The sequence below is a fragment of the Neorhizobium sp. T7_12 genome, from assembly GCF_002968535.1.
GTDB classification, from domain to species: domain Bacteria; phylum Pseudomonadota; class Alphaproteobacteria; order Rhizobiales; family Rhizobiaceae; genus Neorhizobium; species Neorhizobium tomejilense.
Map to the genome: position 1 here is coordinate 169,042 of NZ_PVBK01000002.1, position 55,873 is coordinate 224,914.

54 protein-coding genes and 1 tRNA gene (1 of these 55 cut by a window edge) are annotated in these 55,873 nt (G+C 61.9%); 31 read left to right on the top strand and 24 right to left on the bottom strand.

Annotated features, from left to right (window positions below):
- Both C5J26_RS06750 and C5J26_RS06755 read left to right on the top strand, forming a co-directional pair.
- Positions 1-141 carry the 3' portion of a DUF433 domain-containing protein gene (locus C5J26_RS06750; protein ID WP_105401085.1) on the top strand. It extends 84 nt beyond the left edge of the window, so 141 of the gene's 225 nt are visible here — the last part of the coding sequence; its start codon lies off the left edge, out of view; it ends in the stop codon at positions 139-141.
- On the top strand, positions 141-470 hold the full coding sequence (locus C5J26_RS06755) for a DUF5615 family PIN-like protein (protein ID WP_105401086.1): 330 nt from the start codon (positions 141-143) through the stop codon (positions 468-470). Before C5J26_RS06750 ends, C5J26_RS06755 begins: the two co-directional genes overlap by 1 nt.
- Before the next feature lie 15 nt (positions 471-485).
- Here the strand turns inward: C5J26_RS06755 and C5J26_RS06760 are convergent, their stop codons facing one another.
- The gene (locus tag C5J26_RS06760) at positions 486-848 is read right to left on the bottom strand and encodes a lysozyme inhibitor LprI family protein (RefSeq protein ID WP_105401087.1); all 363 of its coding nucleotides are present in this window, start codon (positions 846-848) and stop codon (positions 486-488) included.
- A 37-nt stretch (positions 849-885) separates the two neighbouring features.
- On the bottom strand, positions 886-1,266 hold the full coding sequence (locus C5J26_RS06765; protein WP_371681896.1) for a YkvA family protein: 381 nt from the start codon (positions 1,264-1,266) through the stop codon (positions 886-888).
- A 138-nt stretch (positions 1,267-1,404) separates the two neighbouring features.
- Between C5J26_RS06765 and C5J26_RS06770 the strand changes: the two genes are divergently transcribed.
- Positions 1,405-2,805 (top strand): DegQ family serine endoprotease, encoded by a 1,401-nt coding sequence (locus tag C5J26_RS06770; RefSeq protein WP_105401088.1) that lies wholly within the window; start codon positions 1,405-1,407, stop codon positions 2,803-2,805.
- On the top strand, positions 2,802-4,118 hold the full coding sequence (locus C5J26_RS06775; protein WP_105401089.1) for a replication-associated recombination protein A: 1,317 nt from the start codon (positions 2,802-2,804) through the stop codon (positions 4,116-4,118). Before C5J26_RS06770 ends, C5J26_RS06775 begins: the two co-directional genes overlap by 4 nt.
- Before the next feature lie 17 nt (positions 4,119-4,135).
- Here the strand turns inward: C5J26_RS06775 and C5J26_RS06780 are convergent, their stop codons facing one another.
- The gene (locus C5J26_RS06780) at positions 4,136-4,450 is read right to left on the bottom strand and encodes a DUF1883 domain-containing protein (RefSeq protein WP_105401090.1); all 315 of its coding nucleotides are present in this window, start codon (positions 4,448-4,450) and stop codon (positions 4,136-4,138) included.
- A 332-nt stretch (positions 4,451-4,782) separates the two neighbouring features.
- Here C5J26_RS06780 and C5J26_RS06785 point away from each other — a divergent pair, with 332 nt between their 5' ends.
- Positions 4,783-5,724, top strand: coding sequence for an alpha/beta fold hydrolase (locus tag C5J26_RS06785; RefSeq protein WP_105401091.1), 942 nt, complete (start codon positions 4,783-4,785; stop codon positions 5,722-5,724).
- A gap of 96 nt (positions 5,725-5,820) precedes the next feature.
- On the opposite strand, the gene C5J26_RS06790 is transcribed toward C5J26_RS06785, so the two are convergent.
- A complete protein-coding gene (locus tag C5J26_RS06790; RefSeq protein WP_105401092.1) occupies positions 5,821-6,822 on the bottom strand; it encodes a ketopantoate reductase family protein in 1,002 nt (333 codons plus the stop codon).
- An 80-nt stretch (positions 6,823-6,902) separates the two neighbouring features.
- On the bottom strand, positions 6,903-7,121 hold the full coding sequence (locus tag C5J26_RS06795; protein ID WP_105401093.1) for a hypothetical protein: 219 nt from the start codon (positions 7,119-7,121) through the stop codon (positions 6,903-6,905).
- 218 nt (positions 7,122-7,339) lie between these two features.
- Here C5J26_RS06795 and ftsZ point away from each other — a divergent pair, with 218 nt between their 5' ends.
- A complete protein-coding gene (gene ftsZ, locus C5J26_RS06800; protein ID WP_105401094.1) occupies positions 7,340-8,365 on the top strand; it encodes a cell division protein FtsZ in 1,026 nt (341 codons plus the stop codon).
- 11 nt (positions 8,366-8,376) lie between these two features.
- On the opposite strand, the gene C5J26_RS06805 is transcribed toward ftsZ, so the two are convergent.
- Positions 8,377-9,072, bottom strand: a complete 696-nt coding sequence (locus C5J26_RS06805) for a TetR/AcrR family transcriptional regulator (protein ID WP_105401095.1) — start codon at positions 9,070-9,072, stop codon at positions 8,377-8,379.
- A 162-nt stretch (positions 9,073-9,234) separates the two neighbouring features.
- On the opposite strand from C5J26_RS06805, the gene C5J26_RS06810 reads away from it, so the two are divergent.
- The 3 genes from C5J26_RS06810 to C5J26_RS06820 all read left to right on the top strand — a co-directional run bounded on the left by C5J26_RS06810 (position 9,235) and on the right by C5J26_RS06820 (position 11,335).
- Positions 9,235-10,185, top strand: a complete 951-nt coding sequence (locus C5J26_RS06810) for a homocysteine S-methyltransferase family protein (RefSeq protein WP_105401096.1) — start codon at positions 9,235-9,237, stop codon at positions 10,183-10,185.
- A gap of 16 nt (positions 10,186-10,201) precedes the next feature.
- A complete protein-coding gene (locus C5J26_RS06815; RefSeq protein ID WP_105401097.1) occupies positions 10,202-10,405 on the top strand; it encodes a hypothetical protein in 204 nt (67 codons plus the stop codon).
- A gap of 144 nt (positions 10,406-10,549) precedes the next feature.
- Complete coding sequence (locus C5J26_RS06820) at positions 10,550-11,335, top strand: class I SAM-dependent methyltransferase (RefSeq protein WP_105401098.1); 786 nt, start codon at positions 10,550-10,552, stop codon at positions 11,333-11,335.
- Positions 11,336-11,390: 55 nt separating this feature from the next.
- Here the strand turns inward: C5J26_RS06820 and C5J26_RS06825 are convergent, their stop codons facing one another.
- Positions 11,391-12,308, bottom strand: a complete 918-nt coding sequence (locus C5J26_RS06825; RefSeq protein WP_105401099.1) for a hypothetical protein — start codon at positions 12,306-12,308, stop codon at positions 11,391-11,393.
- Between C5J26_RS06825 and C5J26_RS32560 the strand changes: the two genes are divergently transcribed.
- From C5J26_RS32560 to C5J26_RS06835, 3 genes are all read left to right on the top strand, one after another.
- Complete coding sequence (locus C5J26_RS32560; protein ID WP_105419414.1) at positions 12,296-12,646, top strand: hypothetical protein; 351 nt, start codon at positions 12,296-12,298, stop codon at positions 12,644-12,646. The two genes, C5J26_RS06825 and C5J26_RS32560, sit on opposite strands and share 13 nt — an antisense overlap.
- Positions 12,643-13,344 carry a thioredoxin family protein gene (locus C5J26_RS06830; RefSeq protein WP_105401100.1) on the top strand — a complete coding sequence of 234 codons (702 nt, stop codon included), beginning with the start codon at positions 12,643-12,645 and terminating at the stop codon, positions 13,342-13,344. Before C5J26_RS32560 ends, C5J26_RS06830 begins: the two co-directional genes overlap by 4 nt.
- Before the next feature lie 251 nt (positions 13,345-13,595).
- The gene (locus C5J26_RS06835; RefSeq protein WP_105401101.1) at positions 13,596-14,225 is read left to right on the top strand and encodes an outer membrane protein; all 630 of its coding nucleotides are present in this window, start codon (positions 13,596-13,598) and stop codon (positions 14,223-14,225) included.
- Between the two features lie 117 nt (positions 14,226-14,342).
- On the opposite strand, the gene C5J26_RS32565 is transcribed toward C5J26_RS06835, so the two are convergent.
- Entirely contained in the window at positions 14,343-14,969 is a 627-nt protein-coding gene (locus C5J26_RS32565) for a hypothetical protein (protein WP_172724318.1), read from the bottom strand.
- Between the two features lie 274 nt (positions 14,970-15,243).
- Here C5J26_RS32565 and C5J26_RS33510 point away from each other — a divergent pair, with 274 nt between their 5' ends.
- The 10 genes from C5J26_RS33510 (at position 15,244) to C5J26_RS06890 (ending at position 23,915) form a co-directional block, all read left to right on the top strand.
- Entirely contained in the window at positions 15,244-15,366 is a 123-nt protein-coding gene (locus C5J26_RS33510; protein WP_256386071.1) for a hypothetical protein, read from the top strand.
- A 15-nt stretch (positions 15,367-15,381) separates the two neighbouring features.
- Entirely contained in the window at positions 15,382-15,960 is a 579-nt protein-coding gene (locus C5J26_RS06850) for a flavodoxin (protein ID WP_245441113.1), read from the top strand.
- Positions 15,961-16,287: 327 nt separating this feature from the next.
- On the top strand, positions 16,288-17,322 hold the full coding sequence (locus C5J26_RS06855; RefSeq protein WP_105401104.1) for a substrate-binding domain-containing protein: 1,035 nt from the start codon (positions 16,288-16,290) through the stop codon (positions 17,320-17,322).
- A 188-nt stretch (positions 17,323-17,510) separates the two neighbouring features.
- Complete coding sequence (pstC, locus tag C5J26_RS06860) at positions 17,511-18,995, top strand: phosphate ABC transporter permease subunit PstC (protein ID WP_105401424.1); 1,485 nt, start codon at positions 17,511-17,513, stop codon at positions 18,993-18,995.
- The gene (pstA, locus tag C5J26_RS06865; RefSeq protein WP_105401105.1) at positions 18,992-20,311 is read left to right on the top strand and encodes a phosphate ABC transporter permease PstA; all 1,320 of its coding nucleotides are present in this window, start codon (positions 18,992-18,994) and stop codon (positions 20,309-20,311) included. Before pstC ends, pstA begins: the two co-directional genes overlap by 4 nt.
- A gap of 13 nt (positions 20,312-20,324) precedes the next feature.
- The gene (gene pstB / locus C5J26_RS06870; protein WP_046668027.1) at positions 20,325-21,140 is read left to right on the top strand and encodes a phosphate ABC transporter ATP-binding protein PstB; all 816 of its coding nucleotides are present in this window, start codon (positions 20,325-20,327) and stop codon (positions 21,138-21,140) included.
- 45 nt (positions 21,141-21,185) lie between these two features.
- Positions 21,186-21,899 carry a phosphate signaling complex protein PhoU gene (phoU, locus tag C5J26_RS06875; protein ID WP_105401106.1) on the top strand — a complete coding sequence of 238 codons (714 nt, stop codon included), beginning with the start codon at positions 21,186-21,188 and terminating at the stop codon, positions 21,897-21,899.
- A 21-nt stretch (positions 21,900-21,920) separates the two neighbouring features.
- The gene (gene phoB / locus C5J26_RS06880; protein WP_037084667.1) at positions 21,921-22,604 is read left to right on the top strand and encodes a phosphate regulon transcriptional regulator PhoB; all 684 of its coding nucleotides are present in this window, start codon (positions 21,921-21,923) and stop codon (positions 22,602-22,604) included.
- Between the two features lie 14 nt (positions 22,605-22,618).
- A complete protein-coding gene (locus tag C5J26_RS06885) occupies positions 22,619-23,305 on the top strand; it encodes a winged helix-turn-helix domain-containing protein (protein WP_105401107.1) in 687 nt (228 codons plus the stop codon).
- A 253-nt stretch (positions 23,306-23,558) separates the two neighbouring features.
- Entirely contained in the window at positions 23,559-23,915 is a 357-nt protein-coding gene (locus C5J26_RS06890; RefSeq protein WP_105401108.1) for an endonuclease domain-containing protein, read from the top strand.
- A gap of 366 nt (positions 23,916-24,281) precedes the next feature.
- Here C5J26_RS06890 and C5J26_RS06895 read toward each other — a convergent pair whose 3' ends face one another.
- The 7 genes from C5J26_RS06895 to C5J26_RS06925 form a co-directional block, all read right to left on the bottom strand.
- Positions 24,282-24,989 (bottom strand): hypothetical protein, encoded by a 708-nt coding sequence (locus C5J26_RS06895; RefSeq protein WP_105401109.1) that lies wholly within the window; start codon positions 24,987-24,989, stop codon positions 24,282-24,284.
- Between the two features lie 17 nt (positions 24,990-25,006).
- Positions 25,007-28,816, bottom strand: coding sequence for a vitamin B12-dependent ribonucleotide reductase (locus tag C5J26_RS06900; protein WP_105401110.1), 3,810 nt, complete (start codon positions 28,814-28,816; stop codon positions 25,007-25,009).
- A 901-nt stretch (positions 28,817-29,717) separates the two neighbouring features.
- The gene (locus C5J26_RS06905) at positions 29,718-30,299 is read right to left on the bottom strand and encodes a hypothetical protein (RefSeq protein ID WP_105401111.1); all 582 of its coding nucleotides are present in this window, start codon (positions 30,297-30,299) and stop codon (positions 29,718-29,720) included.
- A gap of 60 nt (positions 30,300-30,359) precedes the next feature.
- Positions 30,360-32,207, bottom strand: coding sequence for a methyl-accepting chemotaxis protein (locus C5J26_RS06910; protein ID WP_105401112.1), 1,848 nt, complete (start codon positions 32,205-32,207; stop codon positions 30,360-30,362).
- A gap of 414 nt (positions 32,208-32,621) precedes the next feature.
- Entirely contained in the window at positions 32,622-33,119 is a 498-nt protein-coding gene (gene gpt / locus C5J26_RS06915) for a xanthine phosphoribosyltransferase (protein ID WP_105401425.1), read from the bottom strand.
- A 78-nt stretch (positions 33,120-33,197) separates the two neighbouring features.
- Positions 33,198-34,037, bottom strand: coding sequence for a universal stress protein (locus C5J26_RS06920; protein ID WP_105401113.1), 840 nt, complete (start codon positions 34,035-34,037; stop codon positions 33,198-33,200).
- 124 nt (positions 34,038-34,161) lie between these two features.
- Positions 34,162-34,947, bottom strand: a complete 786-nt coding sequence (locus C5J26_RS06925; protein ID WP_105401114.1) for a competence/damage-inducible protein A — start codon at positions 34,945-34,947, stop codon at positions 34,162-34,164.
- A 248-nt stretch (positions 34,948-35,195) separates the two neighbouring features.
- On the opposite strand from C5J26_RS06925, the gene wrbA reads away from it, so the two are divergent.
- The 3 genes from wrbA (at position 35,196) to C5J26_RS06940 (ending at position 36,758) form a co-directional block, all read left to right on the top strand.
- On the top strand, positions 35,196-35,795 hold the full coding sequence (gene wrbA, locus C5J26_RS06930) for an NAD(P)H:quinone oxidoreductase type IV (RefSeq protein ID WP_105401115.1): 600 nt from the start codon (positions 35,196-35,198) through the stop codon (positions 35,793-35,795).
- Between the two features lie 158 nt (positions 35,796-35,953).
- Positions 35,954-36,039, top strand: a tRNA-Leu gene (locus tag C5J26_RS06935).
- A 71-nt stretch (positions 36,040-36,110) separates the two neighbouring features.
- Positions 36,111-36,758 (top strand): metallophosphoesterase family protein, encoded by a 648-nt coding sequence (locus C5J26_RS06940; RefSeq protein ID WP_105401116.1) that lies wholly within the window; start codon positions 36,111-36,113, stop codon positions 36,756-36,758.
- Here C5J26_RS06940 and C5J26_RS06945 read toward each other — a convergent pair.
- Positions 36,755-38,209 carry a TrkH family potassium uptake protein gene (locus C5J26_RS06945; RefSeq protein WP_105401117.1) on the bottom strand — a complete coding sequence of 485 codons (1,455 nt, stop codon included), beginning with the start codon at positions 38,207-38,209 and terminating at the stop codon, positions 36,755-36,757. The genes C5J26_RS06940 and C5J26_RS06945 overlap by 4 nt on opposite strands.
- A gap of 167 nt (positions 38,210-38,376) precedes the next feature.
- Here C5J26_RS06945 and ilvA point away from each other — a divergent pair, with 167 nt between their 5' ends.
- Positions 38,377-39,591, top strand: coding sequence for a threonine ammonia-lyase (gene ilvA, locus C5J26_RS06950; protein WP_371681902.1), 1,215 nt, complete (start codon positions 38,377-38,379; stop codon positions 39,589-39,591).
- On the opposite strand, the gene C5J26_RS06955 is transcribed toward ilvA, so the two are convergent.
- Both C5J26_RS06955 and C5J26_RS06960 read right to left on the bottom strand, forming a co-directional pair.
- Positions 39,584-40,576 carry a carboxylesterase gene (locus tag C5J26_RS06955; protein WP_105401119.1) on the bottom strand — a complete coding sequence of 331 codons (993 nt, stop codon included), beginning with the start codon at positions 40,574-40,576 and terminating at the stop codon, positions 39,584-39,586. The two genes, ilvA and C5J26_RS06955, sit on opposite strands and share 8 nt — an antisense overlap.
- Before the next feature lie 79 nt (positions 40,577-40,655).
- A complete protein-coding gene (locus C5J26_RS06960; protein WP_105401120.1) occupies positions 40,656-41,669 on the bottom strand; it encodes a glycerophosphodiester phosphodiesterase family protein in 1,014 nt (337 codons plus the stop codon).
- Between the two features lie 104 nt (positions 41,670-41,773).
- Between C5J26_RS06960 and C5J26_RS06965 the strand changes: the two genes are divergently transcribed.
- The 3 genes from C5J26_RS06965 to C5J26_RS06975 all read left to right on the top strand — a co-directional run bounded on the left by C5J26_RS06965 (position 41,774) and on the right by C5J26_RS06975 (position 46,787).
- The gene (locus C5J26_RS06965; protein ID WP_105401121.1) at positions 41,774-42,097 is read left to right on the top strand and encodes an HlyU family transcriptional regulator; all 324 of its coding nucleotides are present in this window, start codon (positions 41,774-41,776) and stop codon (positions 42,095-42,097) included.
- A 132-nt stretch (positions 42,098-42,229) separates the two neighbouring features.
- A complete protein-coding gene (amt, locus tag C5J26_RS06970) occupies positions 42,230-45,418 on the top strand; it encodes an ammonium transporter (protein ID WP_105401122.1) in 3,189 nt (1,062 codons plus the stop codon).
- Between the two features lie 85 nt (positions 45,419-45,503).
- Positions 45,504-46,787: a diguanylate cyclase gene (locus C5J26_RS06975; RefSeq protein WP_105401123.1), complete on the top strand. Its 1,284-nt coding sequence runs from the start codon at positions 45,504-45,506 to the stop codon at positions 46,785-46,787.
- On the opposite strand, the gene C5J26_RS06980 is transcribed toward C5J26_RS06975, so the two are convergent.
- Complete coding sequence (locus C5J26_RS06980) at positions 46,784-47,401, bottom strand: FMN-dependent NADH-azoreductase (protein ID WP_105401124.1); 618 nt, start codon at positions 47,399-47,401, stop codon at positions 46,784-46,786. The genes C5J26_RS06975 and C5J26_RS06980 overlap by 4 nt on opposite strands.
- Before the next feature lie 162 nt (positions 47,402-47,563).
- On the opposite strand from C5J26_RS06980, the gene C5J26_RS06985 reads away from it, so the two are divergent.
- Positions 47,564-48,532, top strand: a complete 969-nt coding sequence (locus tag C5J26_RS06985; protein ID WP_105401426.1) for a LysR family transcriptional regulator — start codon at positions 47,564-47,566, stop codon at positions 48,530-48,532.
- Positions 48,533-48,568: 36 nt separating this feature from the next.
- On the opposite strand, the gene C5J26_RS06990 is transcribed toward C5J26_RS06985, so the two are convergent.
- On the bottom strand, positions 48,569-49,597 hold the full coding sequence (locus C5J26_RS06990; protein ID WP_105401125.1) for a CorA family divalent cation transporter: 1,029 nt from the start codon (positions 49,595-49,597) through the stop codon (positions 48,569-48,571).
- Between the two features lie 300 nt (positions 49,598-49,897).
- On the opposite strand from C5J26_RS06990, the gene C5J26_RS06995 reads away from it, so the two are divergent.
- Entirely contained in the window at positions 49,898-50,458 is a 561-nt protein-coding gene (locus C5J26_RS06995) for a DUF2087 domain-containing protein (protein ID WP_105401126.1), read from the top strand.
- A gap of 86 nt (positions 50,459-50,544) precedes the next feature.
- Here the strand turns inward: C5J26_RS06995 and C5J26_RS07000 are convergent, their stop codons facing one another.
- The 4 genes from C5J26_RS07000 to C5J26_RS07015 all read right to left on the bottom strand — a co-directional run bounded on the left by C5J26_RS07000 (position 50,545) and on the right by C5J26_RS07015 (position 55,592).
- A complete protein-coding gene (locus tag C5J26_RS07000) occupies positions 50,545-51,381 on the bottom strand; it encodes a PhzF family phenazine biosynthesis protein (RefSeq protein ID WP_105401127.1) in 837 nt (278 codons plus the stop codon).
- A 79-nt stretch (positions 51,382-51,460) separates the two neighbouring features.
- Entirely contained in the window at positions 51,461-53,449 is a 1,989-nt protein-coding gene (locus C5J26_RS07005) for a bifunctional 2',3'-cyclic-nucleotide 2'-phosphodiesterase/3'-nucleotidase (RefSeq protein ID WP_105401128.1), read from the bottom strand.
- Positions 53,450-53,607: 158 nt separating this feature from the next.
- Positions 53,608-53,976, bottom strand: a complete 369-nt coding sequence (locus C5J26_RS07010; RefSeq protein WP_105401129.1) for a response regulator — start codon at positions 53,974-53,976, stop codon at positions 53,608-53,610.
- A complete protein-coding gene (locus C5J26_RS07015) occupies positions 53,973-55,592 on the bottom strand; it encodes a sensor histidine kinase (protein ID WP_105401130.1) in 1,620 nt (539 codons plus the stop codon). The genes C5J26_RS07010 and C5J26_RS07015 overlap by 4 nt, the downstream gene beginning before the upstream one ends.
- Between the last annotated feature and the right edge of the window lie 281 nt (positions 55,593-55,873).

Below are 55,873 nucleotides of genomic sequence, written 5' to 3' on the forward strand. Positions count from 1 at the left end.
GATGTCCTGGAACTGCTGGCTTCAGGCGCAACGCATGAAGAAATTCTGGAAGACTACCCGTTGCTGGAAGCGCCGGACATTGTTGCCGCGCTTGAATACGCCGCACGTCAAAGCGATCACATCGTATTGCGCGTTGCCTGATGCGCTTTCTGGTGGATGCACAATTGCCGCCAGCCCTTGCACGATGGCTCGTCGAACGTGGCCATGACGCCGAACATGTCATGGATTGCGGCCTTCAGTCAGCCCCGGACCGGGAGATATGGGATTTTGCGGCTGTCTCGGGTGCGGTCGTTGTCACCAAGGATGAGGATTTCGCCCAGCGCAAAGCTCTTTCACAGTCCGGGCCGTCCATCGTCTGGGTCCGCCTGCCGAATTCGCGTCGCCGCGATCTGCTGGCCTGGTTCGAAAGAGCGCTGCCGGACATCATCGATGCTCTGGAGCGCGGCGAGACGCTTATAGAGGTCATCTGAGCGAGTTGTTGCTCCTCAAAGCGGCCGGTTCAAATTCTTGTAGGCCTCATCCAACTGCTTTAGCCTCTCGCCATAAGCCGCCCGGAGGCATTCGACATCCTCGCCGCAGGCCTGCCGCCTCTTCAGCCAGGCGCTCTGTTCGTCCTGCAGTTTGCCGCGGTTTCCCATCGCCATCAGGCTGGTGAGGATGTCGAAGGTGGTGACCATCTTCACGTCGGCATCGTTGAGCGTGCGTGTGTCGCAGATCACCTTCTCGTCGGCCGCAAGGTTTGCCCGCTCGCAGTCGAAACTCGCAGCAGTTGCAGTTCGGGGCGAGCCTGAGAGCGTCAGGCCGACAAGAAGGCTCGTCAAGGCGATGGCGATGGTAAAATATCTCATGGCTGCACTCCTGATCTCCAGTCGCAACGCCTGGAGATCAGCTCAGTTCCCAGAGGCTCCAGAGAGCGAAGACGAGGCAGGAGAACCAGATGAAAAGGATGAAGGCGAGGCCGGTGCGGCTGGTGGGGCGTTCGGCCCAACGCTCGGCCTTGGCGCGGAACTCGCTCATCAGTGGCGCGGGGACCAGCCTGATGGCAAGCACGATGCCGAGCGGCACGATCAGCAGATCGTCGAGATAACCAAGAACGGGAATGAAATCGGGAATAAGGTCGATCGGCGACAGCGCGTAGGCCGCGACCGCGCCGGCGACCAGCTTGGCGTGCCACGGCACGCGGCGGTCGCGCGCGGCGAGCCACAACGCCAGAACGTCGCGTTTCAGCCGTTTCGCCCAACCTTTCATGCCTGCCAGCCAGTTCAATGTTTTTCTCCCGATCTCGACCCTATATAGGGAGGAAAGCTTGACGGTTTCCGCCACAATCTCCGTTGTTCCGCCACCTTTCCTTTCTAGCGTGGCGCGCTACAAATCGATCCGGATTTTTCTCAAATGAGGACTTACATGCTGACCATGCCGAAACGCGTGTCGACCGGCCTTCTCGCTCTTGTTCTTCTGATGCCTGTTGCGGCACTCGCCCAGGAAAAGGTGGTGCCGCAGAGCCGTCAGGAAATGCAGCTCTCCTTCTCGCCACTGGTCAAGCAGACGGCCGGCGCCGTCGTCAACGTCTATGCCGAACGGGTCGTGCAGCGTCTCAATCCGTTTGCGGGGGACCCCTTCTTCGAGCAGTTCTTCGGCCAGCGCATGCCGAACCGTTCGGAAAAGCAGTCGTCGCTCGGCTCCGGCGTCATCCTTGCGGCAGATGGGCTCGTCGTTACCAACAACCACGTGATCGAAGGTGCCGACGATATCAAGATCGCGCTCGCCGACGGCCGCGAATTCCCCTGTGACGTGGTGCTGAAGGACGCGAGCATCGACCTGGCCGTGCTGCGCATCAAGTCGAAGGAGCCTTTTCCGGTTCTCGCCATCGGTGATTCCGATCGCACCGAAGTAGGCGATCTGGTGCTTGCGATCGGCAACCCGTTCGGCGTCGGCCAGACGGTGACGAGCGGCATCGTCTCCGCACTTGCCCGTAACCAGGTCACTACCGGCGATTTCGGCTTCTTCATCCAGACCGATGCTTCGATCAATCCGGGCAATTCCGGCGGCGCGCTGATGAACATGAACGGCGAACTGATCGGCATCAACACCGCGATCTTTTCGCGCGGCGGCGGCTCTAATGGCATCGGGTTCGCGATCCCCGCCAATCTCGTGAAAGTCTTCCTCGCCACGGCTGCCGCAGGCAAGACGAGCTTCGAACGCCCCTTCGTCGGCGCGAGCTTCGATGCCGTCAATTCGGATGTGGCCGAAGCGCTCGGCCTCAAGACCGCCCGCGGCGCGCTGGTGACGCGCGTTGTCGAAGGCGGACCGGCGGACAAGGCCGGCCTGAAGCCCGGCGAGGTGGTGACCGCCGTCAACGGCATTTCGGTCGAGCATCCCGATGCTCTCGGTTACCGGCTGACCACCGCCGGTCTCGGCAGGCAGGCGGTGCTGACCATTCAGACCGCCGACGGCCAGCGGCAGGTGAACCTGGCGCTCAACACCGCCCCGGAAACAACGCCCCGCGACGAGCGGCTGATCGAGGGGCGCAATCCGTTTGCCGGCCTTCGCGTGGCCAACCTGTCGCCGAAGCTTGCGACCGAACTGCGCATCCCGGCTGAAAAGACCGGCGTGGTCGTGACCGACGTGACGCGCAACTCTCCCGCCGCCCGCCTCGGTTTCGAGCCGAAGGACATCCTCATCTCCCTGAACGGCACTGCCGTCACCAGCACCAAGGGCATGGAAACCATGCTCGGCGACGATCCGGGCTTCTGGCGGGTGGAGATCGAGCGTGGCGGCCAGCGCATCAGGCAGTTCTTCCGATGAGCGGTGATCTCTTCGCGCCGAAGGTTCCGGAAGAGGTCGCCAACCGGCGGCCGCTTGCCGATCGCCTGCGGCCGAAGTCGCTTGCCGAAGTCACCGGGCAGCCGCACCTGACGGGCGAGGACGGTGCGCTGCGGCGGATGATCGATAGCGGCTCGCTCGGCTCGATGATTTTCTGGGGGCCGCCCGGCACCGGCAAGACCACGGTGGCGCGGCTGCTTTCCGGCGAGGCTGGTCTCGCCTTCGAGCAGATATCGGCGATCTTTTCCGGCGTCGCCGACTTGAAGAAGGTCTTCGAGACCGCACGCCTGCGCCGCATGGACGGGCGCCAGACGCTGCTCTTCGTCGACGAGATACACCGCTTCAACCGCGCCCAGCAGGACAGTTTCCTGCCGGTCATGGAGGATGGCACCGTCATCCTGGTCGGTGCCACCACCGAGAACCCGAGCTTCGAACTCAACGCCGCTCTTCTGTCACGTGCCCGGGTGCTGACTTTCCGCAGCCACGACGAGGAAAGCCTGAGCGAGCTTCTGGCCCGCGCCGAACAGGCCGAGGGCAGGCCGCTGCCGCTTGATGAGGATGCACGCGCCAGCCTCATCCGCATGGCCGATGGCGACGGCCGCGCGGTGCTGACGCTCGCCGAAGAGGTCTGGCGCGCCGCGCGGGAAGGGGAGGTCTTCGATACGACGGGCCTGACCCAGATCGTCCAGCGCCGCGCCCCCGTCTACGACAAGGCGCAGGACGGCCATTACAATCTGATCTCGGCGCTCCATAAGTCGGTGCGCGGCTCGGATCCGGATGCTGCGCTCTATTATCTGGCGCGCATGTTCGATGCCGGCGAGGATCCGCTTTATCTCGGCCGCCGGCTGGTGCGCATGGCGGTCGAGGATATCGGCCTTGCCGATCCGCAAGCGCTGGTCGTCTGCAATGCCGCCAAGGATGCCTACGACTATCTCGGTTCGCCTGAAGGCGAGCTGGCATTCGCGCAGGCCTGCGTCTATCTGGCGACTGCGCCGAAATCCAACGCGGTCTATACCGCCTTCAAGGCCGCGACACGGGCCGCCAAGGAAAACGGTTCGCTCCTGCCGCCCAAGCACATCCTCAATGCCCCAACCAAGCTGATGAAGGGCGAGGGGTATGGCGACGGTTATCGCTACGACCACGATGAGCCGGACGCGTTTTCAGGTCAGGATTACTTTCCGGAAAAGATGGGCCGGCAGACGTTCTACGACCCGCCGGAGCGCGGCTTCGAGCGTGACATCCGCAAGCGGCTCGATTGGTGGGCCAAGCTTCGCAAGGAACGAAACCCGAAGTGACACTCATCTGAAACCGATCAGGAGGCCTGTTTCTGGGCCACGACATTGGCCGGCGCGCCGATCAGCCTGACGGAAGATTCCGCCAGCCCGTGATGGCCTTCCATGTCGACGATGACGTGCCAGTGGCCAGCCTCCGGGATCACCAGGCGGATGGGGGACCGTTTGGCGATGCCGCCGATATATTTGAAATCGAGAAGCTCGGTAAAGCGCTGGAAGTTGGCGGCGTTCATCAGGCGCACGTTGTTGACCGCATTCAACGTCACCTCGATCGTCGTCCCCGCGCGTTGCGGTTTCAGATCGTAGTGGGTAAAGCGGAAATTCGGTACGGCCATTCCTGCCTCATTGATGCCAGCATAGAAGTTCATCAATCTTAACAAAATGTCGTTAACGAATGGTGGAACCTAGCGGCTACCTGTGTGTTTAGTTTCTGAAGACCATCTTCAGCCGGCACAGTCCCCATGCCGCGCCGAAGATAATCAGGCGGCTTTCATCCCCTGCAGCCGCCGTACAAGAATAATATTTTGACCTCCAATCTGCCTGTCCCGCCGTCTCCTCGCGGCGGGATTTTCTTTGCGCGAACAATTTTTAGCGTGGATTGTCGGCCCGGGCTCTTCCTCTCCGTCCTTGGGGCATCACCACCAATCAGGTCCCCGAGGAGGACGTCATGTCGATCAGGATAATCGCCACCGCAATCGCGGCCCTTGCCGCATCGCTCGTTCCTGCATTCGCCGAAGCGCAGGAGCCGAAATCCGCCGCACCGCAGGTGACCGCCGCGGAGCCATCGAAGAAGGGCCGTGTCGAGGCTGGTGGCATCAGTTATTATTACGAGATCCGCGGGGAAGGCGAACCGCTCCTGCTGCTCCATGGCGGCCTCGGCTCAGTCGATATGTTCGCCCCGATCATGCCGGCGCTGATGCAGCATCGCCAGGTCATCGCCGTCGACCTCCAGGGCCATGGCCGCACCCCGCTTGGCAAGCGCCCGATCAGCCTGGAAGCCATGGGCGCCGACATGGGCAGGGTCGTCTCAGAACTCGGCTACCGCCAGGTCGATGTGCTGGGCTATTCCATGGGCGGCGGCATCGCGCTGCAGATGGCCGCTCAGGCGCCGGAAAAGGTGCGGCGGCTCGTCATCGCCTCTGCGCCGTTTGCCAAACGCGGCTTCTTTCCGGAAATGATCCCGCAGCAGGAGTCCGTCACCGGTGCCATGGCCGAGATGATGAAGGACACGCCGATGTTCATCTCCTACAAGGCCGTGGCTCCGGATGTCTCCGAATTCCCGCGGCTCCTCGATGCCATGGGCGACCTGATGCGCCGGGACTACGATTTCTCCGATGCGGTCGCCAAGTTGACCATGCCGGTCATGCTGGTCTTCGGCGACAGCGACATGGTGCGCCCGGAGCATATCGTCGAGTTTTACCAGAAGCTCGGCGGCGGCCTGAAGGATGCCGGCTGGATGCGTGAGAACATGCCGAAGAACCGGCTGGCGATCCTGCCCGATCTCACCCATTACGAGGCATTCGCATCGCCGGCCCTGGCGCCGACCGTGCTGCCCTTCCTGGACGGCAAGAGCAATGCGCCGAACTGGGCGGAGCAGGTGAAGAAGTGAAAACCGCAATAAAAGCTATGCCGGCCGAAAGGCCGGCATAGCTTCGATTTCAACCACTTGCCGGCATCTGCGGATTCCCGTTCAGAAACACTTGAATCAGTTTCTGAGGTTTTCGCGGTCGAGCTGCAGCGTCAGCGCCAGCACTGTTTCGCAGGTCGGGGTCGGCACGCCGGCGAGCTTGCCAAGCGCCACCACCATGCCGGTCAGCGGAACGATCTCCAGCGCCTTTCCGGCAAGCAGGTCCTGCAGCATCGAGGTCCTGACCGGGCCGAAACCGCCCGACCGGCCAAGCTGTTCTTCGAGGCTTCGGCTGAAGGCCGCGCCAAGCGCCTCGCCGACGGCCCTGGTTTCCGCCATCACCTTGCCGACCTGCGCGACCAGCGCTGCATTTTCCATGATGCTGTTCATCCGGCCGCGGGTAAGCGCGCTGATCGGGTTATAGGCGGCGTTGCCCATCAGTTTGGTCCAGATCTCGTCGCGGATCCGCGGGGTCGGGATGATGTTGAGCCCGGCACGGCCGAGAAGTTCGGAGATCGACACCAGGTCCGGCGAAAGCTCGCCGGATGGTTCGCCGAGGAAAAAGCGGCCGTCGCCATTGAGGCGGATGGTGCCGGGTTCGGTCACCTCCGCCCCCTGATAGGCGACGCAGCCGATGACCCGTTCCGGACCGACCAGCCGCCAGAGCTTGCCCTCCGGATCGAGTTCCGGGAGCTGTCTTTCCGCATGCCCGCTTCCGGAATCCCGATGGAAATACCACCAGGGAATGCCGTTGAGGATCATGATGACCCGGGTGCGTTCCTTGAGAAGGCTCGCAAGGCCCTCGGCCGCATCGCCAAGCTGGTGTCCCTTGAGACCGGTAATGATCAGGTCCTGTTTCGGCAGTTCCGACGGGTCGCTGGTGGCGGTGACACGCGCATGGAGCGGCGCGGCATCGCCGCCCTGCTCGACGGTCAGGCCCTTGTCGCGAATGGCGGCGAGATGTGCGCCGCGCGCCACGATCGAGACATTGGCCTCCTCGCCGAGCCCGTTCGCGATCTTCGTCGCGAACGTGCCCCCGAGAGCGCCCGCACCATAAATGCAGATATTCCTGATGGTCATGATCCTCACCGACGCTGAAATGCAGTGCGGGTAGATCTAGGGCATCTCCGGCGGTCAGGCGAACGAGTTTTTGTGATGGGTCAATGGGCCCAGTTGGCGGAAACGAGTTCTGTCCGGCGAAGCTCGTCGATCGCGGTGACTGCATCTTCCACGGACCAGCCGGCCTTGACGGCGGCGGCGATCATCTTGATCTCCGCCTCCTCTTCGAGGGCAAGAAAGAGCGGTTCGAGGGCCTCCTGAACGGTGAGGATATGTTCATCGGGCGGGGCTATGGACGCACGTGCGGCGGACGTAGGCATGGTACGTGGTGCTCCTCTCTCTTTTGTGATCGACTGTTCACAATTGCTATGACCGCAAAAGGTTCCACGCAACCTGTGGAAAATTTCATTCGGCCGCTTTCTGCAGCACCGAGCTTGTTCTTTCGCCAAGCCTCTGCCTTGTTGCCGAGCTAAAATGCAAGTGATTCGGGTGCCACGAGGCCGCCCGGCCGGCGGGTGCCGATGCCAAGGAGATTGCGATGACGGACGCCAAAAAATACCAGATCACCGAAATGCGGCCGAAGATCACCGTGATCGGCGTCGGTGGCGGCGGCGGCAACGCCATCAACAACATGATCGCCGAGGAATTGGAAGGCGTCGATTTCATCGCCGCCAATACCGACGCGCAGGTTCTGGCAACCTCCAAGGCGTCGCGGCGCATCCAGCTCGGTGCCCATGTGACCGAAGGCCTCGGTGCGGGCTCGCTGCCGGAGATCGGCCGCGCTGCAGCGGAAGAATCGATCGACGAGATCATGGACCATCTCTCCGGCTCGCACATGTGCTTCGTAACGGCCGGCATGGGCGGCGGCACAGGCACCGGTGCCGCACCGGTCATCGCCCATGCTGCCCGCAATGCCGGCATCCTTACCGTCGGCGTCGTCACCAAGCCGTTCACCTTCGAAGGCAACCGCCGCATGAAGACGGCCGATGCCGGTATCGAGGAACTGCGCCGGGCCGCCGATACCGTCATCGTCATTCCGAACCAGAACCTGTTCCGCATTGCCGATGCCAAGACCACGTTTGCCGACGCGTTCATGACCGCCGACAAGGTGCTATTTGCCGGCGTCGGCTGCATTACCGACCTGATCGTCAAGGAAGGCCTGATCAACCTCGATTTCGCCGACGTGAAGTCGGTGATGAAGGGCATGGGCCGGGCAATGATGGGCACCGGCGAAGCCTCCGGCGACGGTCGCGCGCTGCTTGCCGCGGAAGCTGCGATCGCCAATCCGCTGCTCGACGACATCTCGATGAAGGGCGCCAAGGGCGTGCTGATCTCGATCTCCGGCGGTTCCGACATGACGCTGTTCGAGGTGGACGAAGCCGCAAGCCGCATCCGCGACGAAGTCATGGATGACGCCGATATCGTCGTCGGCGCGATCTTCGACCGCAGTCTCGATGGAAAGTTCCGCGTCTCGGTCGTCGCGACCGGCCTCGATGGCGGCGAAGCCGGTGTCGCTCCCGGCACTCCGGCGGACATGCAGACTTTCCAGCGCACGCTGCAGTAACGTCGGCTCGCCTATCTGGAAAACAGCAGTTTTATATAGGAGCGGTAGGCAAGGATCTGCCGCTCCAGTTGCCAGGGGTCCTTCAGCGCCTTGGACATGATGATCGCCCCGTCCATGACGCAGGACAGCATGTTCGCCACATCTGCCAGAGCCACTGGTTCGCGGGGCGGATAAACCGCTGCGATCTCCTCGATATGCTCGAGAAAGCGCGCGTTCCAGGAACGTATCGAATCCGAGTTCAGCTTCAAGACTTCATGATCGAAAAGCCGCTCCTGGTAGCAGACCGAGGCGATCAGGCAGCCTGGATGGCCGCCTGGCAGGTCGCGCACCAGCTCGCTCAGGAACTTCAGCCCCAGTAGGAAAGCCTGCAGCGGATCGTCGCTCAGTTCCCGGCCCCGGCCGAAGATGTCGTCGAAGATCTGGTCGTTTTCGGCGACGTAGCGGCGCAGCATCTCGCGCGCCAGCTCGTTCTTGTCCTTGAAATGGTAGAAGAACCCGCTCTTGGTGATACCGGCTTCGGCGATGAGTTCGTCGATGGATGTGGCGGCGAACCCCTTGGCGAGCACGGACGCTTCCGCGATCTCCAGGATGCGGTCGCGGGTGGCTGCTCCTTTGCGCGTTTCCCGCGTCTCCGAAGACTTGACCGCCGGTACAGTTTCTCGCGGCCTCACCGTGGCAACGTCGAGATTCTCTGCCCTTCGAGACATGCTAACCTCCCGTAAATTCGGACAAATTTCAAAAGCATGCTCGGCTGTACCATGAGCTTACTAGAAGCTCCGCACGTAAATCTGCGAAAAATCGGTCATTCACTGAGCGGCCCGGAGCAATATCCAGGATCGGCTCGCCATGTTTACCACAGGAGACAGACGATGGCCAAGTATCGCCACAGCCTGCCGCAGATCAAGAGCGGCGATTTTCTTTCCGACGGAGGTCTGGAGACGACGCTGGTCTTCCATCGCGGCATCGACCTTCCGGCCTTCGCAGCTTTTCCGCTGCTCGACAACGCCGCCGGCCGCGAGGAACTGACCGCGTATTACGAGACCTATCTGGCGATCGCCCGCGATCACCGCCTCGGCTTCATCCTCGACACGCCGACCTGGCGTGCAAATGCCGACTGGGGGCCGCAGCTCGGTTACGATCGCGAGGCGCTGAGGGCGCTCAATATCCGCTCGGTCGAATACGTCGAAAAGCTGCGTCGGCTCTGGGAGCGGCCGAGCCGGCCGATCGTCCTCAACGGCGTCATCGGACCGCGTGGCGACGGCTACAAGGACGGCAACATGGAGCCTCAGGCAGCCGAGGATTATCACGCCTTCCAGGCCGAAGCCTTCGCCGAGAGCGAGGCCGACATGATCTCGGCGATCACCATGAACAATATCGGCGAGGCGGTTGGCATCGTCCGGGCCTCGAGGCGCGTCGGCATGCCCTGCATCGTGTCCTTCACGGTCGAGACGGACGGTAGGCTGGTCAACGGCAAGACATTGCGGGCGGCGATCGAGGAAACCGATGCGGCGACCGGTGGTTACGCGGCCTATTACATGGTCAACTGCGCCCACCCCACCCATTTCGAGCAGGCGCTTTCCCGCGGCGAAAGCTGGGTGAAACGGATCTCCGGCATTCGCGCCAACGCGTCCGCCAAGAGCCACCAGGAGCTCGACGATTCGACGGAGCTGGACATCGGGGATCCGCTCGACCTCGGTGCCCGCTACCGCGCGCTCCGGCAGAACTATCCGGCGATGCGGGTGCTCGGCGGTTGCTGCGGCACCGACCACCGGCATCTGCAGGCGATCTGCGACGCCTGCCTGCCGGCGGCCGCGGCTTGAGGCGGGAGGGAGGAGCATGCCTGCCACGACATTGCTCGGCGCCATTGCCCTGATCTCCGGCCGTTGGCTCGACCCCTGCGCCACGGTGAAAGATGCCGATGGCGAGCGCGCCCGGGCGAGGCTCAGGACCCTGCCCATGATCGACGAGCACCTGCTGCGCGATATCGGCTTTCGCGAGGAGGTATCCCGTTTCCACCGCAACCGCTTTCCGGGGTTTTGACCCCAGGGACCGGTTCTTGCAAATGCCTTCCGGCGGTTTCGGCTGCCGGGAGGCTTTTCCTTTTCCGCCTCTTCCCCGTCTTTCCACCGTCATCGCGTGGCGGTATAGCTCGCGGCCCATTCGACGATTGAGAGGAGGACGAGCATGGATGCGACTGATGTCGGCGCCCATTGGGAGAGCAATGCCGAGACTTGGACGATCTATTCGCGGGCGGGTTACGACAAATACCGGGATGCGCTGAATACGCCGGCCTTCCTCGATATGCTGCCGCCGATCGCCGGATTGAAAGGCCTCGATCTCGGCTGCGGCGAGGGCACCAATACCCGCGAGGTCGCGCGGCGCGGGGCCGAGATGACCGGGCTGGACATTGCCCCGACCTTCATCCGTTACGCCCGCGAGACGGAGGCTGCCGATCCGCTCGGCATCGCCTATGTGCTCGGCGACGGGCAGGGGATCGACTTCCCGGAAGAGAGCTTCGATTTCGTCACCGCCTTCATGTCGATGATGGACATGGCCGATCAGCGAGGGGTGCTGAAGGGCATCTACCGTGTGCTGAAGCCCGGCGGCTTCCTGCAGTTCTCGATCCTGCATCCCTGTTTCGTGCCGCCGACGCGCAAGAATATCCGCGACGAGACGGGTGAGGCGGTCGCCGTCCAGGTGGCCGACTATTTCGACGAAACCGACGGGCGGATCGAGCGCTGGCTGTTTTCGGATATCCCGGCCGAGGAGCGGGCGAAGCTGACACCATTTGCGGTGCCGCGTTTCCACCGGACGCTGACCACTTGGGTGTCGATGATCGTCGGCGCCGGACTGGTGATCGAGGCCTTTGGCGAGCCGATGGCATCCGAAGAGGTGGCGCGGGCCGAGCCGGTGGTCGCCGACACCCGCGTCGCGCCGATCTTCCTGCACATCCGCGCCGTCAAGCGGTAGACGCGAAAAGGGGCGGCCAAGCTCTCACATGGCCGCTCCATCAGGGTCTCGGTGGTCAGTAGCGTGTCGCGACCAGCAGGTCTTCCTCCTCGTCCCGCTGGCGACCGCCGAGTGCGGCTGCCGCCGACGAAATGAATGCGCCGACGAGCAGCGACAGCGAGCCGACCAACGCGGTCGTGGCGGCCGCCTTGCGGGCCTCGTCCGCTGCCTTCTGGGCCGCGACCTTTGCATCGTCGATCCGCTTCAGGACCGCATCGACGCGAGCGCGGGCATCCTGCGGCGAAAGGCCGGTGCGGGCGGCGACGATCGTTGCCAGATAGGCCTTGTCGTCTTCCGGCACGCCGCCCTGGACGGCGCCGTTGAGAAGAATGCGCGACACCTCCGCGGTTGCTGCCCCGTCGTCATTCTGGGCGCGGGCCTGGGCCTGCTGCGGACGCAGCAGCGCATCTGTGAAGTACGACGTCGCCATGTCTGTGCCGCCGGACCCGCTATCCGACGAGGACGCGACCGCTGCGGTACCGGCGGCACCTGCAGTCGCCGCCGCAGATCCGACAGCCTGCGCTCCTGTGCTCGCCAGCGAGCCGAGCGACGACGCCAGGAAACCTGCGACGAAGACGGTGGCGACGGCCCAGGAGACGAAGCCGTGGGCAGTGTCGCGGAAGAACACCTCGTCGGTATGCACGGCCGCCCATTTGGTGCGCAGCCGGCCGGTCAGATATCCGCCGAGCGCCGCCGACAGCCATTGCACCACCACCAGCCAGATCGCCGCGCTGATGCCGACGGTGGCGGCGGAACTGCTTTCCCCCGACCAGGGAGAGATCATGGTGAGGCCGAGGCCGGATCCGAAAAGGATGAGGATGAGGCTGATGCCGGTGGCGGCCACCGCGCCGCCGAAGATCGGCCCCCATGCGATCGCAGATTTCGACGACTCCACCGGAGTTGCGATCGCGGAGCCTGCGGATGAAATGGGCATTTTCCGCCTCCTCAACGCATGAAGAGAACAAGAAGGATGACGATCGGCAGTGGGATGCCGAGAAGCCAGAGCAGTATGCCGCGTCCCATGGTGAACCTCCTGAAAGAACACAGTTTGTTGTCGAATTGCGTTCCCTCAACACGCCGGCCGACGGTTGGTTCCTGACGCCGATTTATTTAACGATTTTAGCTGAGGCGGGGTGGTTGCCGACGCACCCGTTCAACGTGTGGCGACGTATGGTCCAGCCCGAATGGTCACTAAAGCGTGAGCCTGTAACCGAGGCGCGGACCGCCGCGAATGAAGGTGCGATGGCAATGCTGCAAGGAGCATCCGCGTGAAAAACCTGAATTCGTTTCGTATCGCGATCGCCGCCGCGTCGCTTGGCCTGATCGGTGCAGCACCCGCCCTGGCCGGCGCGAGAAATCCGGTCGTGGTCGAACTGTTTACGAGCCAGGGCTGTTCGTCGTGCCCGCCCGCCAATGCCAATTTGATCAAGCTGAGCAGCGATCCCGACATCCTGGCGCTCAGCTTCGCCGTGACCTATTGGGACTACCTCGGCTGGAAGGACCTGTTCGGGAAGGAGGAGTTCACCCAGCGCCAGGTGACCTACGAACCGGCACTCGGCCAGTCGGGTCCGTTCACGCCTCAGATGGTCATCAATGGGCGCACTTCAACGGTCGGCCAGGATCTCGGTGAAGTCCGCAGCCTGATTGCAGCAGAAAGGCCACTTGCCGGACCTGCGGTGCGCCTGAAGGGCGATACGGCAACGATCGACGGCGGTGGCAAACCGGCGTCGCCTGCCGATATCTGGCTGGTCCGCTATGATGCGGGCCTTGTCGAAGTTCCGGTGGCACGCGGCGAAAATGCCGGCGAGACATTGCCCCATGCACATGTGGTGCGCGAACTGACGCATCTCGGCCTGTGGAATGGCAAGCCACAAAGCCGGACGATCCCGCCGGCAAAGCCCAACGAGAAACGTGCTCTGCTAGTTCAGGAGCGCAATGGCGGCCAAATTCTCGCGGCTGCGACGGACTGATGAAGAGCGAATGGGCGATTTCATAAGGCGCTCCCGATACTGTTACACTTGTTGATCGGCTCGTTCGCGGCAGTCGCCGGCGAGTTAAGGAAGTGTTTATGAATTCGTGAAAAATGAATGGATACTTGCCGGCGGTCCGGGCCTGAGGGGCTTGGTTGGGATGACCGTGACTGCCGCGCGGTGCGTAACCTTTTGAGTAACCGCCTGCATGTGTTCGCGACGCAGGTGCTGTACGGAGTAAAGCCAAGACCATGAACAAGAAGCCCTTCGCCCTGGCGATCTTCGCCGCATCTTTCGCCACGCCCCTCTGGGCTGCCGACCTCGCGCCCTATTCCGAACCGCCGGCCTATAACGAACCTGCCGGCGCGCCGAAAGCGGGCTGGGGTGGCGCCTATGTCGGTGCCGATCTTGGCATGGCATCCCGCAAGCTGAACCCGTTCGATGGCGACAAGGGCCTCGTTCTGGGTGCTCACGGCGGCTACAATATAGACCTCGATTCCGGCGTCGTCGGCGCGGAAATCGAAGCCTCGCATCTGGGCAACGTGGAAAGCCGCGTACCGGGCGGCAAGATCACCGAAAAGGGCCGCGTGGCCGCCAAGGCCAAGGCCGGCGTTGGCTTGAACCAGACGCTCGTCTACGGCACCGCGGGCGTCGCGCTCACCAGCTTCGGCGGCAAGAACGGCACGTCTGGTCCGGACGGCTGGAAGCCGGGCTGGGTCTTGGGCGCCGGCGTCGAGCAGAAGCTGACCGACAATCTGTCGGCCCGGGTCGAATACAATTACACCATGACCAACGATGTCCGCAGCACCTCCGGCGGCGTCTCCTCCAGGGCCGACGTGCGCGACCAGACGCTCAAGGCTGGCGTGAACTACAAGTTCTAGTCCCGCAAAAAACTCTCCGGATCCATCGGATCTGGAGAGGGCATTGTCGCGGTTCGACAATCTTTAAAGCGCCGTATGCCGGAAGGCCTACGGCGCTGTTGGTTTGAAGGGCGGTTCTCAGAGAGCCGCGTCCGTGTCGAGCTGGTCGCGGACCTGGTCGATCTTGCCGACGGCCGGCCCCACTCCAAGCTCGTCCTGCGCCCATCCGAAGGCCTCGTCGCTCACCGGCGCGCCCGCGAAATCCTCCAGCGCATCGCGAAGCGCTGCCTCGCCGAGCTCGGGATCGGTGGCGGCAGGATCGATGCCGTTCGTCTGTTCGTATTGCGCATAGGCCTTCACATAGGCCGAGAGCGAGGTCATCCGCGGATCGTTGGTGTTGAGGTAGGCGTTGTAATTGCGCTTCAGGGAGCTGAGGCCTGCCACTTTTGCGGCCTGGGGTTTGGCTTTCTCCGTTGGCGTTGCCTTCGAGACCTTGCGGTCGGCATCCTTCTTCGTCCGCTCCTTGCCGGAGCCGAGACTGGCCGAGGTCGACCGGCTCTTACTGGAATTGCCATGATTCGAGACCTCGTCACGACCACCGCCCTTGCCGCCGCCGTTTCCACCGCCGCCACCATTGCCGCCGCCGTTACCGCCGCCATTGCCGTCCTTGGCCAAGGCGAGGTCCGGAAATCCGGTTATGCCTCCGCCGACGGACACTGCAGCGAGCGCCAGGACGACGATGCCGTTCTTGAGGACCTTGTTCATGTTCACCGATCTCCTGATTTGTATTGCTAAAGCCACAGAAGCTTTGCGCTTCGCGGCTTTTCAGATGCCGTGCATTCTGGAGCAGCGGCGTATATAAATCCATGGGATTAGGACCAATGAGCCTGCCTTCGGGACCAAGGTCCGGTGGGGGGCGGGGACATTGGTCTCATTGGGAGCCCGTTGTCCACATGAACGCCTGACCGCGCGGCGTCGCTTTGACCGAAACCTAGGCGCGGTAACGAAGCGCGTTCAGCAAGAGCACGAATGCAGGGGAATGCTGCTAATCGATGCCAAGTGTGAGGCGGCCACGGACTGGCAGGGTGACGGCCTCCGGGAGGTCTCGACACTGAAGATCGATCCGTTCAATCGCGCGGCGCTCTACAAGTACGAGTCCTGACGGAGGAGGCGGGGCGTGAGCCATGAAATCCCCAAACGCACGCTCTTGAAGGCGATATCGCTGACAGCCGCAGGTGTCGTCATGCCCCGGTTGCCGGCACTCGCAGCCACTCAGCCCCGCGTGCTGGTGGCCTATTTCTCCCGAACCGGGAATACACGGGTGATCGCGAAACAGATCCGGCGCGCCCGCGATGCCACGCTCTTTGAAATCATGGCGGCCACGCCCTATCCGGAGGATTACCAGGCAACGGTCGCTCAGGCTGCGGCAGAGACCAGATCCGCCTATCTGCCGCCCCTCATGCATTTTGTTGCCGATATTCAATCCTACGACACGATCTTCCTGGGCTTCCCCATCTGGGGAATGACCGCGCCGCCGGTGATCCGCTCATTCCTGCTGGCGCACGACCTGGCGGGCAAGCAGGTCGTTCCGTTCATGACCCATGGCGGTTATGGCCAGGGCGACAGCATCGGCGTGGTCGAGGCCCATGCCCCCAAGGCAATCGTCCGCCCCGGCTTTTCCCTGGAAGCCGATCAGGAGAAGCGCACGCTGGACACGGTTTCGACCTGGCTCGACACCATGCCGCGGAGCGACTGAGGCGACCGCTGGCCAGATAGAAGCTCCCTGTATTCCGTGGCAACGATCCGTCGGGCTCTTGCGCGACGTCGAACACGGATGTCACATCAGACTATCCTGATGCGTTCGACGAACTGCGGCAGTGGGAGTGTCCACCCTCGCCAATATCGCTGTCATAACCCATATTCCGCCCTTTCTGCCGGAGCAGGCATGGCGGCTGCAAACCTGTGCAAATGCTGGGGCGCGTCCTTTTCACAAATGAAATAAATCTGTCACAAAACTGTAATGAGCAACAGATAGAGGGTAGCCGACGCCCAAGCGTCAATCCGAATTCCAAGGGAGAAATCCATGAAGAAGTATCTAGGAAGCTGCGCTGTAGCCGCAATTTTGCTGGCCACCGCAGGCGTCGCAACGGCTCGCGATCAGGTTCAGGTTGCCGGTTCCTCCACCGTTCTTCCCTATGCGAAGATCGTTGCGGAAGCTTTCGGCGAAGCCTTCCCGAAATTCAAGACCCCGATCGTCGAGTCGGGCGGCTCGGGCGCCGGCCTCAAGGAATTCTGCAAGGGCGTCGGCGAAGCCACGATCGATATTGCTAATTCTTCGCGTCCGATCAACAAGAGCGAACTGGAAGCCTGCAAGGCCGCCGGCGTGACTGACGTCCAGGAAATTCGCATCGGCTACGATGGTATCGTCTTCGCGGCCGCCAGCAGCAACGGCGACATGAAGATCGAGCCGAAGGACTTCTACAAGGCTCTTGCCGCTGAAGTGGTTGTTGACGGAAAGCTCGTCGCCAACCCTTACAAGAACTGGTCGGAGATCAACCCGACTCTGCCGAAGGGCCCGATCGCTGCCTATATTCCGGGCACGAAGCACGGTACGCGCGAAGTCTTCGAAGAGAAGGTATTGTCGGAAGGCTGCAAGGAAGTTGGTGCTGCGGAAGCCATCAAGAAGCTCGTTCCGGACGCCAAGCAGGCGACCGCCAAGTGCATTGCTGTTCGCAAGGACGGCGTTGCTGTCGACATCGACGGCGACTATACCGAGACGCTCGCTCGTATCGCCGCCAACAAGACTGGCGTCGGCGTATTCGGCCTCGCCTTCTACGAAAACAATGCCGATAAGCTGAAAGTCGCCACCGTCAACGGCATCAAGCCGACTGCGGCTGTGATTGCTGACGGTACCTACCCCGTCTCCCGCCCGCTGTTCTTCTACGTCAAGAAGGCTCACCTGGGTGTTGTTCCGGGCCTCAAGGAATACGTCGAGTTCTTCACCTCTGATGACATGATCGGTCCTGACTCGCCGCTCATCGAGTACGGCCTCGTTGCCGCTCCGGAAGCGCAGCGCGTGCAGCTCCGCAAGGACTTTGCCGCTGGCAAGACCATGTAATTGAAAGACCGGCGCCGCTTTTGAAGCGGCGCCGTTTTCTTTCCGACCGAAGCCTTTTGCCTCGGTGGGGAGTCGTCGATTTTGCGGCGATGGTGTTGCGCGAGGCGCGACGGCGATGCGATCGGTTCCGATGAACGGAGCTGGGCGGTGATGGGTTGCCGCCGAAGGCGGTACGCCGGGGGATTATGATGAACACATCACTAATATTGTTGATTTTGGCGATAATCGGCATAGCCGGTTACGTTGCCGGTGCCCGGTATGCAATGGCACTGGTCGGAGGAATTTCCTCCAAACTTCATTCGCGGCCTGGATATTACGGTTCTTTTGTCGCCGTCTGGGCGATCCTGCCGGCCGTCGTCATTCTTTTTGTCTGGCTGGTCGCCAGCCCCATGTTTATCAGTTCCTCGGTGCGCGGCGCGTTTCCCGAAGAGGTGAAAACCCAATCGCAGGCCGAGCAGGGCCTGAGCTACGGCATGATCACCTCGATCGCCCGCGGCATGAACGCACTGACCGGCGACGAGATCGCCCGCATCGAGAATAATCCGGTGGAGCTTCGTGCTGCGCTTGGCGCCAAGGGCGTTCCGCTTGCGGGTGATCCGCAGCCCTTCATGGTCAAGGCCGCTGCCGAACTGAACAGGATGACCTTCGTCAGCCGTATCCTCATGACGATCCTCGTTCTGGGGGCTTCCATCGGCGGCGCTCTCTTTGCTTACCGCCAGATCGCGCCGCGCTTCCGTGCCCGCAATCGGGTGGAAAAAGTGATCCTCGGCAGCCTCGTCGTCGCTTCTTCGATCGCTATTCTGACCACGGTCGGCATCGTCGCATCGATGCTGACGGAAGCGGCCCACTTCTTCACCGCCATTCCTGCCTGGGAATTCTTCTTCGGCACGGTATGGGATCCGCGTTTTGCGGCTGCGGGTTCGGGTGGCTCCGAAGGTCAGTTCGGCCTCATTCCGCTGCTGCTCGGCACGCTCTATATCGGTTTCGTCGCGATGCTCTTCGCGGTTCCGATCGGCCTCTTTTCGGCAATCTACATGTCGGAATACGCGTCGCCGAAGGTCCGCTCGGTTGCCAAGCCGCTGCTCGAGGTGCTCGCCGGCATTCCGACCATCGTCTACGGCTTCTTCGCATTGACGACGGTCGGTCCGTTCCTTCGCGACATTTCCTCGCAGCTGAACGGTCTCGTCACCGGCGACTATGCCAACTTCATCCAGGCACAGAGCGTTCTGACGGCCGGTTTCGTCATGGGCATCATGCTGATCCCCTACGTCTCCTCGCTGTCGGACGATATCATCACGGCAGTGCCGCGGGCCCTGCGTGACGGTTCGCTCGGTCTCGGCGCCACCCGTTCGGAAACCATCAAGAAGGTCGTCCTGCCGGCCGCTCTGCCGGGCATCGTCGGCGCGCTCCTGATGACCGCATCGCGCGCCGTCGGCGAAACCATGATCGTCGTGCTTGCGGCCGGTGTCGCCGCCCGCCTGCAGATCAATCCGTTCGAGCCGATGACGACCGTGACCGTGAAGATCGTCAACCAGCTGACGGGTGACCTTGAGTTCACCTCGCCGCAGACCCTGGTTGCCTTCGCGCTGGGCATCACGCTGTTCGCCATCACGCTTTGCCTCAACATCTACGCGCTCTATATCGTGCGCAAATACCGGGAGCAGTACGAATGACCGATGTGGTTTCTCCCGTCGCCGGCATCCCCAAGGCCAAGTCCGTCCGTCGCGATATCGGCATCAAGCGCCGTTACGCTGCCGAGCGTCGCTTCCGTGCCTATGGCATCGCCGCGCTTTCCTTCGGCATCATCTTCCTGATGCTTCTCCTGTGGTCGGTGGTTTCCAAGGGATACACCGCCTTCCAGCAGACCATGATCACCATGCCGGTCGAGTTTTCGCAGCAGATCATCGACCCGCAGAACGAACGTGCCACCAACCCGCAGAAGCTGATGACGGCGAACTATCCGGTCGTCGCCCGCAACGCGCTCGCCAAGCTGCTCAACGTCAGCGTCGACGACCGCGTCGCAGCCCGCGCAGTCAGCCAGATGCTGTCGGATGGCGTCCGCGTTCAGCTGCGTGACCTGGTGGTCGCCAATCCGGCGATCATCGGAACGACGCAGACGGTAAGACTGCTCGCTTCCGGCGATATCGACTCGGCCTACAAGGGCCAGATCGACCTCAACGTCGGCCAGGAGAACCGCAAGATCAACGACCAGCAGCTCGGCTGGATGACGCAGCTCTCCGACAGCGGAGCGCTTGCCAAGCATTTCAACAGCGGCATTTTCGTCAACGGCGCATCGAGCCGTCCGGAAGCGGCCGGCGTCGGCGTCGCGCTCATCGGCTCGTTCTACATGATGCTGATCGTGCTTGTCCTGGCGCTGCCGATCGGCGTCGCCGCCTCGATCTATCTCGAGGAGTTCGCCCCAAAGAACAAGTTCACCGACCTGATCGAGGTGAATATCAACAATCTCGCGGCCGTTCCCTCGATCGTCTACGGTCTTCTCGGTCTGGCGGTCTTCGTTAACTTCATGGGCCTGCCGCGTTCCGCCTCCTTCGTCGGCGGTCTGGTGCTCACCCTCATGACGCTGCCGACGATCATCATCGCGACCCGCGCGGCACTGAAGGCCGTGCCGCCATCGATCCGGGCGGCCGCCCTCGGGCTCGGCGCATCGAAGATGCAGACGATCTTCCACCATGTCCTGCCGCTTGCCATGCCGGGCATCCTGACGGGCACCATCATCGGCCTGGCCCACGCACTTGGCGAAACCGCGCCGCTGCTGCTGATCGGCATGGTGGCCTTCGTCGCCAACTATCCGACCACGCCGCTCGACCCGTCGACGGCGCTGCCGGTCCAGATCTACATGTGGGCGAACGAAGCGGAGCGCGCGTTCGTCGAGCGTACCTCGGGAGCAATCATCATCCTGCTCCTGTTCCTCATCCTAATGAATGTTGGCGCAATTCTCTTGCGGCGTCGCTTCGAGCGGCGCTGGTAGAAGGAGTATGACAATGAATATGATGTCAGAATCGGCAGTAGAAAAGGCGCTGGACCAAAAGATGAGCGATGCTTCCCACAAGATGATCGGCAAGGACGTTTCGGTTTACTACGGCGAAAAGCGTGCGCTTTTCGACGTGAACCTCAACGTTCGCGAAAACACTGTGACGGCTCTCATCGGTCCTTCCGGCTGCGGCAAGTCCACCTTCCTGCGCTGCCTCAACCGCATGAACGACACGATCGAGAATTGCCGCGTCACCGGCAAGATCACCCTCGACACGGACGATATCTACGACAATAACATCGACGTCGTGGAACTTCGCGCCCGCGTCGGCATGGTGTTCCAGAAGCCGAACCCGTTCCCGAAGACCATCTACGAGAACATTTCCTACGGTCCGCGCATCCACGGCCTTTCCAAGAACAAGGCCGACATGGACCAGATCGTCGAGGCGAGCCTGCAGCGCGCCGGCCTCTGGGGCGAAGTCAAGGATCGCCTGCACGAATCCGGCACGGGCCTCTCCGGCGGCCAGCAGCAGCGTCTGTGCATCGCCCGTGCGATCGCCGTGTCGCCGGAAGTCATCCTCATGGACGAACCCTGTTCGGCTCTCGACCCGATCGCGACCGCCAAGGTCGAAGAACTCATCCATGAACTGCGTGCCAACTACACGATCGTGATCGTGACGCACTCGATGCAGCAGGCTGCCCGCGTGTCGCAGCGTACCGCCATGTTCCATCTCGGCCAGCTCGTCGAGGAGAACGACACCGACAAGATGTTCACCAATCCCGACGATCAGCGCACCCAGGATTACATCATGGGCCGCTTCGGCTGATCCAGCCGATTGTGCCGCCTGAAAATCAATTTTGAGGACTAGAAGATGGCATCGACCCATATCCTGTCGGCTTATGACGACGAACTGAAATACCTGAGCCGCCGCATTTCCGAAATGGGCGGCCTCGCCGAGCAGATGTGCTCGGACGCCGTGCGGGCGCTGGTCAATTCCGACGCCGCACTCGCGCAGAAGGTCATCTCCGACGACGTGATCCTCGATCACGCCGAGCGCGAGATCGGCGACAAGGCGATCATCACGATCGCCCGCCGCCAGCCGGTTGCAGCCGACCTTCGCGAGATCGTCGGTTCGCTGCGCATCGCCTCCGATCTCGAGCGCGTCGGCGACCTTGGCAAGAACACCGCCAAGCGCGTCATCGCGGTTCAGGGCACCGGCGTTCCGCGCAAGCTCGCCCGCGGCCTCGAACATCTCTCCGATCTCGCCCTCGTGCAGCTCAAGGACGTCCTCGACGTCTACGCGACGCGTTCGGCGGAAAAGGCCGAGGCGATCCGCAGCCGCGACGAGGAAATCGACGCGATGTACACCTCGCTGTTCCGCGAACTCCTCACCTACATGATGGAGGATCCGCGCAACATCACCACCTGCACGCATCTTCTGTTCTGCGCCAAGAACATCGAGCGTATCGGCGACCACGCCACCAATATCGCCGAGACCATCTACTACATGACGACGGGCGCCCAGCCGGAAGGCGATCGTCCGAAGGACGACTCGTCGAACACGCTCGGCGCGATCACTGAATAGAACTGACGGAGCAGGCCAAGAATGCTGCCGAAAATCGCTGTCGTAGAAGACGAAGAAGCGCTGAGCGTGCTTCTTCGTTACAATCTGGAAGCCGAGGGTTATGAGGTCGATACCGTTTTGCGGGGCGACGAAGCCGAAATTCGGCTTCAGGAGCGGGTACCCGACCTTCTGATCCTGGACTGGATGCTGCCAGGCGTTTCCGGCATCGAACTCTGCCGCCGGCTGCGCATGCGCCCGGAAACCGAGCGCCTGCCGATCATCATGCTGACGGCCCGCGGCGAGGAGAGCGAACGTGTTCGCGGCCTCGCCACCGGCGCCGACGACTATGTGGTAAAACCCTTCTCGACGCCGGAACTGATGGCCCGCGTCAAGGCCATGCTGCGCCGGGCCCGGCCCGAGGTGCTCTCCAGCGTTCTCCGCTGCGGCGATATCGAACTCGATCGGGAAACCCATCGCGTTCACCGCAAGAGCCGCGAAGTGCGCCTTGGCCCGACCGAATTCCGCCTGCTCGAATTCCTGATGGCAGCGCCAGGGCGGGTCTTCTCCCGCTCGCAGCTTCTGGACGGCGTCTGGGGCCACGACATCTATGTCGACGAGCGTACGGTCGACGTCCATGTGGGAAGACTTCGCAAGGCACTCAACTTCTCCAACATGCAGGATGTCATCCGCACCGTCCGCGGTGCCGGATACTCCATGGAAACATAGTTGGTGGCCACGAGATGAGCGCGCGGGTCCTGTTGGTCGACGACGACGAGTCGTTCCGTCTGATATTGCAGAAAGCCCTCGTGGCCGACAGCTTCGTCGTATCGATGCTGGCAAGTGGAGCCGAGATCTCAGATCGCCTGAAAGCCGTTCCGCCGGATATCCTGGTCATGAGTTCGGATCTTCCGGGCGTGCGAGGTCTCGAGGTCTGCCGCGAGGTGCGTCTCGACCCTGTGTTATCGCGCCTTCCGATCATCCTCCTCGTGCCGTCGGGTGGCGAGGGCCTTCACCTCATCGCCCTTGCGGCGGGTGCCGACGATTGCCTCATGAAGCCATTTTCCCCGGTCGAGCTCGTCGTCCGTGTGAAAAACCTGCTGAGGCGCGTCAATCCCGCCCTCTTGGACCACATGCTCAAGGTCGGCGATCTCACGCTCGACCGGGAGGCCCATCGGGTTCACCGGCAGAAACGTGAGGTCAAGCTCGGGCCGAAGGAGTTCAAGCTTCTTGAATTCCTGATGCGCACCCCAGGCAAGGTCTATTCCCGCTCGGAGCTCAAGGCATCCCTGTGGGGCGACGACACGACCGTCGATGAGCGCGCGATCGACGTCCATATAGGCCGGCTTCGCAAAGTCATCAGCCTTGGCAAGTCCGACAACGTGATCCGGACCGTGCGCGGCGCCGGATACGCATTGGGCGATTTCTGACGCCCCCATTGGCCTCGAGGCTCACCTTTACCCTGACCGTCTCATGCCGCCGACGGATCATAGCCATGGAAGCTGGCGGGTTTGCTGTTGGCACCGGCGTTGGATCCCCTCTCTTGGAATTTCTAACACTTAGCTGAAGCTAAGATGTTGAAATTCCATTCTCCCCCGCCAGGGGGGAGATAGGGCGCCTGCCGCGCTCTTGCCGTACCCTTCGTCTCCGTGCGTAAATGCATGGACACCATCGGGGATTGTGATGCGCCGCGACATTCCGGATCGACATCGACGGTTTGCGAGAGCCATGCGGTTGGATTCCACCAAGGCGGAAAATATCCTGTGGCAGGCCGCCCGCAACCGGCAGATCGGCGGCTTCAAGTTCAAGCGTCAGGTTCCGCTGGACGGTTATATCCTCGATTTCGTCTGCTTCGAAGGGCGGTTGATCATCGAGGTGGATGGCGGACAACACGCCGGGAGCATATCCGACGAAGTCCGGGATGCATATTTCCAAAGCCAGGGCTTTCGCATCCTGCGCTTCTGGAACGACGAGGTGGTGACGAATCTCGATGGCGCGGTGCTGACCATTCTGGCGGAGCTGAGGAACGGTGGGGAGTGAATCTGCCGATCGGTCGGCGGACCCCCTAACCAACAAAATCTATGACTTAGCTGGCGCTAAGATCATGATTTTGTAGCCTCTCCCGCCAGGGGAGAGGTAGTGGTGCCACGCTTGCTGCCGCGCTTGCCTCGCTGTGGTGCGACAGTGCCGCGGGTTACCTCTCCCCCTGCGGGAGAGGAAGAAAAATCGGTACTTAGCGTCAGCTAAGTGCCAGATTTTTCAGGTGAGGGGATTTGCTGTTGGCGCCGGCGTTGAACCCTCTCTCTTGGAATTTCAAATGCTTAGCTGAAGCTAAGTGCTAGAAATTCCCCCCGCAAGAAGGCAGACAGAGGCCGTGCATGGCTTCACGCATTCCCTGAACTTTACCTAGGGTGCGAGCGAAGGTGGCGCTATCTCATTCCACGACTGGATGAAACGCTGAGTTTCTGTCGGGTAGAGATCAGCCGCGTAGACATTAAATATTCTGAAATACGCATCACCGCATGCGTCGGTAGTATGCCACGTCAGGTTGGCCAGATCACTGTAGCTAGTCACATAAAGCTGTTCGTTGACGTGTGGGCCGATGTGAAATCGAGTGCCGTCATGATGAGCTATCATTGATGTTGGAGACGGATGGGTGCCGTAGTCTGAAAAGAGGCGAAATCTCTCATTGAGAAATGCGAGCTTTGCACTACCCTTTAGTTTTAATCTGAGGGCGCCTGGCCCGAATTCGTTAGACAAATTTCTACCAGTTAGCTTTCTCCATCGCCGAACCTCGTTAGGGGCTTCAACAAAATAGAGGGCGAGCATTCCAATTTCGGCGATATCGCGAAGGAGGCCGGCTGCCTGCACAAAATATCCGGAGTCCAAGAGCTTCGTTGCCGCTCCAATGTCATTGACTAGACGAAAGCCGAGTAGCTGCGAAATAGCCAGATAGTCGGCGTGTTCTTCTGGATCGTGTCGCGCGACACTCAGATGAAGCAGTGCCTTGCGGATCAGATCAGCCGACGCCACGAGAACTTCGACTTGAGCAGAAACGGTAGAGGCGAGCCGATGATGGCCCGCCTCTACTTCGCGCTCGTCAAAGATGCTCACTAGAGCGCCTTGCTAAATCAGCTGCACCCGCTCGTAGCCCCACAAGTGTCGCACTTCTCGCAAGTCCCATTCCGCACCATCGTGAAGTTCTGGCACTCGCCGCACATGTTGCCCGTATAGCCCTGGGCGATCGAGCGCATGCGGCGTTCGTTTTCGACCTTTTTGGCTTCCGTCTTCGCGGTTGCAGCCTCGTCGGCGGCCTTGTCGGAGAAGAGGGCCGTGGTGGCGGCCTGTTCTTCGGCGAGTTCCTCGACGATCTCTTCGGCGAGTCCCTTGGCGCGCTCCTCGTAGTCCCGCTTGAAGGAAACGATTTCGGAGGTCGAGATGGCGACGGCCGGCTCCAGCTTGCGGGCGGCGGCACCGGCAAAGGCGGTGACGTTGGTGCCGGCCGAGGCGCGGGCAGGGGCAGCGGTCGCCGAGCCCTTGATGTCGGCCGGGCGGTCGCCGCCGGTGCCGGAGACGAGGGTCGGCTTGTAACCGCGGGTCAGGCCCTTGGAGACCACGTCCGCCTTGCCTTCCGAGACGCCGCGGCCAAGCGCGGTGTTGGAGAAGTCCGACGTATCGACATGCGCGAGGTCGTGGCGGCCGAGATAGGAGATCGCCAGTTCGCGGAACACGTAGTCGAGGATCGACGTGGCGTTCTTGATCGCATCATTGCCCGTGACGATGCCGGCCGGTTCGAACTTGGTGAACGTGAAGGCGTCGACATATTCCTCGAGCGGCACGCCATACTGCAGGCCGAGCGAGACGGAGATCGCGAAGTTGTTGATGAAGGCGCGCAGCGCCGAACCTTCCTTGTTCATGTCGAGGAAGATTTCGCCGAGACGGCCGTCGTCGTATTCGCCGGTGCGCAGGAAGATCGTGTGTCCGCCGATCTTCGCCTTCTGGGTATAACCCTTGCGGCGGCCGGGCAGCTTTTCCTGGCTGCGGACGACCTTTTCGATGATCCGCTCGACGATCTTTTCGGTGATCGTCACGGCCTGGGCGGCTGCCGGCTGGGCCAGCAGTTCCTCGACCGCGTCTTCCGCATCGTCATCGGCAATCAGCGACGAGTTGAGCGGCTGGGAGAGCTTCGAGCCGTCGCGGTAAAGGGCGTTCGCTTTGACGCCGAGCTTCCAGGACAGCATGTAGGCGGAGCCGCAATCCTCGACGGTCGCGTCGTTCGGCATGTTGATCGTCTTGGAGATCGCACCCGAGATGAACGGCTGGGCAGCCGCCATCATGCGGATATGGCTTTCGACCGAGAGGTAACGCTTGCCGATCTTGCCGCAGGGATTGGCGCAATCGAAGACGGCCAAATGCTCGGCCTTCAGGAAGGGAGCGCCTTCGAGCGTCATCGCGCCGCAGACATGGATGTTGGCGGCTTCGATGTCCTTCTTGGAGAAGCCGATATGTTCGAGCAGGTTGAAGCTCACGTCGGCGAGCTGCTCGTCGGTGACCCCAAGCGTGCCCTTCAGGAAGTCTGCGCCAAGCGTCCATTGGTTGAAGACGAACTTGATGTCGAAGGCAGCCTTGGTGGCACCGTTGATGGCTTCGATCTTGTCGTCGGTGAAGCCCTTGGCCCGGAGCGAGCCGGGGTTGACACCGGGTGCCTGGTTGAGGTTGCCGTGGCCGACGGCATAGGCCTCGATCTCGGCAATCTGGCTTTCCGAATAACCGAGCGTGCGCAGGGCTTCCGGAACGGCGCGGTTGATGATCTTCCAGTAGCCGCCGCCGGCGAGCTTCTTGAACTTGACGAGCGCGAAATCGGGCTCGATGCCGGTCGTGTCGCAATCCATCACCAGGCCGATCGTGCCGGTCGGGGCGATGACCGAGACCTGCGCGTTGCGGTAGCCGTGCTGTTCGCCAAGGACAAGCGCCTTGTCCCAGGCAGCCTTGGCATGGGCGACCAGATCCTGGTCCGGGTTTTCCGAATGGATCAGCGCTACCGGGTTGACCGACAGCTGTTCGTAGCCGGAGGTCTCGCCATGGGCGGCGCGGCGATGGTTGCGAATGACCCGCAGCATGCTGTCGCGGTTCGGCGCGTAGTTCGGGAAGGGACCGAGCTCGGAGGCGATTTCAGCCGAGGTAGCATAGGAAATGCCGGTCATGATCGCGGTCAGCGAGCCGGCGATGGCGCGGCCTTCCGGAGAGTCGTAGGCGATGCCGGTCGACATCAGCAGGCCGCCGATATTGGCGTAGCCGAGGCCGAGCGTGCGGTACTGGTAGGAGAGCTCGGCGATCTGGCGCGACGGGAACTGCGCCATCATCACCGAGATTTCCAGCACGACGGTCCACAGCCGCGTCGCATGTTCGTAATCGGCGATATTGATGCGGGCGGTCGTCTTGTCCTTGAACTGCAGCAGGTTCATGGAGGCGAGGTTGCAGGCCGTGTCGTCGAGGAACATGTATTCCGAGCACGGGTTCGAGCCGCGGATCGGGCCGCCGGCCGGCGAGGTGTGCCAGTCGTTCATCGTCGTGTTGAAATGGATGCCCGGATCGGCGGACGCCCAGGCGGCGTAGGAGATCTGTTCCCAGAGGTCCTTGGCCTTCAGCGTCTTCATCACCCGGCCGTCCTTGCGAGCGGTTAGGTTCCAGTCGCCGTCGGTCTCGACAGCGCGCAGAAAGTCGTCCTTCAGCGAGACGGAGTTGTTGGAGTTCTGGCCGGAGACGGTGAGATAGGCTTCCGAATCCCAGTCCGTGTCATAGGTCTTGAATTCCAGGTCCTTGTAGCCCTGGCGGGCGAACTGGATGACGCGGCCGATATAGTTTTCCGGAACCTGGTCCTTCTTGGCAGCCTTGATCTCGCGCTTCAGGGCCGGGTTCTTGAGCGGGTCGTAGCAATCGTCGCCGCTCCCGCCTTCGCAGTTCAGGCAGGCCTTCATGATGGCCTTCAGGTGCTTGGAGACGATCTTTGAGCCGGTGACGAGGGCCGCCACCTTCTGCTCTTCCTTGACCTTCCAGTTGATGTATTCCTCGATATCCGGATGGTCGATGTCGACGACGACCATCTTGGCGGCGCGGCGGGTGGTGCCGCCCGACTTGATGGCGCCGGCAGCGCGGTCGCCGATTTTCAGGAAGCTCATGAGGCCCGACGAACGGCCGCCGCCGGAGAGCTTTTCGCCCGCGCCGCGCAGCATCGAGAAGTTGGAGCCGGTGCCGGAGCCGTATTTGAACAGGCGGGCTTCACGGACCCACAGGTCCATGATGCCGCCTTCGTTGACGAGATCGTCCTCGACCGACTGGATGAAGCAGGCATGCGGCTGCGGATGCTCATAGGCCGACTTCGACTTGGTGAGCTTAGCCGTGAAGGGGTCGACATAGAAATGGCCCTGGCCGGGGCCGTCGATGCCATAGGCCCAGTGGAGGCCGGTGTTGAACCACTGCGGGGAATTCGGGGCGACGCGCTGGGTGGCGAGCATGTAGGCAAGCTCGTCCATGAAGGCGGAGGCATCTTCTTCGGACGTGAAATAGCCGCCCTTCCAGCCCCAATAGGTCCAGGTGCCGGCAAGGCGGGAGAAAACCTGGCGCGCATCGGTTTCGGAACCGTACTGCTCTTCCTTCGGCAGTGCCTTCATCGCTTCCGTGTCAGCTACAGAGCGCCACAGGAAGGAGGGGACATCGTTTTCCTCGACCTTTTTCAGGAACTTCGGAACGCCGGCCTTGCGGAAATACTTCTGCGCCAGAACGTCCGTCGCAACCTGGGAGAACTGCGCCGGCACGTCGATATCGGCAAGCCGGAAGACGATCGAGCCGTCCGGATTGCGGATCTCGCTGATCCCCTTGCGGAATTCGATTTCCCCATAAGCGCCTGTATCCGGCTTGGTGAAACGACGTTCGATGCGCATTGCCTTAATCCTCGTCCGTTGGCGCCTGATGATAAGGCGCAGATGTGCCGCTCCAGCCCACACGTTCGACGCGCGCAGCCGGTTGAATGTTCCCGATCCCAGGTGATCATCCGCAGATGCCAACCTGTATGTTGTGGTGATAACGGCTGCAACACTACTACATATGGTATTAACAGAATCTTTCTGCCAGTCCCAGCCGTTGTTCCGGAGCGGAAAATCGAGCACGCACGGAGACCGTGATAGCAGCCCGTCCCTCATAGCCGGACTGCATGATCTTTCCCGTCAAACTCGAAGAAGAACCGGCCTCGTTAATTCCGGTCCAGTCGCCGCCGCAACGTAAGGAACACTGTCGAACGAGCCGAGAGATTCGTCAAGGCGTAGATTGCAACGCTTTTATAACCACAAGATATTGTGGTTCGTGGCTGTGGATAACGGGGACGAAGAAATAGACGAGGATTCTCAGGCAGTTGCGGGGACAGCCTGAAACTTGCGTTGCGAGGTGCGGAAATATTTCGTGAGCGGCGGCAGGTGCCGAAAGCCCGGTCCAGCAGGGTTTTGAGGGTTCGACCGTACCATATCGAGGCAGTTCAAGAATCTGTGGCCACCACTAATAGATAAGCCCGCGCGGTTTTTTGACCGGCGGGCCAGTGACAAGGACCAAGATTTTTGAAAAGGGCCGGAAAGAATCAGCCGTTGGTGCTCGGCTCGCGATGAAGCCTATCCCCGCGGAAAAGAGGCCCAGGTGTCCCGGCTGACTTCAAGCGAGTCGGGACGATAGCCGTGCAGGCTACACGAATGTGTGCCGAACAGGTCCTTCATCGGCGAGCCCGGGATCTTCGTTTATCTTTTCCCGGCGCTGCGGCGTCAACGATGTCGCAGCGCCAGGGGTATCTCGCCCGGCTCAGAGAGAATCGACGTTTATCCCGATCGTCACGGCGCCGATCGGCGCTCCGCTCTCATCGGTAATCGTCACGCTTGCCTGCGACTGCAGCGTCTGGGACGATTCGTCCTTTTCAACTTCGTCGACGAACAGCGCGTTCTTGCCGGCACCGAAGGATTTCTTGAACTTTGCCTCGTCGCCCTGCCAGTAATCGGAGGTGATGTCGCTCTGGCCGACATTGAGGCCCTTGGCATCCATGACGAAGATTTCCGTAATCGCTCCCTCGGACTTTTCCTTCTTTTCCACGAGAAGTTTCGACAAGGCGTTGTTCAGCACGCTGTCGATCGTCGCACGATTGGAACTGTCGACCTCGGCGCGCCATTTTTTGTCGAGCGCCAGGATATCGGCGTCGCTCAGCTTGGCATTGGTGGCATTCTGGGCCTTGATCGCCGAAATGATCACTGCGTCGGTGAGCCAGGGCTTTACTTTACCGGTGACATATTCGGTCACCGGCGCGACGTGAGCCTCCTCGGCCAGAGCCGTGCCAAGCGGCAGGGCGGATACGGAGCTGCCGAGAAGGAGCATGACGATGATCTTATGCATAGGTGTTTCCCTTCCAGAGGTTGCTGACGTTTATGAGGTCATGCCGCTTCAGAGGCGTCTTCAGGACGCTTGTCTGAACGGAGCGGCAAAGCCGGTTTTTTTGTCGGAGAGAGATTGATGCCTCCCCGATTCGGAATGCGCCTGGGCACCATTTCCGGCTGTGTTTCCGACAGTGAAGCTGCTGGCCGAACTCAGCAGCAGACGGCCTTGCGAGAGCAATTCCTGGCAGGCCGCATTGGTTTCCTCCACCATCGCGGCGTTCTGCTGCGTGGCATGATCCATCTGATTGATCGCGGAGTTGATCTCCTGCAGGCCCGTGGCCTGTTCCCGATAGGACTGGACGATCGAAACGATGCTGTCGCTGATGCGGTTGATCTGGTCGCCGATCTGGAGAAGGGCATCGCCCGTGTCGTTGACAAGCCCGACGCCGGCAGCGACCTCTTGATTGGAACTGGTGATCAGAACCTTGATTTCCTTGGCCGCATTGGCCGATCTCTGGGCCAGTTCGCGCACTTCCTGCGCAACGACTGCAAAACCCTTGCCGGCCTCGCCCGCGCGGGCCGCCTCGACGCCGGCATTCAGCGCCAGCAGATTGGTCTGGAAGGCGATCTCGTCGATAACGCTGATGATGTGGCCGATCTGGCTGGACGAGGCCTGGATCCGGTCCATCGCCCCGATTGCGTTGCGGACGACGGTCGCGGAGGAATGGGCGCCCTTTTTCGTCTCCTCGACGAGGTGCCCGGCGCTCTCGGCCTTCTGCGAAGAGGTCCTGACCGTTGTTGTGACCTGGCCAAGGGAGGCGGCGGTCTCCTGGAGAGCAGCGGCCTGTCGTTCCGTGCGCTGAGCCAGCTGGTCGGCGGCGCCGGCGAGCTCGCTGGAGCGATCTTCCACCTGGTGGGACGCCTCCTTGATCTCCGTCAGGGCGGCGGCAACCGCCTCGACCATGTTGTTGAAGTCCTGCTGCAGTTTTTCAAAATCCGGCCCGAGACCATTGAGATGAATCGAAAAATCGCCTCCGGCAAGCTTTTCCAGCGCGTGTCCGAGCTCTGCCATCACGGCCCGTTGGGTGTTGCTGGTTTCCTCGGTGATCCTCGTATTACGGGCGCGTTCCTCGTCAAGCGACTGGCGCTGCTCCGCGGCGATACGCTCTTCTTCGACCTTCGCGATAGCCTCGCCGCGGAACACTTCCAGTGCGCGCGAGAGAACGCCGATCTCGTCACCATTGCGCTGGTATTCGACCGGGGAGGTGAGGTCGCCGGTTTGCAAGGCGATGATGCGCGCACTGAGGTTCCTGACGGGGCGTCCGACAAGCCGGCGCATTGCGAAGAGGAAGGCCGTGACCGCAACGGTGATGACGAGCAATTGGATAAGCAGCGTGTTCAGCACTTCCTGCTGCGCCTTGGCGAGGATTTTCTCTACCGACCAGGCAGTGAAGAGATAGCCCGTGACCTTGCCGGATTTGTCCGGGGGCAGGGGAACGACGATCCCGACCAGACCTCTGGAAGCCAGCGTCGTATCGACAACCGTGCTGTCGGGTTTCTGACCGATCGTCTGGGCCAGTTCGGCGGAAGACAGGACGCCTGCCACGCCTTCGCGTGCCCAGATGTCGACCGGCGCAAGCTCGGCGTTGAACGCGGCGAACTGGACGAGGTCGAGGTTAGGGTTGTCGCGCTGCAGGGCATAGGCTTCCCGCACCGCGTTGACCTTGCCCCATTTCACGCCGCCTGCCGCAACCGACGCGAACTGCTCGGCGCCGCGCGACCAATGTGCCGTCGCCGTGCTGATCAGCAAGCGCGTTTCGGATATCCAGGTATAGGTGGCCAGCGCGGAAACGCCACAAATGTTGACCGCGACAATAAGCGCCGCCAGTTTCGTGGTCAGCGGCATCCTATTCAAAAAATCACGCATGCGGGCCTCGATGTCATGCAGACGCGACCGGGGGGACCCCAGCCTGGCGGATTGAACTCGGACATCGTACGCTGAGAGTGTTACACGACAGGCATCATGCCCGTGCCGCCATTGTCAGGCAAAGCCTACGGACGACAGTGTTCCTTCTTTATATGAAGAAAAAATAAAATTAGGACGCCCTCATGAGGAAAGCGGAGAAATATAGCGCCTGGGACGAAACCTCGACGCGAGTTCCTTGATGAATGCCAAATTCAAGCCGCGAGGAGTTCTCCTGGAGCCTTCACGAGCCGAAATGAATGATTTCGCGCAGGGCTTTGGGGCGCGCCGGATTTCGTGGGCTCGTCCGCACGAAGCGCTCTCGCGGAGATCGCTCTACGTCGTCGCGCCCCCGCCCGAAGCTTGCTGTTATAGACCTTAGCTGCGGTCCGCCTTGGCGATCGGCTCCTGGTAGGTGAAGCCCATGTCCCAGGGGAAATAGATCCAGGTGTCCTGGCTGACTTCCGTGACGAAAGTGTCGATGGTCGGCACGCCGGAGGGTTTGGCATAGACGCAGGCGAAATGCGCCTTCGGCAGCATGGCGCGCACCTCCGATGCCGTCTTGCCGGTGTCGGTCAGGTCGTCGATCACCAGAACGCCGGCGCCTTCGTCAACCGTCAGTTCCGGCGTGATCCCCTTGAGCAGGTTCATTTCGCCCTGGTTGACGTAGTCGTGGTAGGAGGCGATGCAGACCGTCTCGATGAGGCGGATATTGAGTTCGCGCGAAATGATCGCCGCCGGCACCAGGCCGCCGCGGGTGATACAGACGATCGCACGGAAATCCCGCTTGAGGCCTGCGAGACGCCAGGCAAGCGCCCGGGCGTCACGATGGAATTGATCCCAGGAAACGGGGAAGGCTTTTTCGGGAAGAGACATGAGGCTGGCCACCATTAGCGAAAGCATGTTGCTGGCTCTCGCTAATAGCGGCAATTCGCCCGTAGACGCAAGGATTTGTCAGCGGGAAAGCAAAGTCAGCGCCGTCATCGAATCGAGCAGGCTGCGCGTCACGCCGCCGAACAGCATTTCCCACCAGCGCGAATGGCCGTAACCGCCCATCACCAGAAGGTCGACGCTGCCCTCGGAGAGGCGATTCTCGATCGCCACTGCGGTGGTCACGCCATGCGCCTCCCGGGTCGTCAGCGTCACGTTGATGCCGTGCCGTGCAAGAGTTGCAGCGATCTCGGCGCCGGCCGTTTCCGACGTCTGGCTGTTGCGGTCGCCGGGATCGACGCAGAACACCTCGACGCTGTCGGCCGCTTTGAGGAACGGCATCGAATCGAAGGTCGCACGCGCAGCCTCCCGCGATCCGTTCCAGGCGATCATCACCCGCTTGATCGGCTGCGGCACCTTCATCGTGTAGGGGACGAGCAGCATCGGCCTGCCGCTGTCGAAGAGGAATGTCTCTAGATCGGCGCGGTGATCGGCATGCGCCGGATCGCTCTGGCTCGCGACGATCAGATCGACCGAGCGGGCGGTGTCCATCACCGAATGGGAGCCGTAGCCCGCCGACGACATGCAACTGCGCCACTCGGTGGAAAGTCCCTCGCGGGACGACTGTTGCCTGAAGATCCGCTCCACCTCCGCCGTCTCCTTCTGCGCCGCGTCCTGGAGGATCTGCACGGCGGAGGGATCCGGAATTTCCATCGGCGCGATCAGCGGCACGGCGGCCAGCGTTTCTGCGTGGACGCCGATCAGGTGGGCGGAAAAGCGTTCGGCGAGCGCGATCCCGTAATCGGTGATCGGCCTGGCGTTTTGAGGTGTGTCGAGAACCGCTAGAATGGTCTTGTAGGCCATGGCTGCATCTCCTCATCAACTGGCTCTGCGGGATTGGGAACCAGTCTCTGATAATTACGTGTGTCGCGCATTGATCCCGGTCAAGGAGTGGTCGCCGACAGCAGGAGAGGCAGAGTGCCGCGGGTCAGGCGTCGGCTGTCGGATTGGTGGCGATCTTGGCCCGGTCGATGCCGGCGATCATCTCCGCCACGGCTTGCGCGGCTGCATCCAGAACCTGCGGATCGCGGGCGCGCACGACGATCTCGGTCGAAAACCGCTGTCCGTCATACTTCGGATAGGAGCCGATGCTGGTCTCTGGATGCGCCTTCTGAACGGCCGACAGAAGCGTGCCGATATCGCCTTCGCCATAGGGGCAGGGCAGCGCCCGCGACAGCATTTTGGCACCCGAGCGCAGCATCGGCAGCACGTTGTCGACCATCGCCTGGAAAACCTGCGGTACGCCGGCCATCACGTAGACATTGCCGATGATGAAGCCAGGCGCGGTCGAGACCGGGTTTGCGATATGCCTCGAACCCTCGGGCATGCGGGCCATGCGCTGGCGGGCTTCGGTGAATTCCATCTCGCGGCGCTTGTACATGTCGGCAAGCAGCTTCATCGCCTCTGGGTCATGTATGCAGGGCACGCCGAAGGCTTTTGAGATCGCGTCGGCCGTGATGTCGTCATGGGTCGGGCCGATGCCCCCCGAAGTAAAGACATAATCGTAACGGCCGCGCAGCGCATTCAGCGCCTCGACGATCGCATCCTCCTCGTCGGCGACGATCCGCACTTCCTTGAGGTCTATGCCTGAAAGCGTCAGCAGATCGGCGAGATGGCCGATATTCTTGTCCTTGGTCCGGCCGGACAAAAGTTCATCGCCGATGGCGAGCATGGCGGCGGTGACGATCGAGGATGGTTGCGACGCTTCAGACATGGATATTCCTCCGTAAGTGCCACACTCCTAGGCCCAATTTTTTCAACGCAGAAGCGATTTTGTCGTGAGGAACACAGAAATTGCGTCTGTCACGAATTTATGATCCGCAAGCGAATTATCGTCTCCAGATGTTGAACAGTGCGTAGACCTCGCAGGGGCTGTCGCCGATTCGTGAAGCCGCTACATGTGGGTCTGGTTCTGGCCGCAGACGGCCTTGTTCACACACCAGACATCGAATGGAGAAGATCATGGCGAAGGTTCTCGTGCTTTATTATTCCGCTTACGGCCACATCGAAAAGATGGCCTATGCCGTTGCGGAAGGCGCGAAGTCGGCAGGCGCCGACGTGACGGTCAAGCGCGTTCCGGAACTGGTCCCGGACGAGGTCGCCAAGACCTCCTACTATAAGATGGACCAGCAGGCTCCGGTCGCGACCGTCGAGGAATTGACCGAATACGACGCCATCATCGTCGGCGCCGGCACCCGCTTCGGCACGGTCGCCTCGCAGATGCGCAATTTCTGGGATCAGACCGGCGGCCTCTGGGCACAGGGCAAGCTGGTCGGCAAGCTCGGCTCGATGTTCACCTCGTCGGCCACCCAGCACGGCGGCCAGGAATCCACCATCCTCGGCTTCATTCCCACCTTCCTGCACCAGGGAATGGCCGTTGCAGGCCTGCCCTATGCCTTTGCCGGCCAGATGGGCACCGAAGAAGTCAAGGGCGGTTCGCCCTACGGCGCCAGCACGATCACCAACGGCGACGGCTCGCGCCAGCCTTCGGAAATCGAACTCGAAGGCGCCAAGTTCCAGGGCGCTCACGTCGCCAAGCTCGCGGCCAAGCTCGCTGGTTGAGCAAACTGCGATAATTTCTGAAGGGCGCGGCGAGAGATCGCTGCGCCCTTTTTGCATTCCGCCCATCCGACCGTCTCGCTTTTTTCGCAACCGGCGAACCGCTTCCGCAATTTCGGTGCTTGACGGCGTCGCGCAAGTTCAAGAAACAGGACGCCCATGCGGACGTGGCGAAACTGGTAGACGCAAGAGACTTAAAATCTCTCGGCCTTTGGTCATGCGGGTTCGATCCCCGCCGTCCGCACCAAGCCTGACCTACCTTGCCTGCAACCGTTTGCGATGAAGACCGTTTGATATCCACTTCGATGGAGGCGTGCTTTGGGCTTTACCTTTGCGATCGGCGATATCCACGGTTGTCTTGCGCAGTTGAAGGAGCTGCTCGGGCGGGTGGAGGGTCATGCGCCCTGCGGGCACGTGGTTTTCATCGGCGACTATATCGATCGCGGGCCGAAGAGCAGGGGCGTGCTCGACCTCGTCATGGCGGGGCCGCGCAAGGAGGGGTGGCGGTGGACGGCGCTGAAGGGCAACCATGAGGACATGATGGTCCGCGCCCACCAGAACCGCGGGCACGACGAAATCCTATGGATCGACAATGGCGGCCGCGAGACGATGGTTTCCTTCGACGGCTATGTGCCGCCGCAGGTGCTGTCATGGTGCGCGCATCGCCCTTTGATCCTTGTCGACCAGCACCGGATTTTCGTGCATGCCGGCGTCGACGAGATGTTGCCGCTCGAGGGGCAGCGGGAGCGCGACCTGATCTGGAAGCGATTTGCAAGCGACGACGACGGCGAATTCTGGGGCCGACATCTCTGCCACGGCCACACGCCGCTTCCCGGCAATCCGCAGACGGTCGGCAACCGCACCAATATCGACAGCGGCTGCGTGTTCGGCGGCGAACTGACCTGCGCCGTCTTCGACGACGACGGACCGGGCGGGCCGGTCGAATTCCTGCGCGTGCCGGGCTAGTGCCGCCAGAAGACCGGCGTCAGCAGGACTAGCACGGTCAGGATTTCGAGACGCCCGAGCAGCATCATCAGCGACAGTAGATAGAGCGCCGGATCGCTGATCGTGGAAAAGTTGCCGACGGGGCCGACGATCGGGCCGATGCCGGGACCGACGTTCGACAGCGCGGTGATGACCGAGGACGTGGCGGTCAGGACGTCGTAGCCGAACAGCGCCATGCCGACGCTGCCGACCACCCAGAGGAAAATGTAGAGGCTGACAAACAGGAAGACTGCACGCTGCGTTTCGGCATCCACCGTCAGGCTGCCGTAACGTACGGGATAGATTGCGTTGGGATAGATGAGCTTGTTCAGCCCGGCGCGGATGACGTTGACCATCACCACGAAACGATAGGCCTTGATGCCGCCGGCCGTCGAGCCGGAGCAGCCGCCCATGAAGGTGGCGAAGAAGGCGACCAGCACCGCGAACGGTCCCCAGAGCGTGTAGTCGTCGCTGGCAAAGCCGCCTGTCGACAGGATCGAGGTCATGTTGAAGAACGAATGGATCAGCGCATCGTGGAGTTCGACGCCATTTCTCAGGTGATGGTAGACCGCAACGGCGATCGAGATGACGCAGAGATAGCCGAGGAAAACCAGGATTTGCGGATCGCGCAGCGTATCCAGCCGGCTACGCACGGCCAGCAGGATCAGCACCGAAAACGGCAGGCTGCAGATCGCCAGGAACACCGTGCCGATCACCAGGATTGCGTTGCTGTCGAAGAAGGCGAAGGACATGTCGTGGGTCGAGAAACCGGCGGTCGCGATCGTTGTCATCGCATGATTGAGCGCATCGAAATGGTCCATGCCGGCAAGATCGTATGCGACGGTGCAGGCAAGCGTCAGCAGCACGTAGACGATCAGGAAGGCCCGGGTGAAACTCGCAAGCCGGGCGAACGGCTTGTCGTTGGTCTCCGACGATTCCAGCTTGAAGATCGAGGCGCCGCCGACTTTCAGGAACGGCAGCACGAACAGGCCGAGGCCGACGATTCCGATGCCGCCGAGCCAGCAGAGCAGCGAGCGCCAGAGCAGGATGCCGGGCGGCATGTTGTCCAGCCCGACGATCACGGTCGAGCCGGTGGTGGTGATGCCCGAAATCGATTCGAACAGCGCCTGCGCAAACGAGAGCTCGTGTTCGGCAAGAAAAAGCGGAATGGCGCCGACCACGGAAAACATCGCCCAGAGGACGTTGACCAGCAGGAAGCCGAGACGCTTGTTGAAGACCGGCGGTGGGCCATGGGTCGCGAGCGCTGCCGCCGCCGCAAGCCCGCCGACCATGAGGCCGGACATCGCGAAAACCTGCCAGTCGCGATGCCCGTAATAAAGGTCCACCATCGCCGGCAGGAACATGGCGAGCGACAGGTAGAGCGCGCAGAGCGCCGTTATGTAGATGACCGACCGAAGAAGATTGGCGTTCAAAAATGGTTGTCCCGAAGTTCGTGGCAACTGAAAGAAGCTTTGTCTCAGCCGTAAGCCTATGGCATAGCGGGACCATTCTTGAAATTCAATGGATGGCCGATGTGACCAAGGCGGGCTTAACCAGGGCAGGCGTGACGAAAGCGGGCGTGGACGAAGCCAGAGTGGCGATGCGGGAGATCTTCCCCGAAACGCCGCTGCAGATGAACGAGCACCTCAGCCGCCGCTACGGCGCCGAAATCTGGCTGAAGCGCGAAGACCTGTCCCCGGTCCGCTCCTACAAGATCCGCGGCGCCTTCAATTTCCTGCGCAAGGCGATTGCCTCGGGCGCCAAGGGCAAGACATTCGTCTGCGCCTCGGCCGGCAATCACGCGCAGGGGTTCGCCTTCGTCTGCCGCCATTTCGAGGTGCCGGGCGTGGTCTTCATGCCGGTGACGACGCCGCAGCAGAAGATCGACAAGACCCGCATGTTCGGCGGCCCTTTCATCACCATCCGGTTGATCGGCGACATTTTCGACCAGTGCTATGCGGCGGCCCGCGCCCACGTGGAAGAGACCGGCGGTGTCATGGTGCCGCCTTTCGACGACGCCGACATCATCGAAGGCCAGGCGACCGTCGCGGCCGAACTGCTCGAACAATTGCCGGACGGCGTAACCCCCGATCTCGTCATCCTGCCGGTCGGCGGCGGCGGGCTTTCCTCGGGCACGACCGGTTACCTGAAAGATATCGTCGTGCGGGACGATTTTCTGTTCACTGAGCCGGAAGGCGCCCCGAGCCTCAAAAAGAGCCTCGAAGCCGGCGAACCGATCACGCTCGCCAAGCTCGACAATTTTGTCGACGGTGCCGCAGTGGCGCGGATCGGCGACCTGAATTTCGAAGCCCTGAAAGGCTTTTCGCCGGATCAGGTTCTGCTGGTGCCGGAAAACGCCATCTGCGTGACGATCACCGAAATGCTCAACGTCGAGGGTGTCGTGCTGGAGCCGGCCGGCGCCCTGTCGATCACCGCGCTCGAGATGCTGGGGCGGGAAAAGCTCGCGGGCAAGACGGTGGTCTGCGTCGTCTCGGGCGGCAATTTCGATTTCGAGCGGCTGCCAGACGTCAAGGAACGCGCCATGCGTTACTCCGGCGTCAAGAAATATTTCGTGCTTCGGCTCGCCCAGCGCCCCGGCGCGCTGCGCGATTTCCTCAACCTTCTGGGACCGGAAGACGATATCGCCCGATTCGAGTATCTGAAGAAATCGGCGCGCAATTTCGGCTCGATCCTGATCGGTATCGAAACCGCAAGGCCGGAGAATTTCGCCAGCCTGCTCGAACGGTTCGATGCGGCCGGCATGGGCTATCAGGATATTACCGAGAACGAGATTCTGGCGAACCTCGTCATCTGAGCGTCGCTTCCAGCCAGGCGACGACGCGGTCAGCAAGCGGTCCAGTGGTCGCCGGAGAGACGATGTCGCCAGCAATCACGTGATTGCCGGGATCGCCGGTCCGGCCGACATCGAAAAGCGCATGAGGCCCGCCCCAGCGGTTGGCGACCTCGCGCACCTTGTCGGGCCGGATGACCTGATCGAGCGAGGAATAGAGGAAGAGGGCCGGCGTCGTGATCCGCTCCACCGGGCTCTCGACCGAGAGTTTTACGAGCGCTGCCATCGGCAGCAGCGCTTTTGTCGGATAGCGGGTCGTCCAGTGGGCGGCGTGGCGGTCGTTATAGGGCGTGAAGCCGCGGTTTTCCCCAAGCAGCAGTTTTGAAAGCTGCGGCGCGACCGGTGTTGTCAGCAGAAATGCGGCAAAGCTGTTGATGCCGTAGTTCGGCGATACGAACACGGCCGCCGAGATGCGCGATGCGATCTTCGGGTCGGCAAGTGCGAGCGTCGCAAGCGAGGCGCCGGTCGAGGTGCCGATGACGACAACGCGATTGCCGAGCGCTTCGCCGATGGCGAGACTTTCCGAAAAATCCGCCAGCCAGTCTTCAAGGCTTGGCTCCCCCATGGCGTTGCCGCTGCGGCCGTGGCCGGCGAGGCGGGTGAAATAGAGATTGGCACCGAACGCTGCCGCGACGCGGTCGGGCAGGGGGCGTATCTCCTCGGCCGACGCCGAGAAACCGTGCAGGTAGACGATCGCGAAGGCCGTCTTCGCCTTCGTCGCCGGATCGGCCCAGACCACCCGTTTGGCAGCACCCGGGCGAATGTCGGCGAAGTGGCTTTCGCTCGCGCTGAGATACGCGTCGACATCGGCGCCGAGGCTGGTCTTGTCGAAGGCCGGAAAATCGTCAGCGGGCATGCGCGGGCCGGACATCAGCATCACTCCGAAGGAGGCGATCAGGATCGCGCAGACATAAATGATCGTCCACCATGACAACAATCTCCTCCGCATCCGGCGCTCCCTCCGAACCTAGGGGGATGATAGGCGGGCTTGGTGACGGCGGGAAGTCTATCTGCCGCAGATTAGCGGCCTAACCGCATATCTGCGGCCGGGAGGGCAGGGCACAGAAGCCGCGGCGCTCCACCTCGGGCCGTGTCTTCTCGATCACGTTGGTCCAGACGAGGCCCGGAAAGCCTGAAGGCACCAGATCCCACGCATCCCGGTCGTCTATGCCGGAAGATCCGGCATCGCCAGCCTCGAACGGGCCGATCAGCACGACATCCGACCCGGCCGCCTGCATCCGATTGTAGAAACGCTCCGGCCAGCCCCAGAGCAGGAAGGCAAGATTGGCGGGGACCGAGACCAGGGTATTGCGGCAGGCTTCCGGCACATGGCCGCTCCAGCCGAGCGCCAGGTAGTTGAGGAGGCAGGATTTGGCCGTACGGTTGGAATAGCCGGGAAGGCCACGGACGAGCGCCACCGCTTTTTCGGTCGGCTCGTTTCCGCCATAAACGCCGAACGCCGCCGCCCGCGCGCCGAGGTCAGTCTTGAGAAGCGTTGCCAGAGCTTCGCCTTCCTCCGTGCGGCGGCTCTTGAAGTTGATCAGGAAACGGCCCTCCGGCATGGCGGCAAAGACCTCCGGCAAAGTCGGCATCAGGCCTTTGCCCTGGCCTCGGAACGGAAAGGTCCGGCCGCCATCGGCGGTGTAGCCGTAGCCGATGTCGAGTGTCTTCAAGACCGGCATCGGCGTCTGTTCCGTGACGCCCTTGGCCTCGGTACGGCAATCGAGCGTCCAGTCGTGGAAAACGGCGAACTGCCTGTCCGGCGTCAGATGCACGTCGAGTTCGACCACGTCGGCGCCGGCATCGAAGGCGGCCTTCATGCCTGCCACGGTATTTTCCAGATAGGCATGCGTCGGCGGCAACATCAAGCTCGCCGTGCAGCTGTCGCTCTTGATATCGGTGGCATCGAAAAGCTGGTGCTGCCCGCGATGGGCAATGATCCTGAGCGGAGTTCCCGGGAAGCGGGAGAACAAGGAGGTATTGCCGATCCAAAGCGCGGCGATGGCGGCGAGGAGGAATGCTGCGGCGATCTTCCACTTCATGCGGTCAGGCTCCTGAATCGTGCGGGTGATATGAGACGTTGGATTGTGACTTTTCCTTGGGTATCCTGCTTCCGGCTCGCGCAGGAATATGCTAGGCAGCCGACATGGCTTCGTTTCTGTCCAATATTTTCTCGATGTTCTCCGGCGGCGGCAAATCGGCCGAGGCACCTGCTGCTTCCGCCAAGCCGGTCGAGCATGGCGGCTGCATCATCCATCCGGCGCCGATCCGCGAAGGCTCGCAGTTTCGGCTGGCCGGACGTATCGAGAAGGACGTAGACGGCGAGACCCTGGTGCGCAGTTTCGTCCGCGCCGACGTCTTTACCTCCATGGACGACGCGGTCGAATATACTGTCCGCAAGGCGCAGCAGATCATCGACCAGAATGGTCCCTCGCTGTTTTCGGATGGGGAGAAGTCGCGCTCCGCGTGACATGCGTTCCGCATTGTGATCGCCAAAATTGTGACTCACACTCAAAATTAAAGCATTAGCGATAGCTTGAAGCATCTGTTCCGATGTCTTTTCTGCGGTCGATTTTTAATGCGATCTCGCTGGTCATATTTTATGCTTTTTATCGGCTCCGGGCTTTCCGGCGGCCTTATTCCAGGTTTTGCCTTCGCGGATGATCTTGCGTCGGGCGCCTCACGGCTGGACATGACCTGGGTTCTCGTCGCCGCCGGGCTGGTGATGATGATGCAGGTCGGCTTCCTTCTGCTCGAAGCCGGCATGGTGCGCTCGAAGAACTCGATCAACGTGGCGCAGAAGAACCTTCTCGATTTCGTCTTTGGCGTCGTCGCGTTCGCCGCGGTCGGCTTCATGATCGCCTTCGGCCGTTCGAACGGCTTCCTGTTCGGAACGCAGAGTGAGTTCTATTTCCTGCGTGGTCTCGACAGCTGGCAATCGGCCTTTTTCGTCTTCCAGGTCATGTTCTGCGGCACCGCCGCGACGATCGTGTCGGGCGCCGTCGCCGAGCGCATGAAGCTGGCGGCCTATGTGTTCGGTTCGCTGTTCATGTCGGGGCTGATCTATCCGGTCTTCGTGCACTGGGCCTGGGGCTCGGCGCTGTTCCCGAACGCATCCGCCTTCCTCTCCCAGATGGGGTTCGTCGATTTCGCCGGTTCCACGGTCGTTCATTCGAGCGGGGGCTGGGTGGCGCTGGCGGCCTGCATGATTATCGGCCCGCGCATCGGCAAGTTCGATGCCGACGGCACGCCGGTCAGGATCGCCGGCCATAGCCCTGTTCTCTCGACCACCGGCGCGCTGCTGCTCTTCATCGGTTGGATCGGCTTCAACGGCGGTTCGACGCTCGGCGTTACCGACCAGGTGGCGCCGATCATCATGAACACGGTGCTGGCCGGCGGCATGGGCACCTGCGTCGGTTATGTCATAGGCTTCTACCAGGACGGCGTCATCCTCCCGGAAAAATCGAATTCCGGCATGCTCGGCGGGCTCGTTGCGGTCACCGCCGGCTGCCATATCCTCGATCCGGCAAGCGCGCTGATGGTCGGGGCGATCGGCGGCGCGGTGGCGATCTTCGGCAACGCCTTCATCGAGAGAACGCTCAAGATCGACGATGCTGTCGGCGCGATTGGCGTGCATGCCTTTGCCGGCGTCACCGGAACCCTGCTTCTGGCGCTCCTCGCGCCGGTCGATCAGCTTCCGGCCGGCGGCAGGCTGGCGCAGCTGCATGTGCAGCTGGTCGGCGTCGGCGTCAATTTCTACTGGTCCTTCGGTCTCGGCTACGCCTTTTTCTGGGTGGTCGACCGGCTGATGCACATCCGCGTTTCGGCGAAGGACGAAGAGGAAGGGCTGAACCTTGCCGAACACGCGACCCGCCTCGGCGTCGGCCACGTGGAGGATGCGCTGACCGATCTTCTCGGCGGCAAGGCCGACCTGCGCAAGCGCCTTCCCATGGTCAAGGGCGACGAGGCGGAAAAGCTGACGGGCCTCTTCAACCGGCTGATGGACAATGTCGAGCAGGAGGAGCGCAGCCGCGGAGAGCTGATCGAGCTCCGGCGCGACAACGAGGAATCAGAGCGCGTCGCAGCGCTGGCGAACGCCACGTTCGAGGCGATCCTGATCCACCGGGGCGGGGTCATCGTCGACGGCAACGAACAGCTCGGCAAGATGATCGGCCTGCCGCTCGTCGAGATCATCGGCCGTTCCGCGTTCGATTTCCTGCATGACGGCGAGACGATCCGCGTCGTCGACATGATGCAACTCAACGACGACAACAGCCACGAGATCCGCGTCAGGCTTGCGAACGGCGAGGAGATTCCCGTAGAGGCGCGCGGTCGCGACATCCTCTACCGCGGCGAGAAGGCCCGTATCGGCTGCCTCGTCGACCTCCGGGAGCGCAAGCTGGCGGAGAGCCGCATGCGCTACCTCGCCCTCCACGATCCGCTGACCGGGCTGCCGAACCGTGTACTGTTTTCCGAGCGGCTGACCGAACTGGTGGACGCGGCTGGAAACGGCAAGGGATGCGGCGTGCTGATGGTCGATCTCGACCGCTTCAAGGACATCAACGACATCCATGGCCACCAGGCGGGCGACGCGGTGATCCGAGAAACCGCCGTCCGGCTTGCGGCCGAGGCAGGTCCGGACAACATCGTCGCCCGGCTCGGTGGAGACGAGTTCGCCGTCGTCATCGCCCATACGTCCGATACCGATGAACTGGAGAAATTCGGCGATCGGCTGCTCGCCGCGATGGCCTACCCGATCGATATCGGCCACGGCGAGCAGGTCAATGTCAGCGTCAGCATCGGCGTTGCGCTCTGCCCCGAACATGCGGGGGACATGGACGCGCTGATCGGCTGCGCCGACGTTGCGCTTTATCATGCCAAGAATGCCGGCCGGAACGCCTGTCGCATGTTCAAGCAGGGTATGAACGAACTGATCGAAAAGCGCCGGGCGCTGGAAGGCGATCTGGAAATCGCCCTGCAGCGGGGCGAGTTCGAACTCTACCTGCAGCCGCGCGTCGAGGCCGAAAGCGGCCTCATTATCGGCCACGAGGCGCTGCTGCGCTGGTTCCATCCGAAGCGCGGCATGATCAGCCCGGGCGATTTCATTCCGGTCGCCGAAGCCTCCGGCAAGATCATCCGGCTCGGCGCCTGGGTGCTCGCCGAGGCCTGCAGAATACTCGACGACCTCGACGGCCATATCAGCGTCAACGTCAGCCCGCTGCAGTTTCGCCACGCGGATTTCGTCGCCGATCTTGCCGACTTGCTGAAGCGCACCGGCGCCGATCCGCACCGGATCGAGCTCGAGATCACCGAAAGCGTGCTGATCGAGGACGACAAGCGCGCCGTGCAGATCCTCAACGATCTGAAGCGCATGGGCTTCCATATCGCGCTCGACGATTTCGGCACGGGATATTCGTCGCTGAGCTATCTCAGCCGCTACCCGTTCGACACGATCAAGATCGACCGCAGCTTCGTCAACAACCTGAACCTGGTCGACAATGCGCAGATCATCGTCCGCACGATCATCGACCTCGGCACCGGCCTTGGCATGAAGATCGTCGCCGAAGGCGTCGAGACGACCGAGCAGGCGCTGTTCCTTGCGCATGCAGGCTGCGACGAGCTGCAGGGTTATCTTCTCGGCAGGCCCCGGAAAGTCAGCGAGATCACGCGCGAAATCGATCCGGCCATCGCCACTCAGCTCCGTAACGTGCCAAAGAAGCTGCCGGAGATCCAGGATTACCCCACGTTCGAAGGGGAAACCCACCAGCCGTTGTTGCATAGTCATGCATAATGGCCATACTCCGCACGGGTTGAAGCACGTAAAACGATAGCCGTTACAGCGGTATAGCGTCTGCAGGGGGTGAAAGCGGATCGAAATGCAGGTGTTCAATCTCGCCCTCTTTCTTCTCGAAGCGGTGTTCTATTTCGCGGTCATGACCGCCTTCCTGCATTTCCGCCGCCATCTCGGCCTTGGCATATTTCTTGCGGCACTCGGCGTCATGCATTTCATGGAGACCTATCTTGCGGCGGTCTTCTACATCGAACTTCCGTTCGGCACCGTTTCACCAGGCTCGTCGGTGTTTTTTGCCGGGAAGCTGATGATGATCCTGCTCCTTTACCTGAAGGAGGATGCGGCAGTCGTCCGCCAGCCGATCTACGGGCTTTTTCTCGGCAATCTCCTGACCGTCGGCATCGCTCAGATTCTCCAGGCGCATGAGGTCGTGGCACTGCCGGGCGGCCGCGCCGCAGACATGGTGTTCCTGAGCGAGATGGGCTGGCTGATGGTGTGGGGCACGGCGCTGCTCTATGTCGACGCGATCGGCATCATCCTGCTCTACGAACGGCTGGGGCGGGTGCTGCGCGGCAATGTGGTGCTGCGTTTCGCGATCAGCGGCGCGGCTGTCCTGACCTTCGACCAGATCGGCTTTTATTCGGCGCTGAACATCCTCTTCGGTGCGCCGCCTTCGGTCTTCTTCGGTGGGTGGTATGCCAAGCTGCTGTCCGTGGTGCTCTATTCGCTGCTGTTTGCCGTCTATCTCAAGATCGAGCAGATCCCGCGGCTCGCCAGATCGACGCGCGAGATCACCGATATCTTCAACGACCTGACGTTTCGCGAGCGCTATCAGGCCCTGCTTGCCAAGAGCGGGGTCGACGGGCTGACCGGCCTTTTCGACCGCGGGCGCCTGGAGGCAGACGTTCCGAAGCTCATTCACCGCTGTCTCGATCGTGGAAACGGGCTCAGCCTCATCATCGTCGATGCGGATCATTTCAAGCAGGTCAACGACCTCTTCGGCCATCTGAAGGGTGACGAGGTGCTGAAGGAAATTGCGCTATGTCTGCAGGCGGGCTCGCGCCCGAGCGACCATCTTTCCCGTTTCGGCGGCGAGGAGTTTGTGCTGATCCTGCCCGATACCGATCACGACGGCGCCCTGACGATCGCAGAACGTCTGCGCATTGCGATCTGCCGATCGGTCATACGTCCTGACGGCCAATGCGTGACTGTCTCGATCGGCGTGGCCACGGCTCCGGAAGACGGACACGCGCTCGATGCGATACTCGGGCGCGCCGACGAGCGGCTCTACCGCGCAAAAAAAGACGGCCGGGACAATGTCCACGGCCGTCTTGGCAGGCTCGTCCCGTCAGGCGCAGGGACGGCTTAAGCGGCGAGAGCGAGCTGCCGGTTGCGCTGCTGGGCGCTGGCGATCGCCTTTTCAGCAGCTTCGGGGCCGAAGGCGAGGCCTTCGACATAGATGACTTCCACATCGGTCATGCCCAGGAAGCCGAGGATGGTCGTGAGGTACGGGACGGCATGGTTCATGCCGGTGGCCGGGCCTTCGGAATAGACGCCGCCGGAGGCGAGCACGATATAGATCTTCTTACCCTTGGCGAGGCCTTCCGGGCCTTCAGCCGTATAGCGGAACGTCTGGCCAGCGCGGGCAATGTTGTCGATCCAGCTCTTCAGCGTCGAATAAATGTTGAAGTTGATGAGGCCGGTGGCGATGACCACGGTATCGGCAGCCATCAGTTCGGCGACCAGCTTGTCGGAATAGTCGGCGGCGGCAGCTTCTGCCGGGGTGCGGTCAGCCGCAGGCTTGCGGATGGCGGACGTTGTGACGCTGTCGAGATGCGGGATCGGATTGGCACCGAGATCGCGATGGACGACCGACGTACCATTGTCGCGGGCGCTCAGTTCGTTGGCAAGGTCATGGGCGACCTTGCTGGAGAGCGAGTCGTCGCCGCGCGGGCTGGAAGTGACGAGGAGGATCGAGGACATGCTTCTTTTCCTTATCTGGAGATCTTATCTGCGGTCTTGGGCCTGCAGAAGGATTGGGGAGCGGGTAGATCCGCCGTGTTCGAGAGAATAGATAGGCGTGGACGCCCATCGATAAAACTGAGATAATATCGAAGCTATCTATCGAAAATCTGGATGACGACCATGGATGCCAATCCCACACTCGATCAGTTGCAGGTGTTTCTGGCGGTTGCCGAAACGGGCAGCTTTTCCGCAGCTTCGCGGGTGCTGAACCGGGCGCAATCGGTGGTCAGCTATACGATCGGCAATCTTGAAGCCCAGCTGGAAGTGACGCTTTTCGAGCGCAGCGGCGCCCGCCAGCCCAAGTTGACCGAAGCGGGCAAGGCGCTGCTGACGGACGCCCGGCGCATTGTCGCCGACCTCCAGGTGATGCGCGCCCGGGCCAAGAGCATCAAGCAGGGGCTGGAGGCAGAACTGTCGGTGGCGCTGAGCGTGATGGTTCCGTCGGATGCCGTCGTGACGGAGCTGCGCGAGTTCCGGGAGAGGTTCCCGAGCGTGGCGCTCAATCTCAATATCGGCGAGCTCGGCATGGTCATGGAGATGGTCATTTCCGGGAAGGCCGATATCGGCATCGGCGGATCGATCCTTCGGCAGGAGGATTCGGTGGTGATGGAGAAGATCGGCTACTCCTTCATGATCCCGGTCGCCGCTGCCGAACATCCGCTTGCAAAACTCGGTCGGCCCCTGACGCTCGCGGACGTGCGCGAAGAAGTCCAGATGGTCGTCACGGATACATCCGGCCTGACCAAGGGCCGCGATTTCAATGTCCTGTCCTACAAGACATGGCGCGTCAGCGACATCGCCACAAAACACCAACTGATCAAGGGTGGTCTTGGCTGGGGCGGCCTGCCGGCTTCGGTCGCCGGACGGGACATCATGGACGGAACCCTCGTGGCGCTCGATCTCGAAGCCTATGAGCAGAGCCAATACCCGCTCTATGCCATGCGAAAGGCAGCAAACCCGCTGGGACCTGCGGGCCGGTGGCTGGTCGAGGCCATGGAGCGCCGCCTTTCGAGCTGCCCGAGCCATGACGACTTCAAGCAGATGCTCGGTATGGAACCTCGGGAAGGGATTCCTCAAGCCGCCGAATAGGCGAAGCGGTTCCGGCCGTGCGCATCGACGCGGGGCTCAAAGCCACTCGATGCGCTTGAGGATCCACAGCGTGCTGGCGGAAATGACGATGACCAGCGCAACGATGAGCAGGAAAGCCCAGGTCTCGCCGACGCCGGGAATGCCGCCGACATTCATGCCGAAGAGGCCGGCGACGACGCTCGGGGGCAGGAGAAGGGCCGCCAGCGCGGCAAGCCGGTTGGAATTGCGCGCGATCCGCTCGCCGATGACCGTGGAAAGGTCGTCATGAAGGATGCCGGTGCGGTCGCGGATCGCGTCGAGATATTCGATGAACCGCATCAGTTTGTCGATGACCTCGCGAAATCGGAGCTTGTCCCGCTCTCTGAGCCATGGCGCGTCGTCATGCTCGATCCTGTTGAGCGCGTCGCGCTGTGGCGCGAGATAGCGGCGTAGCTGCACGGAGCGGCGACGCAGCAGCTTGAGCCTCTGGCGGACCTCGCTCGCTTCCCCCTTGAAAATCAGCTCGTCGAGTTCGTCGACCTCTTCGTCCATGTCGTCGAGCACCGGCTCCAGATCGCGGACGAGCTTGTCGCTGACGAGGGCCAGCAGTTCTCCCGCCTGCCGGGGACCCTTGCCGTTGTCGAGCGCCCGCCGGATGTCGCGTAGTGCCGTGATATAGTGGCCGCTGTCGCGCAATGTCACCAGCCGGTGTTCGTCCACCCAGATATGCAGGGGGACGAGGTCGATCTCGTCGGAGTTCTTTTCTGCTTCTTCCGGCGGAGCGGCGCAGACACCGCGCAGGATGATCAGCAGCCCGTCGTCCAGAGGCTCGACGCGCGGGCGGGAATCCTCTGCAAGAAGAGCCTCCGCCACCAGCGGATCGAAGCCGCCATTGGTGTTTATCCATTCCGCCGTTGCCGGATGATCGCGCTCGAAATGCAGCCAGACGAGACCGTCTCCCGGCTTCCAGTTGCAGGCCTCGGCCATGTTCATCGTCCTGCAGCCGCCGTGCCCGTCGAGGACAAGGGCGAAGCGCAGGCCGGGCTCGTCTCCGTAGCTTACCGCGGTCTTTGCCTTTTCGAGCATCCGTGCGCGTCCTCCCCGCCGATTTCGGATCGATTCTACCAGCAAATACCATGCCCGCGAAGGGTAAGCATTCCCTCAACAACGGCGGAACGACCGGAGTACGCCGGCTGCGAGTTGACGATGTTTGGACCTCTGCTATAACGGCGCCACGGTCTGCAGTTCACCGAGGCGTCGCCGTCCCGAAAGGGAAGCTAAACCTGCACAGACAAAGATGATCAGCACTTATCCCGTGCTAGAGTCGACAAGCCGGCGACCAGCGACACCCTGATTTTGAGGGAATGGCGCGTTTAAGGATAAGACATGCCGAGATCCATCTTTCCCATGGAGATCGCCGACCTGTCGGCTTTCGCCAAATCCCTTCGCAGCGAAATCCTCAGGTTCGATCACAAGCCGAGCCATCTGGAGATGCTCAATCTGCTGGCGCGCGCAGCGGGTTTTCGCAATTACCAGCATTTTCGGGCTGCTGCCAAAACGGCCGACGTCGTCGCTGAATGGCGCCCGGTGCTGGACGACATGCCGGCCCCCGATGAGGCGCGGGTGCTCAAGACAGCGCGCCATTTCGATGAGGAGGGCAGGCTGGTGCGCTGGCCCGGCAAGCGCGGGCTGCAGGAGCTCTGCCTGTGGTTCCTGTGGTCGAAGATACCGGCGGACTGGGAGTTCACCGAACGTCAGATCAGCGAACTCTTGAACACGCTGCATCTGTTCGGCGATGCCGCGATGTTGCGCCGCGACCTCTTCGATTTCGGTCTCGTCCAGCGCACCCGCGACGGCCGTGAATACCGCCGCATCGAGCAGAAGCCGCCGGCGGAATTGAAGCTGCTGCTATCGCGGATCGGTCTCGCCAGGGCAACGGCGGCATAGCCGCCGGTCGCCCATTCCGGTCGGTTCAGATCGCGATCGTGAGCCATCGGTCGGGAATTTCCCCGCCGATGGCATCTCCGCCGGGGTCAGAGTTCCAGGGTCCCCTGAATACATGCGACCACGTCCCCACCGATCCAGATATCGTCGCCGACTTTGTCGACATACACTCGGCCGGCGCGACCGAGCACGGTGCCTTGGGCCGCAACGTAGCTTTCCGGCGCGACACCGGATCCGATCAGCCATTGGGCAAGGCCGGCATTGAGACTGCCGGTGACCGGATCCTCATAGCCGTTGCGGGTAAAAGCACGCACCTCGAATTGCGCCTCCTTGCCGTCAAGATCGGGATTGAAGCGTCCGACGAGCCCGACGCGGGTGCCGGCGAGAGCGGAATAGTCCGGCTTGACCGCCAGCACATCGGCGCGCGAGGGCAGGCGCACGCCGATCCAGTCCGGGCCGTTCTCGCACCAGTTGGAATCCTCGATCAGGTTGGTGGGCAGGCTGAGCGCCTTGGCGATCCGCTCCACCAGCGCCGGTTCCACAGGGCCGCTGCGCGTAAGCGGCGGCGCCGCAAACGCAAGCCGATTACCGTCACGGCGGATGCGGACGAGGCCCGCGCCGCATTCCTGCACGATATCGCCGGTCGGTGACGCCTGTTGCTGCGAGAGCCAGACATGCGCACTGCCGAGCGTCGGATGGCCGGCGAAAGGCAGTTCCTGCGACGGTGTGAAAATCCTGACCCGGTAGCTGGCCTTCGGATCGGTCGGCTTGAGCAGGAATGTCGTTTCGCTGAGATTGGTCCAGTTGGCGAAGGACTGCATCTGCGCGTCGCTCAAGCCGTCGGCGCCGATCACCACCGCAAGCGGATTACCGCGCATCGGCTGGCTGGAGAAGACGTCGACCTGCTGGAAGGAGAATTTTGGCATTGTCTTGCCTCATGCAGTTGAAAAGAAAGACGGCAGCCAAGGCTGCCGTCCAGATATCGCCGAAAGGTGGTATTGGCCGTTACAGCACGAGCCGGAACTTGGCGAAGCCGTTCTCGCCGTCGCCGGCGTCCTCGATCTTGGCACCCTTGACCGCGCTAGCGAACTGGCGGGCTTTGGGGCCGGTCTCGAAGATGGCGCTTGTGCCGGGCAGGGGCTTGAACGACCAGTTGGCGTCGGCCGACGGGTTGATCGTGCCCTGTTCGACGATATAGCGCACGATCACATCGCGGTTGGTGTCGGGCGCCACGAAGATCACCTTGTCGCCGGCGATCTCCGGGAACTTGCCGCCGCCGCCGGCGCGGTAATTGTTGGTGGCCACCACGAATTTCTGGGCCGGATCGATCGGCTTGCCGTTGTACTTGAGGTCGACGATGCGGTTGGAGTTGGCATTGATGAGCTTGCCGTCCTTGTCGAACCGGGTCGGCTGCGACAGGTCGATCTGGTAGGTCACTCCGTCGATGACGTCGTAATTGTAGGACGGGAAGTCATTGTTGAGGAGAGGCGCGTCTTTCGCGCCGGCTTGTACTTGGTTGAACATGCCGGCCGACATTTCGAGCCAGTTCTTGACCTGCGCTCCCGTGATCAGCACCGCCTGCACGGTATTCGGATAGAGATAGAGGTCGGCGACGTTCTTGATGGCGATGTCACCCGCCGGGACATCCGTGAAATATTCGGCGCCGCCACGCCCGCCCGCCTTGAAGGGCGCCGCCGCAGAGAGCACGGGAATGTCCTTGTACTGGCCCTCTTTCAGCATGTCCTTGATGTACCAGGTCTGCGCATTGGCGACGATCTGCACCGACGGGTCGTCGGCGACCAGTGCGAAGTAGGAATAGAGCGGCGCCGAGCTCTTGCCGACCGCGCGGCGGATATAGGCGAGCGTCGCCTCATGCTCTTCTTTCGCGGCAGCGATGATTTCCGGCTTGTCCTTGACGTCGGCGACGATCTTGCGGGCCTCGTCGCGATGGTAGATCGGCCGGGCTTCGGACGTGGAATCGACGATCTTCCAGCTCTTGCCGTCCTTTTCGAGCAGCAGGTCGATCAGCCCCATATGCGAGCCCCAGAAGCCGCCCATGACGGCCGGCTTGCCCATCAGCTTGCCCTTCTTGGTGTCGGCGCCGACAATGCCGTCGAAATCCTTGGTGCCCGGGAAGACCAGATGCTGGTGGCCGGTGAAGATCGCATCGATGCCTTGGATACCCGCGAGATAGAGCGAGGCGTTTTCCATCCGGTCGCTCTGTCCGCCGCCGTCGATGCCGGAATGGGAGAGGGCGATGACGATGTCGGCACCTTCCTCCTTCATGACCGGCACCCAGGCTTTGGCCGCGTCGACGATGTCTCGGGTCTGCGCCTTGCCTTCGAGGTTCTTTGCATCCCATGTCATGATCTGCGGCGGCACGAAGCCGATAAAGCCGACCTTGACCGGGCTCGTTGCGCCCGACCCGTCACGAATCTGCTTTTCGACGATCACGTAGGGCTTGAGGAAAAGCTCGTCCTTCTTGGCGTCGGAGGCGAGCTGGCCCTTGCTGAGGTTGGCGCAGACATAAGGGAAGCCGGAACCGGCCAGAACCTTGAACAGGAAATCGAGGCCGTAGTTGAATTCGTGGTTGCCGAGCGTGCCGGCATCGTAACCGAGCACATTCATCGCCTTTATGACCGGGTGCTTGTCGCCATCCTTCATGCCGCGCTCATAGGCCATGTAGTCGCCCATGGGATTGCCCTGCAGAAAGTCGCCATTGTCGATCAGCATGGAATTGCCGGCTTCGGCGCGGATCGCGTCGATGACCGAGGCAGTGCGGGCAAGGCCGAGCGTGTCGTTCGGCTTATCGGCGTAATAGTCGTAGGGGAAGACGTGGACGTGGATATCGGTCGTTTCCATGATGCGCAGATGCGCCTGATTGCCGGCCGCACGGGCGGCAAACGGGTGCAGCATGACAAGCGCCGACGAGGCGGCAAGACCTCCGAGCAGCGAGCGGCGGGTGATCGGATGAAGATCGTTGAGCGACGACATGGGCAGCCTCCTTGGAACGGACCGATAAGCGACAATTCGGCGCCATATTGACCCGCGTGGATTGTATCGCCAAGCGGATTCTGAGCGGTGGAGGAGATAGTCGTGAGGATCGCCGGCTCTATCCCAAAAGCGGTCGGATGACGTGTCAACCGGACGTATCAATAGGCCGCCATCCGCATCGCGTCGACGAGTTGGGCCATCTGGAAGGGTTTGGCAAGGACGGGGATGTGGCGCATGTCGGCAGGCAGGCCGAGCGGTCCGTATCCGGTCACGAAAATGAAGGGAATGTCCCGCGCAGTAAGGATCTCGGCGACCGGAAAGCTGGCTTCGCCGGCGAGGTTCACGTCCAGCAGGGCCATGTCCAGCGGAAGCGACCGGGCCTTGATGATCGCATCATCGAGCCGCGAGGCCGTCGCCATCGTCCTGCAGCCGATCTGCTCCAGGAACTCTTCGAGCATCATCGAGACAAGCGCCTCGTCTTCGATGATGAGGACGCGAATTCCGGCGAAGATATGGGTGTCGTTCACCTTGCCCCCATTTGCATGAATGGCGTCACCTCCGCCGAGACGGCGACATCGGCGAGCGGGGCTTCCATCGTGCCGATGATCCCGGCAGGCTGATCGAATATCACCGATGCCTTGCCGCCGAGATCCTGGGCAAGGCTGCGCTCGATCAGCCTGACGCCGAACCCGCGTCTCGAGGGCGCCACGACCGGTGGGCCGCCGCTTTCCGTCCATGTCAATCGCAGCAGAGGTTTGGCGCCCCCGACAATCTGCCAGTTGATCGCGACCTGACCATTGAGCGTCGAGAGCGCGCCGTATTTCAGGGCATTGGTCGTCAATTCGTGCAGACCCATGGCGAGCGCGAGCGCCGCCCGCGGCAGCAGCCGGAGGGGCGGCCCGGAGACGGCGAAGCGATAGTCCCCACCTTCGCCGAATGGTGCCAGCGCGCCGGTCACCACGTCGTCGATATTGGCCCCCTCCCAGTTTTCGCGGGTGAGCACGTCATGGGCGGCGGCCAGTGCCATGAGCCGCTGCTCCAGGTTCTGGCGCACGATCGGATCGCCACCCCGCAGGGTCTGGGAGGCGATGGCCTGGATGGTCGCAAGCGTGTTTTTGACCCGGTGGTTCAACTCGTTGACCATGAGCTGCAGCCGCTCTTCGATCCGTTTCCTCTCGGTGATCTCGATCGAGACGCCGACCAGGCCGATGACTTTGCCAGCGGCGTCGCGCAAGGGGGCTTTGGTCGACGACCATATCCGCGGATGGTGGCCTGCGTGGCTGATGACCTCTTCGAATTCCTCGGTTCTCGCCTGATCCATGATCCGGCGATCGTTGACCATAACCGCCCCGGCCTGGCTCTTGCTGCCCAGGAATTCCATGTCCGTGCGGCCCTCGACTTCGGACCATGGCCTGCCGATCAGGTCGAGCGTCGTGACATTCGCCAGGATGATGCGACCCTCCAGGTCCTTGGCGTAGATCAGTCCCGGCGCGGTTTCCAGGATGGTGCGCAGCAGGGTGTTGGTCTGATGGAGCTGCCGTTCGGCCAGCTTGATGGAGGTGATATCATGGCTGACTTCGATCGCGACTTCCGGCTCCCCGGCCTCGCCGCGGCTCAGCGACCATTTGCTGACGATGTGGATCTCCCTGCCGTCCTTATGGCGACGCGTGAGCTCACCCTGCCATTCGCCATCACGAACGAGGGCCGAATTGATTTCCTCGAGAGAGCTTGGGCAGCGGGTGTGCAGGAACTCGACACCGTCCTTTCCCAGGGCCTCCTTCTCCGAATAACCGTAAAGGCGCTCCGCGCCGATTCCCCAGAATACGATCCTGCCGTCGAGGCTGCGCAACATGCCCTGTGTCTGCCCGAATGCCTGCATGAACCGTTCAAGCCGACAGAACTTGGCGTCGATATCGCGCTGTATCCTTCGTTTTGCCCAGATGGATGCTGCGAACAAGGCGGTCGCAAGCGCCAGCAGGACCGCCGCCTCGGCCGCAGTGACGGCCGGACGGCTTGGCTCGTCGGACTGCGCCAGAAGTGCGCCCAGTGCCAGGAGGGCGACTGCAAAGCATGTGACAAGGGTAACCAGCAGGCGCGGCGCCCGCGATGTCGGAGAGGGCAGGCTAAAGGGAACAGCAACCATCTAAGCATCCTTTGTTTTGCCTGTGCGCCGTGGCTGTCGGCTCAATACAGGCGGAAAAAACGTGGACACTTGAACAGCCGCTACTCTTGACGAGGGCGGTTTTAGTTTCGCCGGCTCCGATTTAAATTAGGGTTTTATCACTTATGGATTCAACGGCAAGTAGTAAATAATCGGTAAACGCCAATCACCGCTTGATATTTCGGCGGGGCGCCGCCTTTACATTAATTTCAGTTATGCATGGCGATGATTCGCGACGCGCGAATGAAGCCGGGTGGAAGCGA

Bases quoted from the DNA above. Each gene is read 5' to 3' on its own strand.
- C5J26_RS06965 (WP_105401121.1), top strand. From the start codon at position 41,774: ATGGCTTCGTTTCTGTCCAATATTTTCTCGATGTTCTCCGGCGGCGGC.
- C5J26_RS06815 (WP_105401097.1), top strand. From the start codon at position 10,202: ATGCCTGCCACGACATTGCTCGGCGCCATTGCCCTGATCTCCGGCCGT.
- pstA (WP_105401105.1), top strand. From the start codon at position 18,992: ATGACCGATGTGGTTTCTCCCGTCGCCGGCATCCCCAAGGCCAAGTCC.
- C5J26_RS06755 (WP_105401086.1), top strand. From the start codon at position 141: ATGCGCTTTCTGGTGGATGCACAATTGCCGCCAGCCCTTGCACGATGG.
- C5J26_RS33510 (WP_256386071.1), top strand. From the start codon at position 15,244: ATGCTGCTAATCGATGCCAAGTGTGAGGCGGCCACGGACTGGCAGGGT.
- C5J26_RS06955 (WP_105401119.1), bottom strand. From the start codon at position 40,576: ATGCGGAGGAGATTGTTGTCATGGTGGACGATCATTTATGTCTGCGCG.
- C5J26_RS06885 (WP_105401107.1), top strand. From the start codon at position 22,619: ATGAGCGCGCGGGTCCTGTTGGTCGACGACGACGAGTCGTTCCGTCTG.
- C5J26_RS07000 (WP_105401127.1), bottom strand. From the start codon at position 51,381: ATGCCAAAATTCTCCTTCCAGCAGGTCGACGTCTTCTCCAGCCAGCCG.
- pstB (WP_046668027.1), top strand. From the start codon at position 20,325: ATGAATATGATGTCAGAATCGGCAGTAGAAAAGGCGCTGGACCAAAAG.
- C5J26_RS06790 (WP_105401092.1), bottom strand. From the start codon at position 6,822: ATGACCATCAGGAATATCTGCATTTATGGTGCGGGCGCTCTCGGGGGC.
- C5J26_RS07005 (WP_105401128.1), bottom strand. From the start codon at position 53,449: ATGTCGTCGCTCAACGATCTTCATCCGATCACCCGCCGCTCGCTGCTC.
- C5J26_RS06900 (WP_105401110.1), bottom strand. From the start codon at position 28,816: ATGCGCATCGAACGTCGTTTCACCAAGCCGGATACAGGCGCTTATGGG.
- C5J26_RS06785 (WP_105401091.1), top strand. From the start codon at position 4,783: ATGTCGATCAGGATAATCGCCACCGCAATCGCGGCCCTTGCCGCATCG.
- C5J26_RS06855 (WP_105401104.1), top strand. From the start codon at position 16,288: ATGAAGAAGTATCTAGGAAGCTGCGCTGTAGCCGCAATTTTGCTGGCC.
- C5J26_RS06990 (WP_105401125.1), bottom strand. From the start codon at position 49,597: ATGCTCGAAAAGGCAAAGACCGCGGTAAGCTACGGAGACGAGCCCGGC.
- C5J26_RS06995 (WP_105401126.1), top strand. From the start codon at position 49,898: ATGCCGAGATCCATCTTTCCCATGGAGATCGCCGACCTGTCGGCTTTC.
- C5J26_RS06920 (WP_105401113.1), bottom strand. From the start codon at position 34,037: ATGGCCTACAAGACCATTCTAGCGGTTCTCGACACACCTCAAAACGCC.
- C5J26_RS06960 (WP_105401120.1), bottom strand. From the start codon at position 41,669: ATGAAGTGGAAGATCGCCGCAGCATTCCTCCTCGCCGCCATCGCCGCG.
- C5J26_RS06820 (WP_105401098.1), top strand. From the start codon at position 10,550: ATGGATGCGACTGATGTCGGCGCCCATTGGGAGAGCAATGCCGAGACT.
- ftsZ (WP_105401094.1), top strand. From the start codon at position 7,340: ATGACGGACGCCAAAAAATACCAGATCACCGAAATGCGGCCGAAGATC.
- C5J26_RS06770 (WP_105401088.1), top strand. From the start codon at position 1,405: ATGCTGACCATGCCGAAACGCGTGTCGACCGGCCTTCTCGCTCTTGTT.
- C5J26_RS06795 (WP_105401093.1), bottom strand. From the start codon at position 7,121: ATGCCTACGTCCGCCGCACGTGCGTCCATAGCCCCGCCCGATGAACAT.
- C5J26_RS06985 (WP_105401426.1), top strand. From the start codon at position 47,564: ATGGATGCCAATCCCACACTCGATCAGTTGCAGGTGTTTCTGGCGGTT.
- C5J26_RS06775 (WP_105401089.1), top strand. From the start codon at position 2,802: ATGAGCGGTGATCTCTTCGCGCCGAAGGTTCCGGAAGAGGTCGCCAAC.
- C5J26_RS06805 (WP_105401095.1), bottom strand. From the start codon at position 9,072: ATGTCTCGAAGGGCAGAGAATCTCGACGTTGCCACGGTGAGGCCGCGA.
- C5J26_RS07015 (WP_105401130.1), bottom strand. From the start codon at position 55,592: ATGGTTGCTGTTCCCTTTAGCCTGCCCTCTCCGACATCGCGGGCGCCG.
- wrbA (WP_105401115.1), top strand. From the start codon at position 35,196: ATGGCGAAGGTTCTCGTGCTTTATTATTCCGCTTACGGCCACATCGAA.
- pstC (WP_105401424.1), top strand. From the start codon at position 17,511: ATGAACACATCACTAATATTGTTGATTTTGGCGATAATCGGCATAGCC.
- C5J26_RS06890 (WP_105401108.1), top strand. From the start codon at position 23,559: ATGCGCCGCGACATTCCGGATCGACATCGACGGTTTGCGAGAGCCATG.
- C5J26_RS06810 (WP_105401096.1), top strand. From the start codon at position 9,235: ATGGCCAAGTATCGCCACAGCCTGCCGCAGATCAAGAGCGGCGATTTT.
- C5J26_RS06760 (WP_105401087.1), bottom strand. From the start codon at position 848: ATGAGATATTTTACCATCGCCATCGCCTTGACGAGCCTTCTTGTCGGC.
- C5J26_RS06980 (WP_105401124.1), bottom strand. From the start codon at position 47,401: ATGTCCTCGATCCTCCTCGTCACTTCCAGCCCGCGCGGCGACGACTCG.
- C5J26_RS06925 (WP_105401114.1), bottom strand. From the start codon at position 34,947: ATGTCTGAAGCGTCGCAACCATCCTCGATCGTCACCGCCGCCATGCTC.
- C5J26_RS32560 (WP_105419414.1), top strand. From the start codon at position 12,296: ATGAAATGGGCATTTTCCGCCTCCTCAACGCATGAAGAGAACAAGAAG.
- C5J26_RS06780 (WP_105401090.1), bottom strand. From the start codon at position 4,450: ATGGCCGTACCGAATTTCCGCTTTACCCACTACGATCTGAAACCGCAA.
- phoU (WP_105401106.1), top strand. From the start codon at position 21,186: ATGGCATCGACCCATATCCTGTCGGCTTATGACGACGAACTGAAATAC.
- C5J26_RS06905 (WP_105401111.1), bottom strand. From the start codon at position 30,299: ATGCATAAGATCATCGTCATGCTCCTTCTCGGCAGCTCCGTATCCGCC.
- C5J26_RS06910 (WP_105401112.1), bottom strand. From the start codon at position 32,207: ATGCGTGATTTTTTGAATAGGATGCCGCTGACCACGAAACTGGCGGCG.
- phoB (WP_037084667.1), top strand. From the start codon at position 21,921: ATGCTGCCGAAAATCGCTGTCGTAGAAGACGAAGAAGCGCTGAGCGTG.
- gpt (WP_105401425.1), bottom strand. From the start codon at position 33,119: ATGTCTCTTCCCGAAAAAGCCTTCCCCGTTTCCTGGGATCAATTCCAT.
- C5J26_RS06835 (WP_105401101.1), top strand. From the start codon at position 13,596: ATGAACAAGAAGCCCTTCGCCCTGGCGATCTTCGCCGCATCTTTCGCC.
- C5J26_RS06975 (WP_105401123.1), top strand. From the start codon at position 45,504: ATGCAGGTGTTCAATCTCGCCCTCTTTCTTCTCGAAGCGGTGTTCTAT.
- amt (WP_105401122.1), top strand. From the start codon at position 42,230: ATGCTTTTTATCGGCTCCGGGCTTTCCGGCGGCCTTATTCCAGGTTTT.
- C5J26_RS32565 (WP_172724318.1), bottom strand. From the start codon at position 14,969: ATGAACAAGGTCCTCAAGAACGGCATCGTCGTCCTGGCGCTCGCTGCA.
- ilvA (WP_371681902.1), top strand. From the start codon at position 38,377: ATGCGGGAGATCTTCCCCGAAACGCCGCTGCAGATGAACGAGCACCTC.
- C5J26_RS06825 (WP_105401099.1), bottom strand. From the start codon at position 12,308: ATGCCCATTTCATCCGCAGGCTCCGCGATCGCAACTCCGGTGGAGTCG.